At 71.1% G+C, this 57,671-nt stretch carries 52 protein-coding genes and 1 pseudogene; 41 read left to right on the top strand and 12 right to left on the bottom strand.

Annotated features, from left to right (window positions below):
• On the top strand, positions 1-159 hold a 159-nt coding region (locus GEV10_00815), incomplete at its 5' end, for an acyl-CoA dehydrogenase (GenBank protein MQA77019.1).
• Positions 160-162: 3 nt separating this feature from the next.
• Here the strand turns inward: GEV10_00815 and GEV10_00820 are convergent.
• The 4 genes from GEV10_00820 to GEV10_00835 all read right to left on the bottom strand — a co-directional run bounded on the left by GEV10_00820 (position 163) and on the right by GEV10_00835 (position 2,589).
• Positions 163-621 (bottom strand): hypothetical protein, encoded by a 459-nt coding sequence (locus tag GEV10_00820; protein ID MQA77020.1) that lies wholly within the window; start codon positions 619-621, stop codon positions 163-165.
• Positions 622-652: 31 nt separating this feature from the next.
• Positions 653-1,138 (bottom strand): hypothetical protein, encoded by a 486-nt coding sequence (locus GEV10_00825; GenBank protein MQA77021.1) that lies wholly within the window; start codon positions 1,136-1,138, stop codon positions 653-655.
• Between the two features lie 39 nt (positions 1,139-1,177).
• Positions 1,178-1,921 (bottom strand): SDR family oxidoreductase, encoded by a 744-nt coding sequence (locus GEV10_00830; protein ID MQA77022.1) that lies wholly within the window; start codon positions 1,919-1,921, stop codon positions 1,178-1,180.
• A gap of 110 nt (positions 1,922-2,031) precedes the next feature.
• Positions 2,032-2,589 (bottom strand): methyltransferase domain-containing protein, encoded by a 558-nt coding sequence (locus tag GEV10_00835; protein ID MQA77023.1) that lies wholly within the window; start codon positions 2,587-2,589, stop codon positions 2,032-2,034.
• 174 nt (positions 2,590-2,763) lie between these two features.
• Between GEV10_00835 and GEV10_00840 the strand changes: the two genes are divergently transcribed.
• Entirely contained in the window at positions 2,764-4,233 is a 1,470-nt protein-coding gene (locus GEV10_00840; protein MQA77024.1) for a LytR family transcriptional regulator, read from the top strand.
• A 334-nt stretch (positions 4,234-4,567) separates the two neighbouring features.
• Here GEV10_00840 and GEV10_00845 read toward each other — a convergent pair whose 3' ends face one another.
• The gene (locus GEV10_00845; protein ID MQA77025.1) at positions 4,568-6,022 is read right to left on the bottom strand and encodes a hypothetical protein; all 1,455 of its coding nucleotides are present in this window, start codon (positions 6,020-6,022) and stop codon (positions 4,568-4,570) included.
• Between the two features lie 60 nt (positions 6,023-6,082).
• Here GEV10_00845 and GEV10_00850 point away from each other — a divergent pair, with 60 nt between their 5' ends.
• Entirely contained in the window at positions 6,083-7,129 is a 1,047-nt protein-coding gene (locus GEV10_00850; protein MQA77026.1) for a glycosyltransferase, read from the top strand.
• A 1-nt stretch (position 7,130) separates the two neighbouring features.
• Here GEV10_00850 and GEV10_00855 read toward each other — a convergent pair whose 3' ends face one another.
• The gene (locus tag GEV10_00855; protein MQA77027.1) at positions 7,131-8,057 is read right to left on the bottom strand and encodes a CDP-alcohol phosphatidyltransferase family protein; all 927 of its coding nucleotides are present in this window, start codon (positions 8,055-8,057) and stop codon (positions 7,131-7,133) included.
• 101 nt (positions 8,058-8,158) lie between these two features.
• Here GEV10_00855 and GEV10_00860 point away from each other — a divergent pair, with 101 nt between their 5' ends.
• The 7 genes from GEV10_00860 to GEV10_00890 all read left to right on the top strand — a co-directional run bounded on the left by GEV10_00860 (position 8,159) and on the right by GEV10_00890 (position 13,116).
• The gene (locus GEV10_00860; protein MQA77028.1) at positions 8,159-8,890 is read left to right on the top strand and encodes an NTP transferase domain-containing protein; all 732 of its coding nucleotides are present in this window, start codon (positions 8,159-8,161) and stop codon (positions 8,888-8,890) included.
• Positions 8,878-9,951: an iron-containing alcohol dehydrogenase gene (locus GEV10_00865; GenBank protein MQA77029.1), complete on the top strand. Its 1,074-nt coding sequence runs from the start codon at positions 8,878-8,880 to the stop codon at positions 9,949-9,951. The genes GEV10_00860 and GEV10_00865 overlap by 13 nt, the downstream gene beginning before the upstream one ends.
• A gap of 117 nt (positions 9,952-10,068) precedes the next feature.
• The gene (locus tag GEV10_00870; protein ID MQA77030.1) at positions 10,069-10,779 is read left to right on the top strand and encodes a CDP-alcohol phosphatidyltransferase family protein; all 711 of its coding nucleotides are present in this window, start codon (positions 10,069-10,071) and stop codon (positions 10,777-10,779) included.
• Positions 10,776-11,639 carry a glycosyltransferase gene (locus GEV10_00875; protein MQA77031.1) on the top strand — a complete coding sequence of 288 codons (864 nt, stop codon included), beginning with the start codon at positions 10,776-10,778 and terminating at the stop codon, positions 11,637-11,639. The genes GEV10_00870 and GEV10_00875 overlap by 4 nt, the downstream gene beginning before the upstream one ends.
• Before the next feature lie 286 nt (positions 11,640-11,925).
• Positions 11,926-12,174 (top strand): DUF4190 domain-containing protein, encoded by a 249-nt coding sequence (locus GEV10_00880; GenBank protein ID MQA77032.1) that lies wholly within the window; start codon positions 11,926-11,928, stop codon positions 12,172-12,174.
• A gap of 23 nt (positions 12,175-12,197) precedes the next feature.
• Positions 12,198-12,632, top strand: a complete 435-nt coding sequence (locus tag GEV10_00885; GenBank protein MQA77033.1) for a DUF4190 domain-containing protein — start codon at positions 12,198-12,200, stop codon at positions 12,630-12,632.
• A gap of 58 nt (positions 12,633-12,690) precedes the next feature.
• Positions 12,691-13,116, top strand: coding sequence for a DUF4190 domain-containing protein (locus GEV10_00890; protein MQA77034.1), 426 nt, complete (start codon positions 12,691-12,693; stop codon positions 13,114-13,116).
• 253 nt (positions 13,117-13,369) lie between these two features.
• On the opposite strand, the pseudogene GEV10_00895 reads toward GEV10_00890, so the two are convergent.
• Positions 13,370-14,050: pseudogene (locus GEV10_00895) on the bottom strand (methyltransferase domain-containing protein).
• On the opposite strand from GEV10_00895, the gene GEV10_00900 reads away from it, so the two are divergent.
• Genes GEV10_00900 through GEV10_00920 form a run of 5 tightly spaced genes read left to right on the top strand, consistent with a single transcriptional unit; the run spans position 14,009 to position 20,528 of the window.
• The gene (locus tag GEV10_00900) at positions 14,009-15,463 is read left to right on the top strand and encodes a DUF2079 domain-containing protein (protein MQA77035.1); all 1,455 of its coding nucleotides are present in this window, start codon (positions 14,009-14,011) and stop codon (positions 15,461-15,463) included. The pseudogene GEV10_00895 and the gene GEV10_00900 sit on opposite strands and share 42 nt — an antisense overlap.
• Positions 15,460-17,484, top strand: a complete 2,025-nt coding sequence (locus GEV10_00905) for a hypothetical protein (protein MQA77036.1) — start codon at positions 15,460-15,462, stop codon at positions 17,482-17,484. The genes GEV10_00900 and GEV10_00905 overlap by 4 nt, the downstream gene beginning before the upstream one ends.
• A 16-nt stretch (positions 17,485-17,500) precedes the next feature.
• Complete coding sequence (locus GEV10_00910) at positions 17,501-18,418, top strand: UPF0104 family protein (protein MQA77037.1); 918 nt, start codon at positions 17,501-17,503, stop codon at positions 18,416-18,418.
• Positions 18,419-18,442: 24 nt separating this feature from the next.
• On the top strand, positions 18,443-19,420 hold the full coding sequence (locus tag GEV10_00915; protein MQA77038.1) for a glycosyltransferase: 978 nt from the start codon (positions 18,443-18,445) through the stop codon (positions 19,418-19,420).
• A 1-nt stretch (position 19,421) separates the two neighbouring features.
• Entirely contained in the window at positions 19,422-20,528 is a 1,107-nt protein-coding gene (locus GEV10_00920) for a glycosyltransferase (GenBank protein MQA77039.1), read from the top strand.
• A gap of 6 nt (positions 20,529-20,534) precedes the next feature.
• Here GEV10_00920 and GEV10_00925 read toward each other — a convergent pair whose 3' ends face one another.
• Entirely contained in the window at positions 20,535-21,524 is a 990-nt protein-coding gene (locus tag GEV10_00925; protein MQA77040.1) for an NAD-dependent epimerase/dehydratase family protein, read from the bottom strand.
• A 166-nt stretch (positions 21,525-21,690) separates the two neighbouring features.
• Between GEV10_00925 and GEV10_00930 the strand changes: the two genes are divergently transcribed.
• The 5 genes from GEV10_00930 (at position 21,691) to GEV10_00950 (ending at position 26,524) form a co-directional block, all read left to right on the top strand.
• On the top strand, positions 21,691-22,806 hold the full coding sequence (locus GEV10_00930) for a glycosyltransferase (GenBank protein MQA77041.1): 1,116 nt from the start codon (positions 21,691-21,693) through the stop codon (positions 22,804-22,806).
• Positions 22,807-22,815: 9 nt separating this feature from the next.
• Positions 22,816-23,913, top strand: coding sequence for a mannose-1-phosphate guanylyltransferase (locus tag GEV10_00935; protein MQA77042.1), 1,098 nt, complete (start codon positions 22,816-22,818; stop codon positions 23,911-23,913).
• Positions 23,914-23,938: 25 nt separating this feature from the next.
• Positions 23,939-24,841 carry a DNA-3-methyladenine glycosylase 2 family protein gene (locus GEV10_00940; GenBank protein MQA77043.1) on the top strand — a complete coding sequence of 301 codons (903 nt, stop codon included), beginning with the start codon at positions 23,939-23,941 and terminating at the stop codon, positions 24,839-24,841.
• A gap of 97 nt (positions 24,842-24,938) precedes the next feature.
• Entirely contained in the window at positions 24,939-25,214 is a 276-nt protein-coding gene (locus tag GEV10_00945) for a hypothetical protein (protein ID MQA77044.1), read from the top strand.
• Between the two features lie 11 nt (positions 25,215-25,225).
• A complete protein-coding gene (locus GEV10_00950) occupies positions 25,226-26,524 on the top strand; it encodes a hypothetical protein (GenBank protein ID MQA77045.1) in 1,299 nt (432 codons plus the stop codon).
• 4 nt (positions 26,525-26,528) lie between these two features.
• Here GEV10_00950 and GEV10_00955 read toward each other — a convergent pair whose 3' ends face one another.
• Positions 26,529-27,797 carry a coenzyme F420-0:L-glutamate ligase gene (locus tag GEV10_00955; protein MQA77046.1) on the bottom strand — a complete coding sequence of 423 codons (1,269 nt, stop codon included), beginning with the start codon at positions 27,795-27,797 and terminating at the stop codon, positions 26,529-26,531.
• Positions 27,794-28,756, bottom strand: a complete 963-nt coding sequence (locus GEV10_00960) for a 2-phospho-L-lactate transferase (protein MQA77047.1) — start codon at positions 28,754-28,756, stop codon at positions 27,794-27,796. Before GEV10_00960 ends, GEV10_00955 begins: the two co-directional genes overlap by 4 nt.
• A gap of 125 nt (positions 28,757-28,881) precedes the next feature.
• On the opposite strand from GEV10_00960, the gene GEV10_00965 reads away from it, so the two are divergent.
• From GEV10_00965 to GEV10_00975, 3 genes are all read left to right on the top strand, one after another.
• Positions 28,882-29,157, top strand: a complete 276-nt coding sequence (locus tag GEV10_00965; GenBank protein MQA77048.1) for a WhiB family transcriptional regulator — start codon at positions 28,882-28,884, stop codon at positions 29,155-29,157.
• A 110-nt stretch (positions 29,158-29,267) separates the two neighbouring features.
• The gene (locus GEV10_00970) at positions 29,268-32,675 is read left to right on the top strand and encodes a glycosyltransferase (GenBank protein MQA77049.1); all 3,408 of its coding nucleotides are present in this window, start codon (positions 29,268-29,270) and stop codon (positions 32,673-32,675) included.
• Between the two features lie 3 nt (positions 32,676-32,678).
• The gene (locus tag GEV10_00975; GenBank protein MQA77050.1) at positions 32,679-34,331 is read left to right on the top strand and encodes a hypothetical protein; all 1,653 of its coding nucleotides are present in this window, start codon (positions 32,679-32,681) and stop codon (positions 34,329-34,331) included.
• 280 nt (positions 34,332-34,611) lie between these two features.
• On the opposite strand, the gene def is transcribed toward GEV10_00975, so the two are convergent.
• A complete protein-coding gene (gene def / locus GEV10_00980; protein ID MQA77051.1) occupies positions 34,612-35,487 on the bottom strand; it encodes a peptide deformylase in 876 nt (291 codons plus the stop codon).
• 219 nt (positions 35,488-35,706) lie between these two features.
• On the opposite strand from def, the gene GEV10_00985 reads away from it, so the two are divergent.
• The 4 genes from GEV10_00985 (at position 35,707) to GEV10_01000 (ending at position 39,215) form a co-directional block, all read left to right on the top strand.
• Positions 35,707-36,078: a DUF3499 family protein gene (locus tag GEV10_00985; GenBank protein ID MQA77052.1), complete on the top strand. Its 372-nt coding sequence runs from the start codon at positions 35,707-35,709 to the stop codon at positions 36,076-36,078.
• A gap of 19 nt (positions 36,079-36,097) precedes the next feature.
• A complete protein-coding gene (locus GEV10_00990) occupies positions 36,098-37,444 on the top strand; it encodes a phosphomannomutase/phosphoglucomutase (GenBank protein MQA77053.1) in 1,347 nt (448 codons plus the stop codon).
• Positions 37,445-37,855: 411 nt separating this feature from the next.
• Entirely contained in the window at positions 37,856-38,977 is a 1,122-nt protein-coding gene (locus GEV10_00995; GenBank protein MQA77054.1) for a helix-turn-helix domain-containing protein, read from the top strand.
• A complete protein-coding gene (locus GEV10_01000) occupies positions 38,967-39,215 on the top strand; it encodes a hypothetical protein (GenBank protein ID MQA77055.1) in 249 nt (82 codons plus the stop codon). Before GEV10_00995 ends, GEV10_01000 begins: the two co-directional genes overlap by 11 nt.
• Positions 39,216-39,266: 51 nt before the next feature.
• On the opposite strand, the gene GEV10_01005 is transcribed toward GEV10_01000, so the two are convergent.
• Positions 39,267-40,649: a Fis family transcriptional regulator gene (locus GEV10_01005; protein ID MQA77056.1), complete on the bottom strand. Its 1,383-nt coding sequence runs from the start codon at positions 40,647-40,649 to the stop codon at positions 39,267-39,269.
• Positions 40,650-41,013: 364 nt separating this feature from the next.
• On the opposite strand from GEV10_01005, the gene GEV10_01010 reads away from it, so the two are divergent.
• From GEV10_01010 to fahA, 14 genes are all read left to right on the top strand, one after another.
• Positions 41,014-42,951 (top strand): hypothetical protein, encoded by a 1,938-nt coding sequence (locus GEV10_01010; GenBank protein ID MQA77057.1) that lies wholly within the window; start codon positions 41,014-41,016, stop codon positions 42,949-42,951.
• Between the two features lie 2 nt (positions 42,952-42,953).
• Positions 42,954-44,573 carry an N-6 DNA methylase gene (locus GEV10_01015; GenBank protein ID MQA77058.1) on the top strand — a complete coding sequence of 540 codons (1,620 nt, stop codon included), beginning with the start codon at positions 42,954-42,956 and terminating at the stop codon, positions 44,571-44,573.
• A complete protein-coding gene (locus tag GEV10_01020) occupies positions 44,558-45,742 on the top strand; it encodes a hypothetical protein (GenBank protein ID MQA77059.1) in 1,185 nt (394 codons plus the stop codon). Before GEV10_01015 ends, GEV10_01020 begins: the two co-directional genes overlap by 16 nt.
• On the top strand, positions 45,743-48,934 hold the full coding sequence (locus GEV10_01025; GenBank protein ID MQA77060.1) for an HsdR family type I site-specific deoxyribonuclease: 3,192 nt from the start codon (positions 45,743-45,745) through the stop codon (positions 48,932-48,934).
• A gap of 126 nt (positions 48,935-49,060) precedes the next feature.
• On the top strand, positions 49,061-49,327 hold the full coding sequence (locus GEV10_01030; GenBank protein MQA77061.1) for a hypothetical protein: 267 nt from the start codon (positions 49,061-49,063) through the stop codon (positions 49,325-49,327).
• An 87-nt stretch (positions 49,328-49,414) separates the two neighbouring features.
• Positions 49,415-49,804: a hypothetical protein gene (locus GEV10_01035; GenBank protein MQA77062.1), complete on the top strand. Its 390-nt coding sequence runs from the start codon at positions 49,415-49,417 to the stop codon at positions 49,802-49,804.
• Positions 49,801-50,094, top strand: coding sequence for a hypothetical protein (locus GEV10_01040; protein ID MQA77063.1), 294 nt, complete (start codon positions 49,801-49,803; stop codon positions 50,092-50,094). The genes GEV10_01035 and GEV10_01040 overlap by 4 nt, the downstream gene beginning before the upstream one ends.
• A gap of 202 nt (positions 50,095-50,296) precedes the next feature.
• Positions 50,297-50,470, top strand: coding sequence for a Trm112 family protein (locus GEV10_01045; GenBank protein ID MQA77064.1), 174 nt, complete (start codon positions 50,297-50,299; stop codon positions 50,468-50,470).
• Positions 50,467-51,609, top strand: coding sequence for a mannose-6-phosphate isomerase (locus GEV10_01050; GenBank protein ID MQA77065.1), 1,143 nt, complete (start codon positions 50,467-50,469; stop codon positions 51,607-51,609). The genes GEV10_01045 and GEV10_01050 overlap by 4 nt, the downstream gene beginning before the upstream one ends.
• Positions 51,610-51,643: 34 nt before the next feature.
• On the top strand, positions 51,644-52,606 hold the full coding sequence (locus tag GEV10_01055; protein MQA77066.1) for a cation diffusion facilitator family transporter: 963 nt from the start codon (positions 51,644-51,646) through the stop codon (positions 52,604-52,606).
• The gene (gene manA, locus GEV10_01060) at positions 52,606-53,865 is read left to right on the top strand and encodes a mannose-6-phosphate isomerase, class I (GenBank protein ID MQA77067.1); all 1,260 of its coding nucleotides are present in this window, start codon (positions 52,606-52,608) and stop codon (positions 53,863-53,865) included. The genes GEV10_01055 and manA overlap by 1 nt, the downstream gene beginning before the upstream one ends.
• Before the next feature lie 3 nt (positions 53,866-53,868).
• Positions 53,869-55,182, top strand: a complete 1,314-nt coding sequence (locus GEV10_01065; protein MQA77068.1) for a hypothetical protein — start codon at positions 53,869-53,871, stop codon at positions 55,180-55,182.
• Between the two features lie 13 nt (positions 55,183-55,195).
• Positions 55,196-56,314: a hypothetical protein gene (locus GEV10_01070; protein ID MQA77069.1), complete on the top strand. Its 1,119-nt coding sequence runs from the start codon at positions 55,196-55,198 to the stop codon at positions 56,312-56,314.
• A gap of 5 nt (positions 56,315-56,319) precedes the next feature.
• Positions 56,320-57,513, top strand: coding sequence for a fumarylacetoacetase (gene fahA / locus GEV10_01075; GenBank protein MQA77070.1), 1,194 nt, complete (start codon positions 56,320-56,322; stop codon positions 57,511-57,513).
• The last annotated feature ends 158 nt before the right edge of the window (positions 57,514-57,671 follow it).

Here is a 57,671-nt window from a genome sequence, read left to right on the forward strand (position 1 = left end):
ATGGAGGTAACGACCGACGCCGTCCAACTGCTCGGCGGCTACGGCTACGTCAAGGACTACCCCGTCGAGCGCATGATGCGCGACGCCAAGATCACCCAGATATACGAGGGCACCAACCAGATCCAGCGCATGGTCATCGCCCGCCAGCTACTGAAGTAGGAGTCACTCGTCCGTGGTCCGGCACGAGACGCACGCGTGCTTGAAGCTCCTTGCGACGAAACCGATGTTGCCGCGCGAGTTGTGTGTCACGGGCTTCACGCGCCCGGTGCAGTTGGCTCCGGAGTAGAAGTAGCCCTCGATGCCGGTGTTGTTGATGTACGACTGCTTGTCGAGCTTCCAGGGGCAGGACCCGTTGGGCTGGTCGATGATGACGCCGATGGTCCCGGTGTAGTTGCGGTACCTCCAGATGCAGAAGTCGCCGGCGGCGCAGGTGCCGGCCTGCGCGCTCTCGGTCGCGGGGGTGGGCGCGGCGGACGCGGGGGAGGCGAGCGAGGCGCTGGTGAGCACCGCCAGGATCGCGGCGGCCAGGCTCGGCAGGCGGCGACGGCGTTGGCGCATGTCGGTTGCTCTCGGTGGGGGCGGGATGCGTGCCACCGAGGACATCGGCCGGCGGTAGCGCATGAATTGCGCGCGGGTTGCGCGGACCGGGAGGTCAGGAGGTCCGGCTCAGCGTGTAGCTGTGGCCGGCGTCGCCGACCTTCAGCCGCATGCCGTCGTCGAGGAAGAGCAGGATGTTGTCGTCCGCCACCTGGTAGAGGCGGAAGCCCTCCGGCGCCCGCGCGCCGAGCCGGTAGACCGCCGCACGCGGATCCGCCTTCGTGCCGCGCGTGATCGTCCACCGCCCGCTCGTGGTGTGGCGCTCGTCGCCCTGCCCGACGTTGATCTGTTCGAGCACGTACGTCGTCGGCTCGCTAGTCGCCGGGTTCTGCCGGAGCACGAGCCGGACCTTGACCCGCTCGCATCCGGCGCAGGGGACGCGACCCTCGAAGACGCCGAAGAACGAGGGATCGCCGGTGTCGACCGCGGTCGGCGGTGCCGCCGCGCGCTCGTCGAACGCCAGCGCCCGGACGGCGAGCAGGCCGCCGAGCAGCACCGCCGCGGCCAGCACGGCGACGACTACGACCGTCTTCCTTGACATGCCTCATCGTAGCCTCGGGCAGGTCGCTCGGCAGGCTCCTCAGGTGAGCGTGCGGCCGCCGTTGACGGCCAGTCGCTGCCCGGTGATGAAGCCGGCGGCGTCCGAGGCGAGGAAGGCCACGGCGGCGGCGACGTCGTCGGGCACGCCGAGGTGGGCGAGCGGAACCAGCTGGGCGTAGGCATCCTTCTCCGCCTGGTCGACGCCGGCGTGCCGCTCGGTGGGGATCCAGCCGGGCGCCACCAGGTTGACCGTGATGCCGTGCGGCCCGAACCGGCGTGCCCAGGAACGGGTGAGGCCCAGCTGGGCGCTCTTGGCGGCGACGTACGCGCTGGAGCCCGGGTTGCCCAGGTCGACGACCTCGGAGCCGACGTTGACGATGCGGCCGTAGCCGCGCTGCTTCATCCCCTCGACCACCTGCTGGGTCAGCAGCAGCGGGCTCTTGACGAAGTACGCCAGTTGGTCGACGACGTCCTGCCAGGTCAGCTGCTCCGGCGCGATGGTGGGCTGCGGGCCGGTCGCGTTCAGCACCAGGACGTCGACCCTGCCGAAGGTCGCCAGCACCGCCGCATGGAGCGCCTCCACCTCGGCCTCGTCGGTGACGTCGGCCCGGAACAGCTCGGCGGTGCCGCCGCTCTCGACGATCGTGCGACGCACGTCGGCGGCGCCCCGCTCGTCGCTGCGGTAGTTGATCGCGACGGCGTGGCCGGCGTCCGCGAGGGCCCGTGCGATCGCCGCCCCCAGCCCTCTCGAGGCGCCGGTCACCAGCGCGACGGTGGCGGTCATCGGCGGCGTCGCGGCGTGGTGAAGGTGCCCATCACCACATCATGGCGTAGTGAGGGGCACCTTCACCACAGCACGGAAGGCGCTGACGAGGCACCGTGACCGACATGCCGTCAGCCGCGCTCGACGACGAGTACGCCGGCGGCGACCGAGGGCGGTGGGCGGAACGCGCCCGCGTTCAGGCGCCGGGCGACGCGGAAGGTGTACCTGCGGTGCCACCGGCGGGTGCGGGACCCGCCGTGTCCGGCGCCGGCGAGGCGCACGGCCAAGTGCCACGGCACCACGAGGTCGGCGCGGCGCAGGCCGCTGCGCGGGTCGTCGAGCAACCGGCCGAGCACCGACATGGCGATGCTGAACGGCAGGTTGGCCACGACCCGGTACGGGCGGCGTGGCAACGGGATCGCGAGCATGTCGCCCTCGATCACCCTGACCTGCGCGGCCGCGGCGTAGCGCCGTTCGAGACTCCGCGCGAGCCGTGCTGAACGCTCCACCGCGAGCACGCGGGCTCCGGTGGACGCCAACGGGCCGGTCAGTGCTCCGGTGCCCGCACCGAGGTCGATGACGAGATCGTCGCGGGTGATCCCCGCGTGCCGGACGAGCTCAGCCGCGAACCCCGTGCGCAGGACGTGCAGCCCGGGTGGGTTCGGCGTGCGCCGCCGTCCCCCGGTCACGGAAGACCCGGATCATGCAGCTACCCATGGGAGACCCCTCGTCGAGACGTTGTGCCGTGGTCGACGCTACGGGGGTACCGGCGCCATCCGCATCAGGTTTCGGCCGTACGGCGACACGCCGGGCGACCGCTGGGGTTCGCTGCGGCCAGGACGTGGCGGGGATACTCGGTGATCATGTCGGAACGTTCAGGGGGATCCGGGGGGATCGGGAAGGGGAGGCGCGGGGGATCCGAGGGCGGGTCGTCGCGACGGTACGAGAGTACGAGCCGCACCTACGGACGGCCGAGGCCGGACCAGGGAAAGCGCGGCGACGTCGCGTTCCGGCGGGCCCTCGTCGTCACCCTCCTCTCCGTCATCGCTCCCGGCAGTGGGCACCTCGCCCTGCGCCGCCACGGCGTCGGGCGGCCGGTGCTGCGCACGTACCTGATCCTCGTGGCCGCCGGCGTGCTCGCCGCGATCTTCGTGCCCAGGTCGTGGTGGCTCGCGCTCGCGTTCAAGCCGTGGGTGCTCGGCGCGCTGCAGGTGGCCGCGGTCGTCGTCGGCGTGCTCTGGGTCGCGGTCGTACTGCATGCCTTCGCGCTGGCCAGGCCCGGGCAGATCGTCGCGTCGCGCCGCGGCGTCGCGGTCGCGATCGCGCTCGTCCTCTGTGCCGGCATCCTCGCGCCGTTCGGGGTCGCGTCGCGGTACGCCGGCGTGCAGCGTGACCTCGTCACGAGCATGTTCCCCGAGGAGGGCACGGGGCCGAAGGGACGGATGAACGTCCTGCTCATCGGCGGCGACGCGGGCAAGGACCGGGTCGGCGTCCGCACCGACAGCATGATCGTGGCGAGCGTCGACCTCGCCACCGGTCGCACGGTGCTGATCAGCCTGCCGCGCAACCTGCAGCACGTGCCGATGCCGGAGGGCCCCGCGCGCGACCGGTTCCCGAACGGCTTCGACGACCTGCTCAACGCGGTCTACAAGTACGGCGAGGAGCACCCCAAGGTCGTACCGGGCTCACGGCACCCCGGTCCCGACCTCCTCAAGCAGACGGTCGGCGGCGTCCTCGGCATCCCCGTGCACTACTACCTGCTCGTCAACCTCAGGGGATTCCGGCAGATGGTCGATGCGCTCGGCGGCGTCACCGTCACGGTCAAGGAACGGCTGCCCATCGGCGGCGAGGGCGGGCCCGTCACGGGGTACGTGCAGCCGGGGCGGCGCAAGCTGACCGGGCTCGAGGCGCTCTGGTACGCCCGGTCGAGAGCGGCGTCGAGCGACTACGACCGGATGGCCAGGCAGCGCTGCCTGATCAGTGCCGTCGCCGAGCAGGCCGATCCCGCCAACGTGCTGCTGCGATATCAGAAGCTCGCGGCGGCGAGCAAGGAGCTCTTCGCGACCGACATCCCGCAGAACGTCATGAGCTCGCTGACCGGTGTCGCGGAGAAGGTCAAGACGCACAAGATCAAGAGCCTCGCCCTGGTGCCACCGCTGATCGATACGTCCGACCCTGACTGGGGCCTGATCAAGCGCAGGACCGACAAGGCGATCAAGGCGTCGATGAAGGACCCGAAGCCGAGGAGCGGAGACCCCACCCCGGCCGGCTCGAAGGACCGCGCGACACCGAAGCCCGATCGCTCGGTCTCGCCGTACGCGTCCTGTGATTAGGGAACCGGACGGGTACCCGGCTCCGTCGATGCCGGCGTGCACACTCGCAGTCAGCCGGCGGCCCCGATCCGTACGAGTCCGCCTCGAACTCCCGCGGCACCACCGAGCAGCGGTGAATCCTTTCTTCATCGGCTAGAGGAGATGACGACCGTGTTCGCGATCCGGCGTAGTCCGTGTCATCGCGAGGTCTGCTGCGGTGGGCCTGCCCGGGTCTGGTGCCCCAGGTGCGGTGCCAGCTACCAGGCCGATGACCCGCGCCTGACCGTCGACACTCCCGCGAGCGCGACAATGACGAGGCCCGACGCCTTCGCGACAGCGGGTTCCTGACCGGCCGTCAGCCGCCGCACGGGCCCGCGGCGGTGACGCTGAGGGCGTCGTTCTCCGAGACGCCGGGCTCGGCGTTCTTCACGTAGTTCACCTGGCGCACGCCGGAGTACGAGCGGCCGACCACGACACGCATGGTCGAGCTCTTGGTCTTCGTGACCGCGAGCTCCGCTCCGGGGATCGCCGCCTGGAGGGTCCTGGCGTGCTTCTCGTGCGCGGCGTCGTGGTAGATCGTGGTCGTCGAGCTCTCCTGATCGGCGTTCGACGGCGCACCCTTCATCCGGAACCCGACGCCGCGCAGCTCCTCGGTCGCCTTACCGGCGAACCCCTCGATGCCCGCGCCGTTCTCCACCCGGACCGACACCGAGCCCGGCCGCAGGGGCACCGGCGCGGGAGTGAACAGGGACGGGTCGATCCGCGAGTCCTTGCCGAGCTCCTCGAAGAGGTAGGTGGTGAGCTGCGACTGCCACGTCGTGACGGTGCCGTCCTTGGTCTTCTTGGTCTCGTCGACGGGCACGGACACGATCGAGGTGCGGTCGCCGTACGGGTCGCGCAGGGCGAGGGCGACCCGGCGCGCGAGCGCGCGGTCGAACCCGTCGTCGACGCGGAGCGCGGCCGCCCCCTCGTCGAGCAGCTGGGTCGCCTGCCACGGGGTGAGCACGGCGGTCGCCCCGAACAGCCGCTCCGCCGCGGCGCCGAACAGCAGCTGCGTGCGACGGAGGCGGTCGAGCGAGCCGCCCGCGGTCGTCCGGGCGTAGGCCGCCGCCTGCTCGGCCGTGATCGTCTGCTCGCCGGGTGCCATGCGCAGCTTCGCTGCCTTGTCCTCGACCGTCTTGGGCAGGCACAGCTCGATGCCGTCGAGCGCCGCGACGACGTCGGTGAGGGCCGGCAGCGAGAGCTCGACGTAGCCGTCGATCCTGATCTTGGTGACGGTCTCGAGCGACTGGACGAGCAGGGCGGGCCCGCCGTCCTCGTACGTGGCCGCCAGCGGGCGCTTGCTGGCCCCGACGTCCTTGCCGCGGAAGTCGCGGTGGGGCGGGACGTCGACGAGCGAGTTGCTCGGCAGGTCGATGAGCACGGTCGAGTCATGTCGCCGGGACAGGTGGACGAGCGCCAGGTGGCTCAACCGCCGGTCGGGCAGTGCCTTCTCGTCGGCGGACTCGCCCTTCTCGTCATCGGCCTTCTCGTCGACGGGGTCGTCGGTCGCGGCGAAGAGGATGTCGACAGACCCGTTCGCGGTCTGCGGGGGCCTGGTGTCGATGTCGCCCAGCGAGCCGACCCGTTCGACGCCGGCGTCGGCGGCCGCGTTGACGCTCCACAGCACGCCACTCGCGGCCACGACCAGTACCGAGACACTACCGACCACGAGGGCGGCGATCGTCGCGCTGCCCCCGCGCACCCCCCGGATGCTGGCGAGCGTCCTGCGCGCCCGCGCCAGCACCTCCCGTATGAAGCTGGCCATCATGCTTCCTCCCGGCGAGGGCCATCGTAGATGACCGAGGTGTCCCGGTATCGTGCGTGCCCCATGAACGAACACGCGAGTGTCGAGCCGAACTGGCCGCCGGTCTCCCTGGTCATGCCCGTCCTCAACGAGGAGCGGCACCTGCGCGAGGCGGTCGAGGGCGTCCTGGCGCAGCACTACCCGGGCGACCTCGAGGTGGTGCTCGCGCTGGGCCCCTCCCGCGACCGGACCGACGACGTCGCCGCCGCGCTGGCGGCCCTCGACGAGCGCGTCCGGGTGGTCGACAACCCCGCCGGGCATACGCCGCACGCGCTCAACGCCGCCATCGCCGCGGCGAAGCACGACGTCATCGTCCGGGTCGACGGCCACTCCGTGCTGCCCGACGACTACGTGCGCACCGCGGTGTCCGTGCTCCTCGAGGCCGGTGCCGACAACGTCGGCGGGCTGATGGCGGCGGAGGGCACCACGGACTTCGAGCGAGCGGTCGCGGCCGCGATGTCGTCGCGGATCGGCGTCGGCGCGACGCAGTTCCACACCGGGGGAGCCGACGGTCCGGCGGAGACGGTGTACCTCGGCGTGTTCCGGCGGTCGGCGCTCGACCGGGTCGGCGGCTACGACGAGGCCTTCCACCGTGCCCAGGACTGGGAGATGAACCACCGGATCCGCGAGACCGGCGGACTGGTCTGGTTCACGTCGAGGCTGAAGGTCGCCTACCGGCCACGTGCGACCTTCGCCGCGCTCGCCAGGCAGTACTTCGACACCGGGTCGTGGCGCTGGCAGGTGATGGTGCGGCACCCCGAGACGGTGTCGCTGCGCTACCTCGCGCCGCCCGCGGCCGTCGCGGGTACGGCGGCGGCGCTCGGCCTCGCCCTCGCGGGCCGCCGGTGGGCGCTCGTCGTGCCGGTCGCGTACGCGGCCGCGGTCGTGGTGGGTGCCGCCGTCACCGGACGCGGCCTCCCGCCGCGGGGCAGGGCGATGCTCCCCGGGGTCTATGCGACCATGCACTACGCCTGGGGCGCCGGCTTCCTGAAGGGCGTCGCGGCGTCCGCGCTGTCGCGAGACCGCCGGAGGCAATCAGTACTGGACCGGGTGCGCCGCCGCCGCAGGTAGGTCAGTCGGTCTCCGTCAGCCGGTCGGTGTCGGCCGGAGTGGCGTACGACGCGATGGCGCGGTCGAAGTCCCTGATGCTGAGCCAGAGCTTGTAGACGAGCACGGCCTCGAACACCAGGAGCAGCGCCGCCGCCCCGATCATCACCGGGGCGACGAGCCCGGTGACGGGCCCGACGATGCAGACGAACATCTGGAACTCGATGCCGCTCCACAGGTGCGGTCGCATGCGGTGCCTGCGCAGGAAGTCACGGAACCTGTTGTAGAAGCGGAACTTGCTGCGGAACCCCTGCTGCAGGTCGACGACGTTGCCCGACGCCGCCACCTCGTTCGGGTCGAGGTCGGGGTTCTCGGTGAGCACGTCCTCGATGAAGGGCAGCTGCTCGTCGACGTCGTCGTCGCCACGGGCGCGTGCCCCGCGCCGCGCCTCGGTGATGCGCGTGCGCATGTCCTCGCGCATCTTGTACGTGTGCGCCGAGTTGATGTAGCGCAGCGCGTCGACGAAGACGACGCACATGCCGATCACCAGGAACAGCGGGCGCTCCGTGAGGACGTACTGGCCGACGGTGAGCCCGAGGACGCAGAGGAAGATGCGGACCCGGTCGAAGATGAAGTCGAGCCACTGGCCGAACGTCGAGCCGGTGCCCTTGAGCCGCGCGATCTTGCCGTCGAGGCAGTCGATGTAGAACGCCAGGTAGAACAGCACTGCGCCGAGCACCAGCCACGGCCAGTCGCCGAGCAGGAAGACGCTTGCCGAGCCGAGCCCGACCACGAACGCGACCAGGCTGAGCTGGTTGGGGGTGAGCCGGGTGTGGTTGGCGAGCAGGCGCACCACGGGGGCCGCGAGCGGGTCGACGAGGAAGACCGTCCACCACGAGTCCCGCGCCTTGTAGGTACGTCGGACGTCGTCCGCCGAGAACGTGCCCGACATCGTTGGTGCGTCCTTCCGGTCCGAGGGCGAATGACCCACCGTACTCCCGGGCGGCGCAGGCAGTGGAACCGCCGCGAGACGCCTGTCGTTATCCTCTGCTGGTGCTTGGCATGATCCTTGCGGCCGGTGAAGGTCGTCGGCTGCGGCCGTACACGGAGAAGCTGCCGAAGGCCCTGGTGCCGGTCGACGGCGAGACCACGATCATGGACATCGTGCTGCGCAACATGGCCGCGGTCGGCCTGCGCGACGTCGTCGTGGTCGTCGGCTACGCCGCCGAGGCGGTCGAGGAACGCCGGCAGGAGCTGGAGTCGCGGCACGGTGTGCGCCTCACCCTCGTGCCCAACGACAAGGCGACGCAGTGGAACAACTGCTACTCCCTCTGGCTGGCCAGGGAGTACTTCGCCGAGGGGGTGCTGCTCTCCAACGGCGACACGGTGCACCCGGTGTCGGTGGAGGAGACGCTGCTGTCCGCGCGGGGGCCCGGTGTGCTGCTCGCTCTCGACGACGCGAAAGCCCTCGCCGACGAGGAGATGAAGGTCACCCTCGACGGCTCCGCCCGCGTCTCCCGCATCACCAAGCAGATGGCGCCGAGCGACGCGCACGGTGAGTACATCGGCGTCACCCTGATCGAGCCGGCCGCCGCGCAGCCGCTCGCCGACGCGCTCGAGACGACGTGGCGACGCGACCAGGGTCTGTACTACGAGGACGGCTACCAGGAGCTCGCCGACCGCGGCGGCGACGTCCGTACCGCGTCGATCGGCACGGTGGAATGGGTGGAAGTCGACAACCACGACGATCTGGCTCGGGCACGGGAGATCGCATGCCGCTGCTAGCGCGCATGGTCATGAGTCCGCTCGTCGTCGAGGTGCGCCCGGGAGCGGTGGCCGGCCTCGCGGACGTGCTCGCCGACCAGCGGATCTCGCCGAACGGTGTCGTCGCGGTCGTCGTCGGCGGCGGCCTCGGCGACCGGATCGCCGAGGAGCTGTCGCACACCCTCGGCAACGCCGACGTCTTCCTCGCGGCCGACGGCACCCTCGACGTCGCCGCCGAGATCGAGGTCGGGTTGCGCAAGCGGTCGTACGACGCCGTGGTGGGGATCGGCGGCGGCAAGACGCTCGACGTCGCCAAGTACGTCGCCAGCCGGCTCGGACTGCCGATGGTGGCCGTCGCCACCAGCCTCGCCCACGACGGCATCTCCTCGCCGGTGTCGAGCCTCGACCACGGCGGCGGCCGCGGCTCGTACGGCGTGCACATCCCCGTCGCGGTGCTCGTCGACCTCGACTACGTGCGGGCCGCGCCGGCGCGGCAGGTCAGGTCGGGGGTCGGCGACCTGATCAGCAACCTCTCGGCGACGGCCGACTGGGAGCTCGCCAGGGAGGTCCGCGGCGAGCCGGTCGACGGGCTCGCCCTGTCGCTGGCCCGGGTGGGCGCCGACGCCGTGCTGAACCGTACCGACGGCATCGACTCGGATGCCTTCCTCGTGGTGCTCGCCCAGGGCCTCATCCTGTCCGGGCTCGCGATGGCCGTCGCGGGCAACAGCCGGCCGTGCAGCGGCGCCTGCCACGAGATCTCGCACGCGCTCGACCGGATGTCTCCCGGCTCGGGCACCCACGGCGAGCAGACCGGCTTCGGTGCGCTCTTCGCCACCTGGCTGCGTGGCGACCTCGACCTCGCCGGCGCGATCCACGGCTGCCTGCACCGGCACGGCCTGCCGACGCGACCGGCCGACCTCGGCCTGACCGACGACGCGTTCGCCGCCGCGGTGGCGAACGCACCCGACACCAGGCCGGACCGCTATACGGTGCTCGAGCACCGCGAGGTCGACGCCGACCGTGCGGTCGCGTGGACGCGCGAGTTCGTGGCCTGGGCGGCGCGGCGTGAGGAGACCCGGTGACGGGGCCGTACGCTGTCCCTCGCCTCGCACCGACCAGACCATGAGGACGTGACCGTCATCAGCCCACTCGAGGCCTCGCCGGCGCAGATCCGCGAGATCGCGCAGCCGCCGGGGATCATGGACCGGCGCAGCGGCGAGCACTGGGCGGGCCGGCTGTACATGCGCCGCCTCTCGCCGTACGGCACCTGGCTGCTCGTCCGCACGCCGATCACGCCGAACGTGACCACCGGCCTGATGATCGTCGCCGGCGTCGCCGGCGGCGTCGTGCTGGCCCTCGGCGGGCTCTGGTCGGCGGTGGTGGCGGCGCTGCTGATCCAGCTCTACCTGCTGCTCGACTGTTCCGACGGCGAGCTCGCCCGCCTCACGGGACGGACGAGCATCGTCGGTGTCTACCTCGACCGGGTCGGCCACTACCTCGCCGAGGCCGCTCTGCTGGTCGGGCTGGGCATCAGGGCCCAGGGCGAGCTCACCGGCGGCTGGGCGCAGCTCGGCGCGCTCGCGGCGCTCGGCGCGATCCTCATCAAGTCCGAGACCGACCAGGTCGACGTCGCGCGCATCAGGTCGGGCCTGCCGGCCGTCACCGAGGAGGCCGCGGAGCTGCGCAGCAGCCGGCTGGGCACGCTGCGCAGGATCGCGTCGCTGTTGCTGGTGCACCGCGTGATCCAGGGCATCGAGGTGTCGCTGCTCGCCGTCGTCGCGGCGGTCGTCGACGTCGTCACCGGCACTCTGGTGGGCACCCGGGTGCTGGTCGTCGCGTGCGTCCTGGTGGCGGGAGCGTTCGTGGTCCTCCACCTGATCAGCGTGCTGATGAGCAGGAGGCTGCGGTGAACGACGTCACGCTCTCGTGCGTGATCCTGACCATGGGTGACCGCCCGGGGGAGCTGCGCCGCGCGATCGACAGCGTCCGCGCCCAGCACGGCGAGCCGATCGAGGTCGTCCTGGTCGCCCAGGGCGCCGACGTCGACGACGTCCCCGACGACGTCACGTACGTCCGGCTACCTGAGAACGTCGGCCTGCCCGAGGGCCGCAACCGCGGTGCCGCCCGGGCGACGGGCGACGTGGTGCTGTTCCTCGACGACGACGGCTGGTACCCGGAGCCGACGCTGGCCGACTGGGTCAGGGCGAGGTTCGCCACCGACCCTCGCCTCGGCATCATGTCGTTCCGCATCGTCGACGAGGAGGGCCGCAGCGCCCGCAGACACGTACCGAGGCTGCGGGCCGGCGACCCGATGCGGTCGGGCCAGGTGACCACCTTCCTCGGCGGCGGCAGCGCCGTGCGGCGCGAGACGTTCGAGCGGGTCGGCGGGCTGCCGGGGGAGTTCTTCTGGACGCACGAGGAGACCGACCTCGCCTGGCGGGTGCTCGACGCGGGCTACCGGATCGTGTACGACGCGCGCGCGGTGATGGCCCATCCGCGCACGAGCCCGGCGCGGCACGCGAACTACCTCCGGATGAACGCGCGCAACCGGGTGTGGCTGGCCAAGCGCAACCTCCCGCTGCCGCTCGCGGTCGCGTACGTGGGGGACTGGTTCGCCGTCACCGTGGTGCGGGAACGCAGCGTCACGGCACTGCGTCCGTGGCTCCGTGGTTTCGCCGAGGGACTCCGTACGTCTGGAGGGCCGCGCCGGCCGATCGCCTGGCGTACCGCCTGGCGGATGGCCAGGCTCGGTCGCCCACCGGTCATCTGACCAGGGGGCATATCATCGTGACCGTCGGGATCGGGCTTGCCGTGAACCTTCTGGTGTTCCCCGCCGTCCCAACCCCCGCGGCCGCGAACGCGAGTGCGTGAGTTCGACCATCGACCGAGGAGATGGCGCAGTGACCCAGCAACCCGGATGGAGCGACCCGCAGGGTGATCCCGGCGGTACCTCCCCGCAGTGGCACGACCAGCCGCCGGCCGACCAGGCGGGCTACGGCCAGCAGCAGTATGGTCAGCCACAGCCGTACGGCCAGGGCTACGGTCAGCAGCAGCCGATGTACACGTACCCGCCCTCGCGGCCCACCAACATGATGGCGATCCTCGCGCTGGTGTTCTGCTTCGTCTTCGCGCCGGTCGGGTTGATCCTCGGCATCATCGCGCGCAGGCAGATCGAGGAGACCGGTGAGGAGGGGCACGGGCTCGCTCTCGCCGGCACCATCATCGGCGCGATCTTCACCGGGTTCGGCGTTCTCTACGTCGTCGTCGTCGTGATCGCCGTGGTGGCGTCCGCGTCGGCGGTATGAACAACGAGCGATCGACCGAGGGGATGGACCAGGTGACTCAGCAACCCGGATGGAGCAACCCGCAGGGCGACCCCGGCGGCGCCTCCCCACAGTGGTACGACCAGCCGCCGGCGGACCAGCCGGGCTACGGTCAGCAGCAGTACGGCCAGCAGCAGTACGGCGAGGTACAGCAGTACGGCCAGGGCTACGGTCCGCAGCAGCCGATGTACGTCTACCCGCCCTCGCGGCCCACCAACATGATGGCGATCCTCGCGCTCGTCTTCTGCTTCGTCTTCGCGCCGGTCGGGTTGATCCTCGGCATCATCGCGCGCAAGCAGATCAGGGAGACCGGTGAGGAGGGGAACGGGCTCGCTCTCGCCGGCATCATCGTCGGCGCGATCTTCACCGGCCTGATCGTGCTGTACATCCTCTTCTACGTCGTCCTGTTCGGGATCCTGTTCGCCACGACCGGCGTGTAAGGTTCTCCTCGGCGGGAGCGGGCCCGCCGTCTCACGACCAGGTGGGGATGTCGCGCTCATGACGCAGCAGCCGGGGTGGAACGACCCTCAGACGCAGCCGTACGGCCAGGCAGGTGCCCCGATGGGGCAGCCGCAGCAGTACGGCCAGGTGCAGCCGTACCAGGCCCCGGCGTACCAGACGCCGATGGTGATGCAGCCGATGCCGACCTTCCAGGTCAAGGCGGCGAACAACACCATGGCGACCTGCTCGCTGATCTTCGCGCTCGTCGGCCTGATCTTCTTCCCGATCCTCGCCCAGATCCTCGCCCTGATCTTCGGCATCGTGGCGAAGGGCCAGATCAAGCGCACTGGTGAGGGCGGCGCGGGCATGGCGACCGCCGGCATCATCATCAGCTCGATCATCCTGGGTCTCGCGGTCATCGGCACGATCTTCTGGATCGTGGTCGTCGTGATCCTGGGCGCCGCGGGCGTCGCGGCCAGCTGACTGACGCGAGACACTAGGGGCTCGGTCAGCGGGTCTTCTTCTCGAACGTCAGCAGCACGAACGTGTAGTCGAGGCCGTGCCGCGGCCAGTGCACCGGTCGTTCGGGGTGTGCGAGGTCGAGCTCGCCGCGGAGCGCGAGGCCGGCCCGGGCGGCGTCCGCGACCAGGGTCTCGATCTCGGCGGGTCCGAAGATGTGCACCGTCTCGCCGTACGCGGCGAGGTGGGCGGTGTCCGGCGGGTCCTTGTCGAAGTCGGTCGAGAGCACCAGCAGGCCGCCCGGACGCAGGATGCGTGCGGTCTCGGTCAGGAACGCGGGCACGTCGACGCCGTGCTCGATGACGCTCATGCAGGTAACGGCGTCGAGCGACCCGGAGTGCAGGCCGGTCGCGGTGATGTCGCCGTGCCGGAACTGCACCGGGCCGCGGTGGGTCGTGCCGGTGAACTCGGGGTTGATGCCGGCGAGCTCCCGCAGGCCGTACAGGCGCAGGGACGGGAGCACCGTCGAGTAGCGGGCGGCGCCGCCGTCGAGCACGCGCGCGTCGGTGCCGCAGTGCTCGACCACCGCGCGGACCGCGCCCAGCACGTCCCAGTTCTTCGCGCGCGTGGGGTGGAGCGGCAGCCGCAGCCGGCGGGCCTCGTGGACCGCCGCCTCGACCTCGGTGCGGCGCCTGAGCACGCCGGTCGGCGCCACCGTCGTCGGCAGGGGACGGGACGCGGCGGGCAGCAGGGCGCGCTCGGCCGTGCGTTGCACGCCGACCCTGCCCCACAGGGCGAGGTCCGCCGCGACCTTGGCGGCTCGCAGCGGCAGGCTGTCGGTGGGGAGGAGCTTCACGGCGGCAAACCCTACCCGCCCTTGCTCGGATGCCGCGGGAAGGATCGGTAGCCTGCGGTGGTGCTCCGACCTCGCGGCCGCCCCGCGCACATGTTGCGGCATCGCACCGGGGTCGGTGTCCTGACGCTCGCCGCGGTGGCCCTCTACGTCACGTACGCGGTGAGCCGGCTGACCCGCTTCCGCGCAGCAACGTACGACCTGGTCATCTTCGACCAGGCGGTGCGCAGCTACTCCCGGTTCGAGCCCGGCCTCGCGCCGGTGAAGGGCGTGCACAACGACTTCGGCCCCGACTTCTCGGTGCTCGGCGACCACTTCTCGCCGATCCTGGCCGTCCTCGCCCCGCTCTACTGGGTGCACGACCGGCCGATCATGCTGGTCGTCGCGCAGGCCGTCCTGATCGCCGCCGCGATCCCGTTCGTCTGGGTGTTCGCGAACCGCCTCCTCGGTCCCCTCGCCGCCTACCTGGCGTCCGGGGCGTTCGCGCTGAGCTGGCAGGTCCAGTCGGCGATCGCGTTCGACTTCCACGAGGTGGCGTTCGCGGTGCCGCTCGTCGCGGTCGCCATGGAACGGTTCCAGGCCGCGCGGTACTGGCACGCGACGATCGCCGCGGGAGTGCTGCTGCTCGTCAAGGAGGACATGGGCTTCCTCGTGGCGGGCCTGGGGGTGCTGCTGATGTGGCGCGCGCGGCGCCGGCTACACGGCCTGGGCCTCGTCGTCGCCGGTCTGGCCATGGTCTGGTTGACGACGCAGGTGCTGATGCCGCTGGCGGGTGGACGGCCCGGCTACTACTGGCAGTACGAGGACCTCGGCGGGTCGCCGGGCGAGGCACTGCGGTTCATGGTCACGAACCCGCTCGAGACCCTGGCGCTGATCGTGACGCCGGAGACCAAGCTGCACACGCTGCTGTGGCTGTTCGTACCGTTGGCGTTCTGCGCCCTCGTGTCGCCGTACCTGCTGCCCGCCCTGCCGCTGCTCGCGGAGCGGCTGCTGGCGTCCAACCCGAACTGGTGGACGACCTGGCCGCACTACAACGCGTTCGTGGTCGTCCTGCTGTTCTGTGCTGGCATCGATGGTGCCGCCCGGGTGGCGCGGTGGGTCGGTCGGACGAGCGCGCGACGCAGGCGGGTCGTGCATGTCGGCTGGGCCGCGTTCACCCTGGCGGCGGCCGTCGTGTCGGTCGGCCACTTCCCGTTCGGCAACCTCACGCACGACACGTGGTGGCCGGAGTCGGGGCGGCAGCGCGCGGCGGCGACCGCGGTGGCGACGATCCCCGACGGCGCGACCGTCGAGGTGCTGAACAACCTCGGTCCCGCGCTCACCGGCAGGTGCGCCGTGCGGCTGCTCGACCGCACCCCGCGTGACGCGCCGTGGGTGATCACCGACACGAGGATCCGCACGTTCCCGTTCCGCACCCTCGCCGAGCAGCGCGGCCGGCTGGGCGTTCTCGAACGCGACGGCTACCGCCGGGTGTGGAGCGGTCAGGGGTACGTCGTGCTGCACCGGAGCGGCTCGTGAGGGACGACTCGGCGAGCGTCGACCCCGCCGGCCGGTTGCTGGTGCGGCTGTCGACGTGGCCCGCACTGGTGCTCGCCGGGTTCCTGGCCGTGGCGTTCCCGCTCGTCCTCGGCGGCGTCTTCTCGCCGCTGCCGGCGTTCGGGCTCACCGCGGTGGTCGCGGCGCTCTTGCTGGTGTGGGTGCGCCGTCCCGCGCGGCTGCACCGGACCGACACGCCGTGGTGGGTGGCGTGGTCGGTGCTCGCCGTCGCCGTCGCGTTCGGCGTCCTGGAATGGCTGACCCACTCCGAGCAGATCCTCGTGGAGCGTGACCCGGCCGCGTACGTGCAGTTCGGCTGGTGGCTCGCCGAGCACGGGGGTCTGCCCGTCGAGCAGCACCGGGAGGCGTTCGGCGGCGGCGTGCCCAGTCTCTCGTGGAACAGCCCGGCGTTCTACCAGGTCGGCACGGCGATCTGGCCGCAGTTCATGGTCGGCCTGCCGACGGTGCTCGCCGCCGCGGCGTGGATCGGCGGTGTCGGCGGCATGCTCGTCACCAACGCGGTCGTCGGCGCATTGTCCGTGCTCGCGTTCGGCGGGCTCGTCGCCCGGCTCGTCGGGCCGCGGTGGGCACCGCTGGGCGCCTTCCTGCTCGCGTTCTGCTACCCGCAGCTGTTCGTGGCGAAGTCCGCGTACAGCGAGCCGCTCGCGCAGCTGCTCGTCGTCTCCGCGCTGTGCCTGCTCGTGGACTGCCGGGTGCTGCGTGGCAGAGCCGCGTGGGCCGCGGCCGGCGCGGCGGGGCTGCTGCTCGGCATCGGCGAGCTGGTGCGGATCGACGTGCTGCGCGACCTCATTCCGGCGGTGGCGCTGGTCGGGGTGTTCGCCGCGCGCCGGCGGGCGTACGCGCTGCCGTTCGGGGCGTTCCTCACGGTCGGTTTCGCGTTCGGCGCGCTCGACGGTGTGCTGCTGAGCCGGCCGTACGTCGAGGCGCTGCGCGGGTCGCTCGTGCCGCTGCTCGGTGTCGCGGGACTGACGGTGCTCGCCGCCGTCGCGTACGCGGTGCTCGGCAGGCGCGGTCGGCTCGGTCCGCTGACACCCGAGCGGCTGCGCGCCGCGCGGATCGGCCGCGTGTCGCTGCCGACGGTGGCGGGAGCGCTGGTGCTGGTGGCGTTCGTGGCGTTCGCGACCCGGCCGCTGTGGCAGACCGTGCGCGGTGCCGACGGATCCACGGGCGACTACATCAGGCTGCAGCAGCGCAGCCAGGGCCTCCCGATCGACCCCGGCCGCTGGTACTACGAGTGGAGCCTGCACTGGGTCGCGTGGTGGGTCGGCTGGCCGGCCGTGGTCCTGGCGGGCGTCGCGGCGGCGGTGCTGACCGTCCGGCTGGTGCGCGGGCGCGCCCCACGCTGGCTGCCGGTCCTGCCGCTGCTGCTGTGGAGCACCGCGACGACGTTGTGGATGCCGTCGATCACACCGGACCACCCGTGGGCCGACCGCAGGCTCGTCCCCGTGGTGCTGCCGGCCGTCGTGCTGCTGGCGTGCTGGGGGCTGCGCTGGTGCGTCCGGCGGGTGCGCGAGGGCCGGCCCGGCCGGTTGCCCCGGGTGGTCGCCGTCGTGGGCGTCCTCGCCCTGCTCGTACCGGTGGGGTACGCGTCCGGCCCGCTGGCCTGGCGCGCGACGCACCGCGGGGAGATCCGCGAGCTCGCCGACCTGTGCCGTGCGATCGGGCCGAACGCCGCGGTGATCGGCATCGACCGTGCGACCAACGTGTACATGCAGGCCGTCCGCGGCATGTGCGGCGTACCGATCGCGCGCTTCTACGACGCGGAGCCGGTACGCGTCCGCGCGGCCGTCGCCGCGGTCGAGCGTTCCGGCCGCCGTCCGGTGCTGCTCGGCGGGAGCCCGGAGACGCTGGCGAAGGTGACCGACGCGACCCCACGCCACGTCGTCGACCTGCGCAGCACCCAGGACCAGCACAACCTGCTCGAACGCCCCACCCACACCGTCCGCAAGGGCCTGACCGGCTGGCTGGCGTTCCCGTCCTGACGGGTAGGTTCGCTGCGTGGTCGAGCGGCGGCGGGTCCTGGCGTGGGTGCGCATCGTGCTCGGGGTCGCGGTCGCGGTCGGCGTCGTGCTGGCACTGGCCGACCAGTGGCCGCGTGTGCGCCCGCACCTCGCGCGGTTCGATGTCCCGCTGGTGGTGTCGGCGTTCCTCGCCGTGCTCGTCGCGCTCGGCGCGAGCATGCTGTCGTGGCGCGCGGTCCTGACCGAGCTCGGGTCGCGGCTGCCGTTGCGCGACGCCGCGCGCATCTACTTCGTCGGGCAGGTCGGCAAATACCTGCCGGGCAGCGTGTGGCCGGCGCTCGTCCAGATGGAGCTCGGCCGGTCCGCGGGCGTGCCGCGGTCGCGGATGGGCGTGTCGTTCGTGCTCGCGCTCGCGCTGAGCCTGCTGACCGGTGCGGTGATCGGGCTGCCGTCGGTGCTCTCGACCGGCCGTTACCTGCTGCCCGCGCTCGGCATCATCGTGCTCGTGCTGCCGGTGCTGCTCGTGCCCCGGCTGCTCGGCGCCGTGCTCGACCGCGGGCTGCGGCTGCTGCGCCGGCCGCCGCTCGAACGCCCGCTGACGCGCAGGGGCATCCTCAAGGTCGTGGGGCTGTCGGCGATCGGCTGGGTGGCGTACGGCGTCCAGGCCTGGCTGCTCGCCGTCGACCTCGGTGCCCCCCTGGCGCAGACCCTGCCCGTGGCGGTCGGTGCGTACGCCATCGCGCTGGTGCTCGGCGTCGTCGTCGTGCTCGCGCCCGCGGGCGTCGGCGTCCGCGAGTTCATGCTGGTCGTGGGGCTGGCGAGCGTCCTCACCGGAAACGCGGCCACGGCGCTCGCGATCGTGTCACGCGCCCTGGTCACGGTGGCCGACGTCGCCACCGCCGCCATGGGACTGCTGCTGCGCCGGCCGGCGGCTGACAAGGTGCGGGGACGCTGACGGCTGGCGATACGCTCGGGCCTCATGGCCACCCCCGCCCGTCACCCCGTCGAGCTGGTCGATCCGACCAGGCGCCACTACACGCTGTCACCCGCCGTCGCCGACGTCAGCGGCCCGCGGCCGCTCGCCACGATCGTCCTGCCCTGCTACAACGAGTCGGCCCACGTCCTGCGCGAGATCGAGCGCATCACGTTCGCCATGGACACCAGCGGCATGAGCTACGAGCTCCTCGTCATCGACGACGCGTCGACCGACCGCACGCTCGAGGTGCTGCAGGAGGCGCTGCCGAGGTTCCCCCGGATGCGCCTCATGCCGTTCCGGCGCAACGGCGGCTCCGGCACCGCGCGGCGGATCGGCACCAGGGAGTCGCGCGGCGAGATCGTCGTATGGACCGACGCCGACCTCACCTACCCCAACGAGCGCATCCCCGAGTTCATCCGCTACCTGATCGAGCACCCCGAGTGCGCCCAGGTCGTCGGCGCGCGCACCGCCGAGCGCGGCACGCTCCGGGTGCTTCGCGTGCCCGCGAAGTGGTTCATCCGCAAGGTGGCCGAAGGCCTCGCCGGGGTGAAGATCGCCGACCTCAACTCCGGCATGCGGGCGTTCCGCCGCGAAGTGTCGCTGCCGTTCCTGCGACTGCTGCCGCCAGGCTTCTCCTGCGTCACCACGATCACGCTGGCGTTCCTGTCGAACCAGCACGACGTCGACTACCTGCCGATCGACTACGGCAAGCGGTCCGGGCAGTCGAAGTTCCATCCGTTGCGCGACGCCTACCGCTACATCCTCCAGGTCGTCCGCATGGTGATGTACTTCAACCCGCTCAAGGTGCTCCTGCCGCCGGCGCTCGTCCTGCTCGGAGTCGGCGTCGCCAAGGCGGTGTACGACATGATCGTGCACCCGTTCTACTTCGCTGCCAACACGATCCTGCTCTTCATGACGGGGCTCATCATCGGCTCGTTGGCGCTGCTCGCCGACCTCGTCGTGCGGTCGCGGTCCGAGTAGCGTGAAGGTCGCGATCGTCGGGCCGACCCATCCCTACAAGGGCGGCATCGCGCAGTCGACCACCACCCTCGCGCGGCAGCTCGGCGCCGCGGGGCACGTGGTCGATGTCGTCTCGTGGTCGGCGCAGTACCCCGACTTCCTGTACCCAGGGGAGCAGCGCGTACCGGCCGACCGTCCCGAGGTCGAGCCGTGGCCGCGCGCGACGTACCCGCTCGCGTGGTACCGGCCCGACGGCTGGGTGCGGACGGGTCGCAGGCTGCGGGCGTACGACGTCGTCGTGTTCGTCCTCGTCACCCCGGTGCAGGTGCCGGCGTACCTCACGATGCTCGCGGCCCTGGGACGGCGACCGTCCGTCCGCACCGTCGTGCTGTGCCACAACGTGCTGCCGCACGAGCGCCGCATGGTCGACCCGACGCTGGTACGCGCGCTGTTCCGGCGCACCGACGGCGCGCTCGTGCACTCGGGTGACCAGGCGCGCATGGCCCGTGGCCTGGGCGCGCGGCAGGTCGCGGTCGCGGAGCTGCCGTCCGGTTTTCCGACGCTCGCGGGTGCGGAGCCGGCGGTCGTGCCCGACGCGGACGTGCACCGCCGGCTGCTGTTCTTCGGCCTCGTCCGGCCGTACAAGGGCCTCGACATCCTGCTGGCCGCGCTGGCGAAGGTCCCCGGCGTCGGCCTGACGGTGGCGGGGGAGTTCTGGGGCGAGACGCTGCGGGTCACCGAGCTGACGGTCGACGAGCTCGGCCTCCGCGACCGGGTCGAGATCCGCGCGGGCTACGTCGACGCCGCGGAGGTGCCCGCCCTGTTCGCCGGCACCGACGCGCTGGTGCTGCCGTACCGGCAGGCGACGTCGTCGTACAACGCCGACGTCGCGTTCCAGTACGGCGCACCGGTCGTGGTCACCCGCGCGGGCGCGCTCGCCGATCGGGTGAGCGACGGCGTCGACGGTCTCGTGTGCGCGCCCGACGACGTCGACGACCTCGCGGCGGCACTGCGGCGGCTCTACGGCGAGCCCGGCCTGCTCGCCGCCCTGCGCGCGGGCGTACGTCCGCCCGACCACACCGGCAAGTGGGAGCGCTACGCCGAGGCGCTCCTCGCCGCGGCCGGGTGACCGGAGTCAGCGCCGTGCCGGTTTGGCCCGCTCGATCTCGAGGTCGTTGTCGACCATCATCTCGACGATCTGGCGGAAGCTGACCGTCGGCGACCAGCCGAGCTCCTCCCTGGCGCGCGTCGCGTCCCCGACGAGTACGTCGACGTCGGCCGGGCGGAAGAAGCGCTCGTCCTGGACGACGTGCGGCTGCCAGTCGTCGATGCCGACGCGCGCGAACGCGAGGTCGAGCAGGTCGCGCACCGAGTGCTGGGTGCCGGTCGCGACCACGAGGTCTTCTGGCTCGTCGCGCTGCAGCATGCGCCACATCGCGTCGGTGTAGTCGGCCGCGTATCCCCAGTCACGGTGCACGTCGAGGTTGCCGAGCGTCAGCGTGTCGTGCAGCCCGAGTGCGATGCGCGCGACGCCCTGGGTGATCTTGCGGGTGACGAACTCGTACCCGCGTCGCGGGCTCTCGTGGTTGAACAGGATGCCCGAGCAGGCGAACGCGCCGTACGACTCGCGGTAGTTCATCGTGATGTAGTGGCCGAACGTCTTCGCGACGCCGTACGGCGACCGCGGGTGGAACGGCGTGGTCTCCGACTGCGGTGTCTCGCGCACCTTGCCGAACATCTCCGAGCTCGACGCCTGGTAGAAGCGCACCCGGCCCATGTCGTTCTGGGTGTGGATCCTGATCGCCTCGAGCATGCGCAGGACGCCCATGCCGGTGATCTCGCCGGTGAGCTCGGCCTGCTTCCAGGACAACCCGACGAAGCTGATCGCGCCGAGGTTGTAGACCTCGTCCGGCTGGGAGATCTCCAGCGCGGAGATCAGGCTGGCCAGGTCGCGCAGGTCGCCCTCGAGGAGGTGGGCGGACGGTACGACGTCGTTGACGCGTTCGGCCTTGGGGTTGCTCTGCCCGTTGACGAGGCCGAACACCTCGTATCCCTTCGCCGCGAGGAGCTCGCCGAGGTAGAGGCCGTCCTGGCCGGTGATGCCGGTGATGAGAACGCGTGGCACGTGCCGTCCTGCCGTCTCGTCCATGGGTGCGAAGGTGTGCGCATGCGTACCACATCGCCTTCGTATTTGGGGACGGTAGTGTCCCGTCACACGTTCTTAACCCCGTGGGCGTAGTGTTCGGCGGAAGAGTTGGAGTGCCCGGAACAACCCTGGAGGCGAGGCGCAGGTGTCACCGCGAGTACTGATCGACGGTACCGATCGCGGGGGCGTCAACCGGTACGTCGACGGCCTGGTGAGGGCGTTGGACAAGGCGGGTGCCGACATCGGGGTCGCGTGCCAGCGTGCCGACGCCGACCGCTACGGCCGGATGGCGCCGGGCGCGGCGATCATCATGGGTCCCACCGCGATCGCCCACCGTCCCGCACGTCTCGCCTGGGAGCAGACCGGCCTGCCGGTCGTCGCCGAGTCGTTCGGCGCCGACGTCATCCACGCGCCGTTCTACACGATGCCGGTACGCGCGGGCCGCCCGACGGTCGTCACGGTGCACGACGTCACGGTGTTCACCAAGCCCGAGCTCATCCCGCCGGTCAAGGCGACGTTCCTGCGCTCGGCGATCCGCACCGCGGTCCGGCGCGCGACCCGCATCATCGTGCCGTCCAAGGCGACGCGTGACGAGCTCGTCGAGCACCTGTCGTCCGACCCCACGAAGATCGACGTCGCCTACCACGGCGTCGACCACCAGCTGTTCCACCGGCCGGAGTGCGCGGACTGCGAGCGCGTGTCCAACCGGCTCGGCCTGCACGGCCAGCCGTACATCGCGTTCCTCGGCGGGTTCGAGCCGCGCAAGAACGTCCCCGACCTCATCCGCGGGTGGGTCAGTGCGGTCGCCGACCGCGACGAGCCGCCGGCGCTCGTGCTCGCCGGCAGCCGCGGCAACGACGACGCCGTCGACGACGCGGCGGCGCAGGTGCCCGAGCACCTGCGGCTGATCCGTCCCGGCTTCCTGCGCTACGTCGACCTGCCCGCGTACCTCGGCGGCGCCGTGGTCGTCGCGTTCCCCAGCCACGGTGAGGGGTTCGGCCTGCCGGTGCTCGAGGCGATGGCCTGCGGGGCACCGGTGCTCACCACCCACCGCACCTCGCTGCCCGAGGTCGGCGGCGACGCGGTGGCGTACACCGAGCCCGACCCCGACAGCATCGCCGCGGGACTGACCGACCTCCTCGACGACCCCGACCGGCGCACCGCGCTGGCCAACGCGGGCTACGAGCGGTCGCAGGAGTTCACCTGGCAGATCTCGGCCGAGACCCACCTGGCGAGCTACCGCCGGGCCGTCGGCGAGTGACCGACACCCATGGGTGAGGCCGGGGCGCTGTACGCCGTCGTCCCCGCGGGCGGGTCGGGCACCCGTCTGTGGCCGCTGAGCCGCAGGGACGAGCCGAAGTACCTCCACCCGCTCGCCGGCGGCGAGCGGTCGCTGCTGCAGGGCACCGTCGACCGGCTGGCGCCCGTCGTCCCCGCCGACCGCACGTACGTCGTCACCGGCGCCAGCCATCGCGCCAAGGTGGCCGCGCAGCTGCCGGAGCTGCCCGCGGGCAACGTCGTCGTCGAGCCGTCGCCGAAGAACTCCGCGCCGGCGATCGGGCTCGCCGCGGCACTGATCGCGCGGCGCGAACCCGACGCCGTGATGGGCTCGTTCGCGGCCGACCACGTCGTGCCCGACGCCACCGCGTTCCGCGCCGCGCTGCGCGACGCCGTCTCCGTCGCCGAGGCGGGGTACCTCGTCACGATCGGCATCACGCCGACCTATGCCGCCACCGGGTTCGGCTGGATCCAGCGGGGCGACCCGCTGGCGGGAGGCGTCGGCGAGCGCGTGGCCACGTTCACCGAGAAGCCGCCTGCCGACGTCGCGCAGGGCTATCTCGACGGCGGTCGCAGCCTGTGGAACGCGTCGATGTTCGTGTGGCGGGTGGCGACGTTCCTCGACGAGCTCGGCCGGCAGCTGCCCGCGCTCCACGAGGGCCTGCTGCGCATCGCGGCCGCGTGGGACGGCCCCGACCGCGACGCCGTGCTGGCGGAGGTCTGGCCGACCCTGCCCGCGGAGACCGTCGACGACGGCGTGCTCGTCGACGCGGCCTGCGGCGGGCGGGTGGCCGTCGTGCAGGGCCGCTTCGAGTGGCACGACATCGGCGACTGGAACGGCCTCGCCGACCTGCTCGCGAGCGCGGCAGGCGGCAACGTCGCGCTCGGCGAGGGGGAGTGGCTGTCCGAGGACGACACGGGCACGCTCGTCGCCGCGTCCGGCGGCCGTCTCGTCGCGACCCTGGGGCTCCGCGACCTCGTGGTCGTCGACACCCCCGACGCCGTGCTCGTCCTGCCGAGGCACCGCGCGCAGGACGTCCGCCGGCTCGTCGAGGAGCTGAAGAGACGTGGCGACGGCACCCACCTGTGACGGGCCGCCCGCGCGGGTGAGCCGGTTGTGGCGACCGCCGTACGCGGTCGACGTCGGGTTCACGCTGTCCTGCCACCGCCGCGGCCCCGGGGACCCGGCGTTCCGCCGGTCGGGCGACGGCGCGGTCTGGCGCGCGGTGCGGACACCTGACGGTCCCGGCACGCTGCACGTACGGTCCCTGACGCGGCTGGGCGAGGTCGAGGCGCAGGCATGGGGGCCGGGGGCGTCGTGGCTGCTCGACCGGCTGCCCACCATGCTCGGCGCGGCGGACGACCCCGGCGCGCTCGTCCCCGCGCACCCGATCGTCCGCGACATGGCCCGCCGCAGGCCCGGCTTCCGGATCGGCCGCAGCGAGCGGGTGCTCGACGCGCTCGTACCGGCGATCCTCGAGCAGAAGGTCACCGGCACCGAGGCGTTCCGGTCGTGGCGGCAGCTGCTGTGGCGGTTCGGCGAGCCCGCCCCGGGGCCGGCCGAGCTGGTCGCCAAGATGAGAGTCCCGCCGGACGCCGCGACGTGGGCGTCGCTCGCCACCTGGCACTGGCACCTCGCCGGCGTCGACCCGCGACGCGCCAGGACCATCAGGATCGCGGCGTCGCGGGCAGGTCGGCTGGAGGAGACGCTGACCCTCGGCCGTGCGGTCGCCGCGACGCGGATGCGCGCGTTGCCCGGCATCGGTCAGTGGACCGTCGCCGAGGTGCTGCAGCGCTCGCACGGCGACGCCGACGCGGTGTCGGTGGGCGACCTGCACGTGCCGGGCATCGTCGGCTGGGCGCTCGCGGGGGAGGTCGTCGACGATGCGGGCATGCTCGCGCTGCTTGAGCCGTACGCGGGCCACCGTTACCGCGTGCAGCGCCTGCTGGAGACCGCCGGCGTCGGCCCGCCACGCCGCGCCCCGAGGTTCTCGCCGAGGGACTACCGCTCCCTCTGACCGCTGGCAAAACCTGCTGCGACGGTGCCGGCACGGCCCAGGTTCCCGCAAGGATGACGCAATCGGCGTGCAAGCGACGGCCCGTCCACTGGTGGGCATGCAACAGATCGACCTCGACCCGGCCGCGGTGCACAGCCTCGGCGACAAGAGCAGCGGATCCGCGGAAGTGGTGCAGCCGGCGGTGAAAGACCTCTCCGACGGCTGGCTGCCGAAGTCCCAGCCGGAGTTCAAGAGCACGCTGGAGCTCTGCCGGCAGAAGTGGATCTTCACGTTCGTCGACTTGGACGACGCGCTCACCGCCATCGGTGACAAGCTGCACGCCAGCGCGAACGCCGTCACCACGGGGGATACCACCTCCGCCGACCAGTTCTGAAGGGGCAGCAGATGGGACAGATGACGAAGTCGACGCTGCTGCACATCGGCAGCGACGGCGGGGGGTCGGCGGGGTTCGGTGACGCGAAGACGCGCGCGACCAGCGGGCTGAGTGCGTTCGAGCAGCCGGTCTGGGCGCAGGTCAAGAGGGGGGTGGTGTGGAGCGGGGTCGGCCAGCCGGACGCGGAGAGCGTGACCCACACCAACGCCCTCGCGCTCAACATCGGCCAGGCGATGATGGAGTCGGGCGGCGCCGCCATGGAGGCAGCCACCCTGGGCTTCAGCAAGCTCGAGGACAACCTGAGGGAGCTCAACGACCACGCCAAGTCGTTCGGCAGCTGGGTCAACGAGGACGGCACCGTCGTCTGGGACGAGAACAACCCGAAGAAGCCCACCTCGATCTACGACGAGGACACCATCAGGCAGACCAACGTCCAGCTCGCCATCCAGCAGACGCTGAAGACGGCCACCCTGCTCGACCACGGCACGATGGCGTCGATGCAGACGGTGTACGACAACGCGCCCGAGGTGGTCGACAACGCGGCCGACGCCGCCGAGGCATTGCCGAGCAACAAGAAGACCCTCGTCGAGGCGCTGGATGCCCGGCAGCAGATCCTGGAGGTGTCGGCGAGCTTCTACCTGATCGACAGGAACGGCCTGCTCGGCGTCGCCGACGTCAAAGCCGCCGGCGGCAACCCGTTCGCGGACGGGGTCGCGGAGCAGGTCAGCGAGCTCGACAAGCTCGTCCAAGGCGCGATCGGCCTGACCAAGGCCGGGCCCCTGCTGAACCTGCTGAAGGCCGACCTCCCCGCGATCATCGTCGACGGCCTCCTCGTGAAGGCGGGCGCGGCCGCCGCGGGAGCGGAGGCCGCGGGCAGGAAGGCGGCCGCGGAGATCCTCAAGATGCCCGGCCGCGTCCTCGGCGTGGCCGGGGTCGCCCAGTTCGTCGCGGACCTGGCGGTGTTCGCGGCGGGCAAGCTCGCACCGGACGCCCAGCCCACCGAGTTCGACGTCATCACCCACAACGGTGAACCCAAGGCGACGGTCGGCGACCAGCAGCTCGCCGGGATCGCGAGCGGGTACTACTCACCCACCGGGATCGGCAACGACCAGGCGGAGTCCGTCGCGGACCTCGCGCACCTGCAACGACTCGACGCGCTCCCCGAAGGTTCCGAAGACTTCAGGGCCCAGGCGATCGAGACCCGCGACCAGCTGCAGGCGTGGCTGGACGAGCACCCGGACATGAGCACGGACACGGTCTACGCGCAGGGCCTCATCGAGGAGCTGGACGCGTGCATCGGCCAGCGCTAGCGCGTCAGCGCGTCTCCAGGTAGGGGGCCGGGTCGCGGTCCCTGGGGTCGACGGGCTTGGCCGGGCGGCCGATGGCCACCGTGCCCATGGGGTCCCAGTGCGCCGGCAGGTCGAGGGCAGTACGGGTGGCGTCGCGGCAGTACAGCGTGCTCGCGATCCAGGCCGAGCCGAGCTGCTCGACCGCGAGGGCGACGAGCAGGTTCTCGACCGCAGCGCCGGCGGACAGCGTCGCCATCTCGACCTCCGCCGGGTCGCCGGCGTGGCGGAGCGCGGAGCGGTCGACGCAGGGGACCACGAGCACCGGTGCACGGCAGAGGACGTCGACGCTCTCGGCTCGCTCGGTCTCGCCCGGCGGGTCGGCCCAGTGCGTCTCCAGCGTGTCGAGCAGGCGGGCGCGTGCGTCCGCTGACTCGACGAGCACGAACCGCCACGGCGTCGACGCGTATGGTGCCGGCGCGGTGACCGCGGCCGCGATGGCGCGCCGTACCGGCTCGGTGCCGATGGGCTCGCCGGTGAACTCCCTGACGGTGCGCCGGGACGAGACGACGTCGCGCGCGCCGAGCGAGAACATGTCGAGCTCGGACGGCCGGACGAGCGCGCGTACGCCGGGACCGTCCTCGCGCGTGGTGTGGTGCGCGAGACCGCGGACGACGGCCACGGGTACGCCGGTGCTCTTGCCCTTCACCAGGTCGGCCGCGGCCGCCACCTCGTCGGCGATCGCGATCTCGGTGACCAGCAACGGACGCCCGTGCGCGTCGGTGCGCCCGCGGTGGTCGTCGACGACGGCCAGTCCCGCGGCGCCGAGCGCGACGTCGGTCTGCCCGACACGCCACGGCCGGCCGAACGTGTCGGTGACGACGACCGCGACCGTGACGCCGAGCCGCTCGCGCAGGCCTGCCCTGATCGCACGCGCCGACGCGTCCGGGTCGAGGGGGAGCAGGACCACGGTGCCTTCGGGGGTGTTGGACTCGTCGACGCCGGCCGCCGCCATCACGAAGCCGTGCGCGGTCTGCACGATGCGGGTGGGCCCGCGACGCGCGACGACACGGACGGTCTCCGCCGTGATCGCGTCGTCGCGCATCCGCTCGAGGTCGTCACCGGGCGCGGCACGCCGGACGCGGCCCTCGGCCTTGCTGACCACCTTGCTCGTGACCACGACCACGTCGCCGTCGCGCAGCCCCGGCGTGGCCGCGGCGACGAGGGCGGCGAGGTCGTCACCGTGGGCGATCTCGGGGATCCCCTGGACACCCCAGATATCGATCGCCGACGTCATCGCAGGATCTCGGCGAGCTCGAGCGCGTCGGCGGCCATCCGTGCGGCCGCGTCGACGTCGTGCATCACGAGCGGCACCGCGCGGCAGCGGATGCCGAGCGCCTCGACCGGCTCGACGGCGTCCTTGTCGGTCTCGTCGACGAGCCAGCCGTCGACGAGACCCGGGCCGTAGAACTCCGCCACGCCGGCGGCGGTCGACGTCGCGCCGACCGCGGCGAGCACCTTGTCGGCCATGCCCCGCAGCGGGTGCCCGCCGATGACGGGGGAGAGCCCCACGACAGGCACGCCGGCACCGGCGATCGCCGGCCTGATGCCGGGCACCGCGAGGATCGTGCCGATCGAGACGACGGGGTTGCTCGGCGGCAACAGGACGACGTCGGCCGCGGCGATCGCCTCGACCACGCCCGGCGCCGGGCCGGACTCCTCGGCCCCCACGGGCACGACGCCGAGTGCGCGGGGCTCCGCGTGCAGTCGTACCCAGTACTCCTGGAAGTGCACCGCGCGGCGTCCCGACTCGGCGGCGGTGTCCTCGATGACGACGTGGGTCTCGACGGGATCGTCGGTCATCGGCAGCAGCCGTACGCCGAGACCCCAGCGCGCCGACAGCGTCGCGGTCACCGCGGACAGCGGCTGACCCGCGGCCAGCAGTTGGCTGCGGAAGACGTGGGTGGCGAAGTCGCGGTCACCGAGGCCGAACCACTGCGGCTCCGCGCCGTACGCCGCGAGCTCGTCCTTGACGGTGAACGTCTCGCCCGCGCGTCCCCACCCCTGCTCGTCGTCGATCCCGTCGCCGAGGGTGTACATGACGGTGTCGAGATCGGGACAGACCCGAAGGCCGAAGAGGGTGATGTCGTCGCCGGTGTTGCCGATGACGGTGATGTCCGCGTCGGGGACGGCGCGGCGCAGTCCACGGAGGAAACGAGCACCGCCCACTCCACCTGCCAGCACGACGATCTGCATGCGGAAAGCCTGCCATAGCATGCCCCGGCTTGACGTACCGGCATTGACGCGCGTGTAATTACACGAGTGTCGTTCCCGCGCCGGGGGGCGCGGCGGGCCAGCGGCAGGGTCGAGGAGGGTCTTTTGTGTCCGAGCAGAACTGGCTATCAGGGGACAGTGGCGAGGAGCTCGAGGAGCTTGAGGAGCTTGAATGGCAGGAACGCGCGCTCTGCGCGCAGACCGACCCGGAGGCATTCTTCCCGGAGAAGGGCGGTTCCACCCGGGAGGCCAAGAAGGTGTGTCTCGTGTGCGAGGTCCGGCAGGAGTGCCTGGAGTACGCACTGGCGCACGACGAGCGGTTCGGCATCTGGGGCGGGCTCTCCGAGCGTGAGCGCCGCAAGCTGAGGCGGCGTGCCGGCTGACACCGCGTAGGTGGCGCGATACCGGCGTCGACTAGTCTTTCGCCGTCATCCCCCTCGGCGCCGCCGAGGATCTGCCGCCGACCGTGACGGGGAAAGCCGTTCGTACGCCAGTGACACCGCAGGCGAGGCCCAACCACTTCGTCACCGCCGTGCTCGTCGTGCACGACGGTGGTCGTTGGTTGCCCGAGACCATCGCGGCGCTCGCGGAGCAGACCCGTGCACCCGACCTCATCCGGGTCGTCGACACCGGCAGCACCGACTCCAGCGGCGAGATCCTCGCCGACGCTGTCGGTTCCGACCAGGTCATCGCGATGCCGCGCAGGACCGGCTTCGGCGCCGCCGTCGCCGCGGGTCTCGCGCGCCCCGAGGTCACCCGCCGCGGCCGCCGCGCCGTCCCGCGTCCCACCGACGGCACGTCCTGGATCTGGCTGCTGCACGACGACTCCGCCCCCGCCCCGGACGCGCTCGAGAGGATGCTGGCGGCCTCCGACCGGTCGGCGGGTCGCCGCACCGCGCCGCCCGGCATCCTCGGCTGCAAGCACCGCGACTGGTACGACCACCGCGTCCTGCTCGACGTCGGCCTCACCACCGACCTCGGTGGCCGCCGCGAGACCGGCATCGACCGAGGCGAGCACGACCAGGGGCAGTACGACGACCACCGTGACGTGCTCGCCGTCGACTCGGCCGGCATGCTGGTCCGCCGCGACGTGTGGGACTACCTCGGCGGGTTCGACCCGACACTGCCGCTCTACCGCGACGACATCGACTTCTGCTGGCGGGCCACCCGGGCCGGCATCGGCGTCGCGGTCGTCACCGACGCGGTCGTCTACCACGCCGAGGCCGCGTCTCGGCACCGTCGCACCGTCCACGCCACCGCCAGCCACCCACGGCTCGCGGACCGGCGGCACGGCATGTACTCGCTCGCGGCCAACCTGCCGATGGGGCTCGCCGCGTTCGCGCTGCTCCGCAACGTCGTCACCTCGGTCTTCCGCGCCGTCGGCTGGGTGCTGGCCAAGCAGCTCGGGTACGCGTTCGACGAGCTCGCCGCCGTGGCGCTCGTCATCGCACGTCCCGACCTGGTGCTCCGGGCACGGGCGGCCAGGCGCCGGCTGAAGCGTCCGTGGCGGCAGATCCGCACGCTGATGCCGCCCCGCGGCGCGGCGATCAAGCGGGTCGGCGAACGCATCTCCGCGTTCAGCGCGGGCGCGGCGGCCGACTCGGGCCGGCACAGCCAGGCGGCGATCGACCCGACGGCCGACGACGACGAGGCCTTCGGCGCGTTCGAGGAGGCGCCGAGCGCGTTGCGCCGGGTGCTGTCGCACCCCGGCCTGCTGCTCGTCGCAGCCCTCACGCTCGTCGCGCTGGTCGCCGAGCGCGACGTGCTCGGCATGAGGCTCGCCGGCGGCGCGCTGCTCCCGGCACCGGACGGCGCCGGCGACCTCTGGCGCTCCTACCTCGAGTCCTGGCACCCGATCGGCCTCGGCGGCACGACGACCGCCCCGCCCTACCTCGGGGTGCTCGCCCTGCTCTCCACCGCCTTCTTCGGCAAGCCGTGGCTGGCCGTCAACATCCTGCTGCTCGGCTGCGTGCCGCTCGCCGGTTGGTCGGCGTACCTCGCCGCGGGCCGGCTCGGCACCGACCGGGCGGTGCGGGTGTGGGTCTCCGCCGCGTACGCCCTGCTGCCGATCGCGACCGGCTCCATCGCCGCGGGACGCCTCGGCAGCACGGTCGCGTTCGTGATGCTCCCGCTGATCGCCTACTTCGGCGCACGGGTGCTGAGACCCGCCGCCAAGGGTGCCCTGCGACCGGCGTGGGCGTGCGCGCTCCTCCTCTCGATCGGCGTCGCGTTCGCGCCGGTGCTGTGGCCGATGGCGTTCGTGCTCGCGGTGATCGCCGGCGCGGTGCTGTGGCGCCGGCGCGCCGTCATCTCCGGACTCGTCATCACGGTGCTGTTGCCGGTCGCGCTGCTCTACCCGTGGTCGTTCCGCGTGATCACCAGGCCGCAGCTGCTGCTCCTCGACACCGGCTACCACCCGGCGTACCTCGCGGCGGCCGACCTGCCGCCGCTCGCGATCCTGCTGCTGCACCCCGGCGGGCCCGGGCAGTACCCCGTCTGGATGAGCATCGGGCTCGTCCTCGCCGCCCTCGCGGCACTGCTGCGCCGCCGCGCCAACCGTCCGGTGGTGGCGGGCTGGATCGTCGCGTTCGTCGGCCTGGCCTTCGGTGTCGTGCTGAGCCGGGTCACCCTCACCGAGCCCGACGCCACGATCGGGGCGGTCGTGTGGCCCGGCATCGCGGTGGCGGTGGTGGGTCTCGGCTTCCTCGTCGCGATCGGTTCCGCGGCGCAGGACGCGCCAGAGCGGCTCTTCCGCTTCGGGTTCGGCTGGCGTCAGCTCGCGCTCGTCGCCCTCGTGGTCGTCGTCGGCGTCACGCCGCTCTTCGCCGGTGCCTGGTGGGTGGTCAACGGCGCGGGCGACCCGCTGCACGTCGCGCGCGGCGAGGTCGTCCCCGCGTACCTCACGGCGCAGAGCGACGTGCCCAGCCGCCCGCGCACCCTCATCGTCAGGAAGCTGCAGGGCCGCGTCGAGTACACCGTCGTCCGGGGCCGGGCGCCCGCGCTCGGCGACGAGTTGTTGCAACCGCCCAAGGCGACGCGAGAGCGGCTCGACGCCCTGGTCGCCGACCTCGTGTCCGGACGGTCGGCCGACGTCACGTCGCGGCTGGCGCCGTACGGCATCCGCTACGTCCTCGTCGCAGGTCCCGTCGACTCCCGGCTCGCGCAGCGGCTCGACGGCGAGGCCGGGCTCGTCCGGCAGTCGGCGACGCGCGACTTCGCGCTGTGGCAGGCGGCCGAGGAGCCCACCAGGCTCCGCATGGTCGGTCCCGACGGCACCACCTCGCCGTTGCCGGCCTCCGGCGATGTGGAGTCCACCGTCCGCATACCGCCGGGCGCCGACGACCGGATGCTCGTCCTCACCGACGCCGCCTCGCCGGGATGGCGCGCGAGGATCGGCGACACCGAGCTCGAGGCGCGCAAGGTCGACGGCTGGGCGCAGGCGTTCGTCCTCCCGTCGTCGGGCGGCCGGCTGTCCCTGTCGTTCGCCGAGACCACCAGGCACGGACAGCTGATCTTCCAGGGCGCCGTGCTGCTCGTCGTCCTCGTCCTCGCCCTGCCGGGCGCCCGGCGCGAGGAGTTCGACCCGGAGCCCGACCGTGCGGCGCGCGAGGCCGCACCAGGGCCGCGTGCCCGGCTGCCGCGATCCGCGCTCGACGGTGGCCCCGACACCGGTCCGCAGGACACCCACGGCCCGCCACCGCACAGCGAGCCCGAGTATGCGCCCCAGCCCGACTACGGCCAGCCCGACTACGGCCAGCCCGACTACGGCCAGCCCGACCAAGGGCAACCCCCGTACGGCCAGCCCGGGTACGGCCCGCCGCAGGCACCCGATCCCGCCTACGGGCCGGCACCGCAGGAGGACGCGCCCCGCTATGTGCCCGGCCAGTGGGAGAGGCGGTAGCCGGTGAGCCCCCACGGGAAGCAGCGTGGCAGGCGCCGCGGCGGCAGGCGCCGCGCGGGCGCGTCGCCGACCCAGGCCGACGCGCCACCGACCGCTCCGCCGCCCGGGTACCAGCAGGCACCCCCGTACCAGCAGGGCCCGCCGCAACAGCAGGGCCCGCCGGCTCGTGGCGCCCGTACCGCCGCGGCCCAGGGCCGGCGCCCCAGGCGCAGGCGCCGCAGCCTGGTCGATCTCATCCCGCTGCCACTCGTCGCCGTGCTCGTCCTGCTCGCCGCGCTCGTCGGCGTCGGTGAGCTCACGCTGCCCGAGCGGCGCACCCAGATCGCCGGGCTCGAGGCGGCGAAGGCGGCCGTCACGTCCGCGCGCGTCGTGTGCCCGTTCGCGCCGGCGCAGCAGATCGCCGTCGCCGCGCCGGGCAAGGGCAAGGGAGAGGTGACGGTCCAGCCGCTGGGGTCGTCCACCGGCTCGCCGCTCGGTGCGCTGCGCACGGCGCCCGGCCGCGCGGTCGCCGACACGGTGGACGAGAACGAGGCGGTCGTCGCGAGCGCCGAGGGGGCGACCGCGCCGGGGTTCGAGGTCGAGCAGTACAGCCGCTCGGACTCCGGCGTCAACCGCGGCATCAGGGACGTGCGGTGCACGACGCCGAGCACCGACTGGTGGTTCGCGGGTGCGGCGACCACCGCGGGCAACACGACCGACCTGTACCTGAGCAACCTCGACCGCAGTGCCTCGACGGTCGACATCGTCGCGTACGGCGAGGACGGCGTCATCGATCCCGAGGCGGGGCGCGGCATCACCATCGACCCGGGCAAGCGCCGCGTCGTCAAGCTGTCGGAGATCGCTCCCGAGCTCGCGACCAGCGCGGTCCGGGTGTTCGCCAGGTCGGGGCGGGTCGCCGCCGCGATGCACACCGGGGTCAGGGACGGCGACACGTCGTACGGCGGCGCGTGGGTGCCGCCGTCGACGCCGAAGGCGGGCAACATCGTCGTCCCCGCGGTGCCGTCGGGGTCGGGTGACCGCAAGCTCGTGCTGTTCGCCCCCGGCGAGCAGGACACCACCGTCGGGGTGCGGCTCTCCACACCCACGGGCTCCTTCGCCCCGGAGGGCAAGGACAAGGTCAACATCCCGGCGCAGCAGGCCATCGAGGTCGATCTCGGCGACGTCATGACCAAGTCCGCGACCGCCCTCCAGGTCAGCTCCGACGTTCCGCTGGTCGCCTCCGTCGTGGCCGTCGAGGGCGGCTCGGGCGAGGACGGCGGCGTCGCGTTCTCGGCGGGCACCCCCGCACTCAGCTCGCCGGCGACCGTCCCGCTGGTGCCGACCGGCAAGATCGAGGCGACCCTGCATCTCACCGCGGCCGTCGAGGACGCCCAGGTCGACGTGCGCACGATGTCGCCGCGGCCCTCCGCGCCGAGGACGGTGCGCATCCCGGCCGGCCGCACCGTGCAGGTGAAGCTGACGCCACCGCGCGGCGACTCCGCGTACGGCATCATCGTCACCCCGCGCGACGGGAGCGGACCCGTCTACGGGTCCCGCGTGCTGACAGCGTCGCCGAAGGACGGTCCGCTCATCGCCTCGCTCGGCCTGGTGCCCGGCGTGCACCAGGTGTCCCTGCCGCCGGTGGTGCCGGAGATCGGTGCGGGCGTACCGCGCTGAGCCAGCGATCCGATCCGAAATCCGTTCGACTTCGTGCGAACCAGCAGTGCGCTCGTCACGTCTGACCCCGCGTACCAGGTTCGACTGAGGTTTCGACGGAGGCAACGGCCATGGATACCAGGATGCGCATCGCCAAGGTCGGCGCGGGTGTCTGGCTCTTCGCCGCGTTCGTGGCGATCATCGCCTACCTCGGCATTGTCGGCTGACGATCACCGAGCACCCGACCAGCTGATCCGCAGGGCCCTCACCACGTGCCGCGTGGTGGGGGCCCTGCCGCATGTTAGGACGCGTTCGGCGCCGGCGTGTGCCGAAGCGCCTGTGCGCGAAGCCGGCGCGGCAGCCGGTCGACGAAGATCGTGCCGTTCAGGTGGTCGGTCTCGTGCTGGAGGCAGCGTGCGAAGTACTCGGGGTCGTGCTCGTCCCCGGTCGGGCGCACGGTGATCGGCTCGCCGTCGGCGCCGAACCCGGTGACCTCGACCGACGCGGCGCGCGCGAGCGGGAAGTTCGCGCCGGGCAGCGACAGGCACCCCTCGACCTCGGTGACCTCGGTGTCGTCGAGGACGGTGAGCTCGGGGTTGGCGACGCAGCCCTGCGTGCCGTCCTGCATGTCGTAGACGAACAGCCGCAGCGGCACGCCGATCTGTGGGGCCGCGAGACCGAAGCCGGGCGCCTTGCGCATCGTCTGCATCATGTCCTTGACCAGCTTGCGAAGCGCCCTGTCGAAGTCGACGACGGGCTCCGTGATGTCGCGCAGCACGGGGTCGCCGAGCAGACGGATCGGCCGGATGGTCACGACGCTCCTCCCGAGGGTGACGAGGCTGTTGCGAGAACCTCGCAACAGCGTAGTGCTCCTAGGGCTCGTCGTAGCGGGGGTCGATCTCCTCGGGTGCCCGGCCCAGGACGAGCGCGATCTCCTCGACCACGATGTTGTGGACGAGCAGCGCGAGGTCGTCGGACGAGCTGCGGGCCTCGATCGGCCTGCGGTAGAGGACGATGCGGGTGCGCCGCAGCCGGCCGCCGGAGAACATCCTGGCCAGCGGGATGGGGTCGTCGTCCCAGTCGGACGCGTCGCCGCCGGACGGCGGTACCTCCTCCACCGCGAAGTCGAGCTGCGCGATCTCCTGCGGCCACAGCCGCTCGAGCCGCTCGACCGCATCGAGCACGTGCTCGTCGAACCGCTCCGCCCTGCTGCGGCGGAGCGGGACGCCGGCCGGCACGAGCGGGCCACGCATGCCCCGGCCATGCCGGTCACGGCGGCGTAGTCGGCGGACGCGACGTCCCTGCGAGGCCACGCGCCGAGCGTACGCCAGGGTGCCGGGCTCAACGTCCGCGTGGCGACCCCGGAGCACGGTGGGTTTCGGGATAGCGTTCGGGCGTGAGCTCTGTACGTCGTCAGTGCTCGCGCAATGCCTGCCAGGGGCCGGCGATTGCCACGCTGACCTATGTCTACGCGGACCAGACCGCGGTCGTCGGTCCGCTGGCGACCTATGCCGAGCCGCATTGCTACGACCTCTGCACCGCGCATGCCGACCGGCTCACCGCGCCCAAGGGCTGGGAACTCGTCAGGCTCGCGCAGGACCCCGCCTCGCTGCAGCCGAGCGGCGACGACCTCGTCGCACTCGCCGAGGCGGTGCGCGAGGCCGCGCGGCCGCCCGCGCCAGGCACCGAGCCCGTCGGCCAGGGGGTCGAGGTGGGCCGCAAGGGTCACCTACGGGTCCTGCGCTCCGCGCCGCCCGTCACGCGGTAGTCGGTACTAGGGTCGCCACGTGAGGCTGACCGACGTGTTCAAGGCGTACGACATCCGCGGGGTCGTGCCCGACCAGCTCGACGCCGACGCGATGCGGCGGATCGGGGCGGCGTTCGCGCAGGTGGTGGGCGGCCCGGCGTTCGTCGTGGGTCACGACATGCGCCCGTCCTCTCCCGAGCTGTCCGCCGCGTTCGCCGACGGCGTCACGTCGACCGGTGCCGACGTCGTCGCCATCGGCCTCGCCTCCACCGACATGCTGTACTTCGCCAGCGGTCACCTCGACCTGCCGGGCGCGATGTTCACCGCGAGCCACAACCCCGCCCAGTACAACGGCATCAAGCTGTGCCGGGCCGCGGCGCGGCCGATCAGCCAGGCGAGCGGGCTGACCGAGATCCGTGAGCTGGCCGGGCGGGGCATGCCCGAACCCGCCGCGACGCCCGGCTCCGTGCGTACCGATGACCTGCTCGCCGCGTACGCCGCGTACCTCGCCGACCTCGTCGACATCTCCGGTATCCGCCCGCTGCGGGTGGCCGTCGATGCGGCCAACGGCATGGCCGGATACACCGCGCCGGCAGTCTTCGGCGGCACGCCCGTCGAGACGGTGCCGCTGTACTTCGAGCTTGACGGCACCTTCCCCAACCACGAGGCCAACCCGCTCGAGCCCGCCAACCTCCGCGACCTGCAGGCGCTGGTCAGGGACAGCGGCGCCGACTGCGGGCTTGCGTTCGACGGTGACGCCGACCGGTGCTTCGTCGTCGACGAACGCGGCGAGCCGGTGTCGCCGTCGGCACTGACCGCCCTGATCGCCACCCGCGAGCTCGCCCGCGAGCCCGGCTCGACGGTCATCCACAACCTGATCACGAGCCGCGCGGTGCCGGAGATCGTCCGTGAGCACGGCGGGGTGCCGCTGCGTACGCGGGTCGGGCACTCGTTCATCAAGGCCGAGATGGCGTCGACCGGCGCGATCTTCGGCGGCGAGCACTCCGCGCACTTCTACTTCCGCGACTTCTGGTTCGCCGACTCCGGCATGCTCGCCGCGCTGCACCTGCTCGCCGCGCTCGGCCGGTACGACGGCACGCTGTCCGGGCTGATGGCGGAGTTCGACAGGTACGCGAGCTCGGGCGAGGTCAACAGCACCGTCACCGACCAGGAGGCCACGCTCGCCGCTGTCGAGCGGGCGTTCGGCACCCGCGACGGCGCTACCCTGGACCGCCTCGACGGCCTCACCGTCGAAGGCCCCGACTGGTGGTTCAACGTCCGCCCGTCCAACACCGAGCCGCTGCTCCGCCTCAACGTCGAGGCCCCCGACGAGGAGCGCATGTCGAAGCTCCGCGACGAGGTCCTCACGGTGATCCGCACCGCCTGACCGCACGGCCAAGGCATACTGTCCGACCTCGGCAGGTCCGAGGGGTCCATCCCTGTTCCTGCCGAGGCCGGGGCGTGACGGCCGATCCGTTCCTGAGGGACAGGGGCCGACCGCCACGCCCACCTACGGTGAGCCGGCCGGACTGTCGGGGCGCCGCCTCGGCCGGCTCACCAGCTCAGATGTTGTTCCAGACGGGGACGCGGTACTTCTCGGCGAGGCACATCGGGCAGGGCAGCCGGTTGTCGTGCGGCTCGCACCGCTCGTCCGTGTCGCCTTCGGTCGGCGTCGTCGGGTCCTCGCTCACTTCGGTACCCCCAGTCAGTCCCAGACGAGATCTCGCATGACGGCCACTCTCGGGCCCGTCGCCGCGTAGGGGTAGCGGTGCATAACGAAGCGTTATACGGTCCGGGGATGGCAGTCCGCGGGCTCGGCGACGCGTTCCGCGTGGTGATGCAGCGCCACGGCTGGACCGGAGCGCACCTTGCCCGGCAGCTCCGAACGTCGCAGCCATGGGTGAGTATGGTCCTCAGCGGCCGCCGCGACCCAGGGATGCGCCGCTCGACCGAGCTCCTCGAGCGGCTCGGGTGGGAGCTGGAGCTCGTCCCCTCCGGGGAGGTGGACCCGGTGAAGCGCAGGGAGTTCTTCGCCGTGGCGGCAGCCGTCGCGTTCGTGCCGGCGCCGACGGCGAGCCCCTACAGCGACGCCGCGTACGTGACGAAGCTCGCCGACCGGCTCATGCACCATGAGGCGCAGCTCGGCGGTGCGCCGCTCGCGCGCGAGGCGGTACGTCATGCCGCCCGGGTCGCGCCCGGGCTCCGCAGTCGCGACAGCGCGCTGCACGCCGCGGCGTCCGGGCTGTGCCGGCAGGCCGCGCTGATCGTGCACGACGTCCGCGACCTGGCGCAGGCCGAGCGCCTCGCCGCGCTGTCGCTGCGGTTCGCGCGCCGCACCGACGACCCGGCCGCGCAGGTCCACGCGTACGACGCGCTCAGCCTCACCGCCGCGTACTCCCCGGATGGCCGCGGCGTCGAGTACGCTCGCCGCGGGCTGGCCGTCCGCGGCGCCGGGGACGCCGACCGCGCCGCACTGTCCGCGCGTCTCGGTCGCACCCTCGCGCTCATGCCCGACCAGGCGACCGGCGCGCGCCGGTACCTCGAGCAGGCGCTCACGCTCGCCGGCGACAGCGGCGCGGTCACTGCGGAGATCTACGGCAACACCGGCATCGGGTTCACCGATCTCGGCCTACCCGGGGCGGCCGAGGCGCACCTCGCGTCCGCGGTCGAACTCACCGCCAGTGCGCCGTTCGTACAGTCGCTGTACCTCGCCCGGCAGGTGAAGATGGCGATCCGCGCACGGAACCCCGACGCCGCTATGCCGGTGATGCTGGCGCTCGCCGGCGTGGTCCCGGTGGTCGACTCGCCGCGGCTGACGATTCACCTGCGGCACATCCTCGACGGCACGCGGCGGTGGGCCGCGATGCCTGGGGTCAGGCACGCCCGCGACGCGATCAGGGAGGCAGCCCGTGGTCGGTGAGGTACCGACGTTCGAGGAGGTCGCCTCGTCGGGCGGGCACAAGGACGCCACGATGCACGTCGGCGGTCACGGTGAGCCGTGGCCGGACGTGAAGGTCCTCGTGATCACCAAGGGCGACCAGACCTACGTGTGCGTACGCCGCGATGGCGATGAGACCGTGACCCCTGTCGCGAGCGTCCGCACCGGACTGGAGCTGTTCGTCGAGCAGCTCCAGCAAGCGATGAAGGACCTGCCGTAGGCCGCACCTGGCATGGGCAGGACACCTCCACCGTGGGACCTGGGCGCAGCGTCAGGCGGCTCGTTCGGCCGCAGCTTCACCTGCTCCGGTCAACGCTGTCTGGGCCTGGTTGAGGAGTCGGTTGACAGCTGTCCGTACGGCCTCACAGTTCTGTTCGATCTTGTCGGCGTTCTGCCGGATCGTCCCCGCGGTCTTCTTGATGCCGTCGATCTGCGGCAACAGCGCGATCGCTTCCCCGATCTTCTCCTGGGCGGTCAGGATCTCGCCGGCGTCGCTTCGGGAGGCGGCGGCGATCGCGCTGGTACGCAGGAGCTGGACGACGGTCCTGAGCAGGTCGGGATCGTCGACGAGGGGGTCGAAGGCCAGCACTATGCGCCTCGATCCCAGACACTGGATGCTGGTTCCTCGCAGCTGCTCTACCGTGCGAACCAATCCAAGGGAGGCAACGGCCTCACGGTTGCGCTCGGCTTCCTCCAGGTAGCCGTTCCAGTTCTGCCGCCTTGAGTCGCTCATCTCGACGGCCACCCGGACGGACCCACTGTCGACCACCAGCACGCCGTCGCCCTTCTTGCTGCGGGGCACAGCGCCAGGCGTCGTCGATGTGTCGACGTACTCGTCTCCGAGACCACGGGCGACCTCGTCAAGCAGCTTGTGGACGCCCTCGGCGTATGCCTCGCCCTTGAGCGGTGTCGCCTGCGCTGTCGCGGCGGCGGCCTCGGCAGCCGAGGCCTGGACCCTGACGGCCGTCGCGAGCTGGTCGATCTTCTCCCCCAGCGCGTGGTGGCTCTTATCCAGCGTCGTCGCGAGCTTCTCGTGCTGGGTGCGCAGCTCGCGCGCGTGCTTGGCCATCGGCGATGTCGGGTCGTCGGGGTCGAACTGCCTGGCGGCACGGGCGAACAACTCGCTGGTCTGCCGGGCGACACGCTCGTCGAGCTCGTGTCCGAAACGCTTGAGGAGCGGTTGGAGACGGGACAGCAACTCCGGGTCGTCGCCACCGACCAGGCGCTGCACCTCCTCCTGTAGGGCCTTGTGGGCGCTGGCGACGTTGTCCGCGAAGCTCTGCTGGACGGTACGGCTTGCCTCGGTGAGCGCGTGCCTGGCGGCGGTCGAGGCCTGCTCTACGGTCTTGGCAGCCCCGCTGGCCGCTTCCGCGGTCGAAGCGTTCGTCCTGACGCACGACTCCGTCGTGCGTGCCTCGACGTCGGCGACCAGACGCTGTAGATCGAGGGTGTCCTGTACGCCGCCGACCGACGTGATCGCGTGCGCACCGACGACGACCGCCTGGGTGACGAAGGCACTTAGGTCGGCGCTGGCGAGCTTGTCCGAGCCGGCCTCGGCGCCGCGCTGCCCGGTGCTCCAGCGTCGGGCCTCGGCGACGACCGCATGGTCGGAGATGGTGAGGCGTTCCACCCGGACCGCCGGTCCGTCCGACACGTAGTACGCGCCCGATCGGGCTTCCTGAGGCCTGTTCATCGCACTTCTCCTTCTGGCGCCCGCCTGCTTGGACGGGGAAATGAGTGGTGTCACGAAGTGTGAGCACGGCGAGAGGGTTGTAGTGTGTGGCGCGTGATAAGGGGGCTTATCGAGAGATTAGGAGAAGAATCGACGTGTCTGGGTCTAGGCTGTACTCCTCACGTCGATCTGGGCACAGCAGAACGGAGGAGATGCGATCATGCTGGTCAGCGACCCGGCGACCCTACGGATCGCCCTCTCCGACGTCGCCCTATTGGCACAGGTCCGACGCCCCGTGGTATCCACCTGGCGTACCCGCAGAGCCGGATCCGATGATCCGTTCCCAGTGCCCGTCGTCACCCAGGGTGGCCAGGACTGGTTCGATGTCGAGGAGGTCGTGGCCTGGCTGGAGCGGACGGGGCTGGGTAACAACGACAGCGTCCGCGACGACGCCATGGCGTACGTGAGCCTCGGCGGCTCGTCGCGAGGAAGCGATGCCCAGTCGTTCGCCGGCCTGACCGCCCTGCTCTGCGTCAAGGTGATCACGGGCGAGGCGCTCACGCACCTCAGCGCGGAGGCGCTGCTCGATCTGGCGGACGACCTCGATCCCGACGACACCTACCTGTACACAGAGCTCGAGGCGTTGGACCACCGGCTCGAACCGCTGGCGCGTTACGCTGACCTGTACACCAGTGCCGCGTACAACCCGGTGGATGCATTCGAGAAGCTGGTCACCGAGCACTTCAGGCGGCACGTCCGCGGCCAGGCCGTCGTTGACCTGGCATGGCCAGCACGTGCACTTGCGGCAGCCACGGCCGTAGCGCTCGCTGCCGACGCCGGGCAGCCCACCTCTGTGTTCGTCGACCCGACACCCGGCGGCAGCGATCTGCTCGTCAGTGTTGCGCGCGCACTCGGAGAGGACGCCACTCTCACCACGATGACCGCTGGTCAGACCGATCCCGCCTCCCGTCTCGCGTGCCGACGGCTGTGTGTGCACGACATCGTCAGGGCACCGCTCGAGATCGCGGAGGACGGTTCCTTCGAGGTCCAGGGGCCGGCGGTGTTCGTCGCGCAGTACCCACCGCCCGCGGAGCCCGAGATGCCTCCCGGCCGGACACTCGACGCGATCGATCAGATCGTTCTCCAGATGGACGACACGCAGCGCGCCGTCGTCCTCGCCCCCGCTCCCGTCCTCAGCGACCGGCCCACGGGACGGGAGCTGGACGAGCTCCGAGCCGGGATCCTCAGGTCGGGTCGGGTGCGGGCGGTGGTCCGCCTGCCGCGAGGTCTCGTCCCATCCAAGTCGCGCCAGTCGCTGGCCCTGTGGGTACTAGGGCGTGCACTCGACGAGGTGGCCATCGCCGACCGGTGGACGATGGTCGGTGACCTGGTCGACGTCGACCTGACGGCCGAGGGTGTCACCGACGACCTCGTCACCGACCTCGCGGCCGCGACGCACGGATGGCCCGCTGTCCGTGCCCACGCGTTCCGCTTCCTGCGCCGGGTGTCGACCTCGACGTTGCTCGCCGGCGGCGGTGAGCTGGTGGCTCAGGCGCGTGTTCCGCGCAAAGGTGACCCCGCCCCCTCGACCGATCTGGTGGTGCGTGCGATCTCGATCCGTGATCGACTTGCCGCTGGAGCGTATGACTCCGCCGCGCCCACAATCGCGATCGCGGCCCGCGACCAGCGTGGTCAGCGCCCACCGCCGGGCATGACCGTGCTCGGGCAAGCGATCGCGGACGGGCGTATCCACTTGATCGGCGGCAACCGTGTCGACCCGACAGATCTGCGTGCCCGTGCAGGTCATCGCGTGCTCGGCCCGGCAGAGCTCACCATGGGCGCGCCGGCCCGTTTCATTGACCGCATGGTCTTCGCTTCGAAGTATCCGGCAGGCCGGCTCAGCGAGTCGGGGGACGTGGTCTTCTGTACGTCGCCGCGGCCAGCAGCCCTGGTGGACCATGCGGGAGCCTCGGTCGTCGTCTCGCCGGCACGCATCCTGCGTATCCGCAACGATGACCCCGGCGGGCACGTGGCCAACGTGTTGTCCGCCGACATCAACGCGCTCCCTGTCGGCGCCAAGACCTGGAAGACCTGGCAGGTCCGGCGGGTGCCGGACGAGCAGATCATGCCGCTCGTCGACGCGCTCGACGACGTGCAGCGACACCGAGCCGCCCTGGCGGACCGGATGAGCCAGTTGGACGAACTCGCCGACTTGATCACCCAGGGCGCCACGACCGGGTCCCTCGACCTGCGACCGCCCGCCACGTCCAGGAAGGGACAGTGACCGTGCCACCACGGAAGAAGCCCGATGCCACCGCGCCGTCGACCATGAAGGAGCTCAAGGACACGTTGTGGAAGGCCGCAGACAAGCTCCGCGGGTCGATGGACGCGTCGCAGTACAAGGACGTCGTCCTCGGCCTGGTCTTCCTCAAGTACGTGTCCGACGCGTTCGAGGAGCGACGCAACCAGATCAGGACCGAGCTGGAGGCCGACGGGCTGGACGAGGACCAGGTCGCGCGGTTCCTCGACGACGTCGACGAGTACACGGGCAAGCGCGTCTTCTGGGTCGCGCCGCAGGCTCGCTGGACCTACCTGGCCGAGCACGCGAAGGGCACGCGGGCCGCCATGGGGGAGCCGGCGCGGTCGATCGGCGAGTTGGTCGACAATGCGATCGACGCCCTGATGACCGACAACCCGAGCCTCGCGGCGACGCTGCCGCGCACCTACAACCGCGACAACGTCGACCAGCGCCGCCTCGGTGAGCTGATCGACCTGCTCAACAGCGCGCGGTTCACTGGCCACGGTGTCAGCAAGGCGCGCGACCTACTGGGCGAGGTCTACGAGTACTTCCTGGATAAGTTCGCCAAGGCCGAGGGCAAGCGGGGCGGCGAGTTCTACACCCCGCCAGGCGTCGTCCGCGTGCTCGTCGAGGTTCTCGAGCCGACGAGCGGCCGCCTGTACGACCCGTGCTGTGGCTCGGGCGGCATGTTCGTCCAGACGGAGAAGTTCCTCGAGGCACACCACCGCGAGGGCTCGGACATCGCGATCTACGGCCAGGAGCTGAACGAGCGCACCTGGCGGATGGCGAAGATGAACCTTGCGATCCACGGCCTGCGCGGCGACCTGGCGAGCCGCTGGGGCGACACCTTCGCCCGCGACCAGCATCCGGAGATCCAGGCCGACTACGTGCTGGCCAACCCGCCGTTCAACATCAAGGACTGGGCTCGCAGCGAGAGCGACCCGCGGTGGAAGTACGGTGTGCCGCCCGCCGGCAACGCCAACTACGCCTGGATTCAGCACATCGTCTCCAAGCTGAAGCCCGGCGGCAGCGCTGGAATCGTGATGGCCAACGGCTCGATGTCGTCGAACTCCGGTGGCGAGGGCCAGATCCGCGCCCAGCTCGTCGAGGCGGACCTTGTCGCCTGCATGGTCGCACTGCCGACGCAGCTCTTCCGCAGCACCGGCATTCCCGTCTGCCTATGGTTCTTGGCCAAGGACAAGACCGTGGATCCCGGCGGTGCCATGGATCGTGCGGGTCAGGTCCTCTTCATCGACGCCCGCAACCTCGGCCACATGGTCGACCGCGCCGAACGCGCATTCGACGACGACGACATCAGCCGCATTGCGAACGCCTACCACGCCTGGCGCGGCACGCCGTCCGCAGTTGATGCTGGCCTGGAGTACGCGGACGAGCCGGGCTTTTGCAGGTCCGCCACCCTGGCTGAGATCAAGGCCGCCGACTACGCCCTCACTCCCGGCCGCTACGTCGGCTCTCCCGAGGTCGAAGACGACGGCGAACCGAACGAGGCCAAGATCGACCGGTTGACCAAGCAGCTTTTCGAACAGTTCGAGGAGTCCGCCCGTATCGAGAAGGTCGTTCGCGAACAGCTATGGAGGATCTCGTGACCGTACGGCCCACACTAAATTATGTCCGCCTAGCGGAGCTAGCAATTGATGGGCAGATCCCTTACGGCATCGTTCAGCCTGGAACACATGTCGACGACGGAGTGCCGATCGTCCGAGTTGGAGATATTCGAAATGGAACGATCAATACGGCCAACCCATTGCGAGTCGATCGTCGAATCGCTGCCACTTACAGTCGCACGATCTTAAGGGGAGGGGAGCTGTTGATTTCTCTTGTCGGAACAGTCGGTGAATGTGCAGTTGTTCCTGAAGAGTTGGTGGGATGGAACGTTGCGCGAGCTGTTGCAGTTGTCCGGCCCGAGGGTATTTCGTCGCACTGGATGCGATTCTGTCTTGCCTTACCTGAGGTCCGACATAGGCTACAAAGCGTTCTAAACACCACGGTTCAGGCTACGCTGAATCTTAGTGATCTCAAGGCACTAGAAATACCAGTTGGAGATGCGGCAACGATGAAAGCGCTCGTCCGAGTTATGGGGGCGCTCGACGACAAGATCGCCGCCAACGCCAAGCTTGCTCGCACCGCCGATGAACTGGCTGGCGCGATCTTCTTGTCGATGCTGGGCGAGACTGAGTCACTACCTCTAACGGATGTTGCACAGTTCGTGAACGGCAGAGCGTTCACCAAGGGGGCATGCGGGACTGGACGCGTCGTGATCCGCATCGCGGAGCTAAATTCGGGTATCGGCGGCTCGACGGTGTACAGCGATATCGAGCCTGAAGAGAAGTATTTTGCGCGGCCCGGTGATCTGTTGTTCGCTTGGTCAGGATCGTTGACTCTTCGCCGGTGGTTCCGTCCGGAAGGGATTGTGAACCAACACATATTCAAGGTGATGCCATTTGACGCGTACCCGCTCTGGCTGGTGCACGGTCTGCTCGCCCGCAAGCTCGATGCCTTTAAGGCGATAGCAGCGGACAAAGCGACGACGATGGGGCACATCCAGCGTCGGCATCTCGACGAAGCGGTCGACGTTCCTGTTCGATCCGCCGTCGAAGGTTACGACCCGATCATGTCCGCGCTGTGGCAGAGAGCGCTCGGTGCCGAACAGGAGAACCTGACTCTTGGGGCGACTCGGGATGCCTTGCTGCCGCATCTGATGTCGGGGCGGTTGCGGGTCAGGGATGCCGAGAAGGCGGTCGAGGAGGTGCTGTAGATGACCGGGACATCGGGGATCTCCGAGAGTGATTGGGAGTCCTACGCCGTCGAGACACTCGGGGAGCTCGGCTGGCCGCAACTCGACGGAGCCAAGATCGCACCGGGGGCGGGGCATCGCGAGTCGTGGGACGAGCTGGTAATCCCGTCTCGGCTGCTGGAGGCGTTGCGCAAGTTCAATGCAACCGTGCCGGTCGAGTACCTTCGGCAGGCGCTCGCGGAGATCCTGTCGCCGAAGTCGCAGGACGCGATCACCGAGAACCATCGCCTCCACACGTACCTGACGGGTGGGTTCCGCGGGATCAGTTACGTCGACGCCGACGGCCTGGAGGTCACGCCGACGATTCGGCTGCTCAGTATGGATCCGGACGAGAACGACTGGCTGGCTGTCAACCAAATGACGGTCGTGCGCGGTGACTACCGGCGGCGGTTCGATATCGTGCTGTACTGCAACGGCATGCCGGTCAGCATCATCGAGCTGAAGAAGGCCGGCAGCCGCAGCGCCGACGTCGGCTCCGCACATGCACAGCTGCGGACCTACCTGCGTGAGTTCCCGATGGCCTTCCGGTTCGCGGTCTGCGTGCTGGCGTCGGATGGTGTCACCGCAAAATACGGTACGCCGTTCACCGAACTGCACCACTTCTCGCCATGGAACGTCGACGACAGCGGCGCGCCAGTCGCGCTCGGCGAGACCGTCGACGACATCGAGTCCGCAACAGGTCAGGATCTGGCGCTCTACGGGCTTTACAACCAGGACCGCTTCCTGCAACTCCTCCACTCGTACACCGCGTTCGACGAGGGCGCCGCGGGGCTGCACAAGCGGATCGCCAAGCCGCACCAGTACTTCGCGGTGGCCAAAGCCATCGGCAGTACCGTGCAGGCGGTCGAGAGCAACGGCAAGGCCGGCGTCGTCTGGCACACCCAGGGCTCCGGCAAGTCGATGGAGATGGAGCTCTACGCCAACCTCGTCATCCGGCATCCGAAGCTGCTCAACCCCACGATCGTCGTCATCACCGACCGCAAGGAACTCGACGGCCAGCTCTACCAGACCCTGGCGCGGAGCACCCTCCTTCCGGAGAAGCCGACACTGATCAAGCGTCGTTCCGACCTCAGGGACGAGCTGAGCAACCGGACCACCGGTGGTATCTACTTCACTACGCTGCAGAAGTTCAGCCGGAGCGAGGACGAGCGGCATGCCGGCACGGATCACCCACTGTTGTCCGACCGCCGCAACATCATCGTCATCGTCGACGAGGCGCACCGCAGTCACTACGACGACCTCGACGGCTACGCCCGCCACCTGCGGGACGCCCTGCCCCACGCCACTCTCATCGCCTTCACCGGTACGCCGATCTCGTTCGCGGACCGCAACACCCGCGCCGTGTTCGGCGACTACATCGACGTCTACGACCTCACCCGCGCCGTCGAGGACGGGGCGACCGTCCCGGTGTACTTCGAGCCGCGCCTGATCAAGGTCGGACTTGCCGAGGACGTCACCGAGGAGGTTCTCGATGCCGCCGCCGACGAGGCCACCGCTGGTCTCGACGACACCGAGCGGACACAGATCGAACAGAGCGTCGCGGTCATCAACGCGGTCTACGGCGCTCCCGAGCGCATCGCGGCGCTAGCGGAGAACATCGTCGACCACTGGGAGAACCGACGCGACCGAATGCACAAGTTCGTCGAGGCGCCAGGCAAGGCGCTGATCGTCGGCGCGACCCGGAAGATCTGCGCAGACCTGTACGCCGCGATCGTCGCCCTACGACCCCAGTGGCACGCCGACCAGCTGGACAAGGGCCTGATCAAAGTCGTCTATTCCGGTTCCGCCTCCGACCAGCCGCCGATCTCCGACCATGTGCGGCGCGAATCCGCCAACGCCACGATCAAAGAGCGACTCAAGGACGACGATGACGAGCTCCAGCTCGTCATCGTCAAGGACATGATGCTCACCGGGTATGACTCGCCGCCGCTGCACACGCTCTACCTCGACCGCCCGCTCAAGGGCGCCCTGCTCATGCAGACCCTCGCGCGAGTCAACCGCACGTTCCGCGGCAAGGAGGACGGGCTGCTCGTCGCGTACGCCCCGCTCGCCGACAACCTGCAGAAGGCGCTCGCTGAATACACCAGCACCGACCAGGAGAACAAGCCACTCGGACGCAATGTAGAAGAAGCCAGCGCCCTCACCGTCGAGCTGCTCACCAAGATCCGCAGCATGCTCGCGGAGCACGACTGGCGGGCCGATCTCGCGAAGGGCGGTAAGCGCCCGTACCAGCGTGCGGTACACGCGACTGTCAACTACATCCGAAACCCGGCTACTCCCGGCAACCAGGTGGCAGAAAGCGAGAGCACACTCGCCGCCGGGTATCGACGGCTGTCCGGCCAGCTCTCCCGGGCGTGGGCTCTCTGCTCAGGCTCCCAAGACATGCATGGGCTACGTCCGGAGGCGGCGTTCTACGAAGAGGTCCGCGTCTGGATGGCCAAGTACGATGCCGAGGACCGGCACTCCCGTGGGGAACCGATCCCGGACGATATCCGCCGCCTGCTCGGCGGGCTCATCGCGGAGTCGACGGCGTCGGGGGATGTCCTCGACATCTACGACGCCGCGGGGATGCCCAAGCCGAGCCTGGACGACCTGAACCCCGCCTTCTTGGCCAAGGCACAACGGGCACGCAACCCTCACCTCGCCATCGAGGCGCTGCGCAAGCTCGTCATCGAGGAGTCCGACAAGGCCACCCGCACGAACGTCGTGCGACAGCGGGCGTTCTCCGAGCGCGTCACTGAGCTCATGAACAGGTACACCAACCAGCAGCTCACCTCCGCCGAGGTCATCGCCGAGCTCGTCGAGCTCGCCAAGGAGGTCGCCGCCGAGAAGGACCGAGGTACGCGCTTCACCCCGCCACTTGGCACCGACGAGCTGGCCTTCTACGACGCCGTCGCGCAGAACGAGTCGGCAGTAGAGATCCAGGGGGAGGGCGTGCTCGCCGAGATTGCCAGGGAACTAGTTGGCGTCATGCGCCGGGACGTGCGCACGGACTGGACCGTACGTGAGGACGTTCGGGCCAAGCTGCGCTCGTCGATCAAGCGGCTCCTCGTGAAGCACGGCTACCCGCCGGACAAGCAGCCGGCCGCGATCAAGCTGGTCATGGAGCAGATGGAGACCATGGCTCCGCGCTACGCGGAAGAGCGGCGTTGAGTTCGGGGAGATGAGGCACCATGAAGTTGTCGCGGGCGAGGGGTGGCTCGGGCAGCATGCTCGAGTAGGCGTTGGACCGACCAGCGAGGAGCGAGGAGCGGGACGTGACGATCCGGAAGGTGTGCTGTGACCGCACTCGATGACTTGCAGGCAGGGGCCCACACCGCCAGGGCCGGACTGGACGACTCGCTGGCAGCTGTGGCGGACCTGGACAAGAGCACTGAAGACGTAGCTGGTCAGTTCGCCGCGCTCGGGCAGGAGAGTAGCGCGCAGATCCTCACCCAGGGTGCGGCAGTGCGCCTGGCGACCGTGCAGGAGATGCTCGCGAACGCTCAGCGGGAGCTCGACACTTTTGTCGACGACTGTGAGCGGGCAAAGGGTGGCGGTGGTTGACTGCCGCGAAGTGCAGGACCGCCAGCAACTGGATACAGAACCTCGTCGAGAACTGGATACAGAACCTCGTCGAGCGCAGCGGGTCCCATGACGGGATGGGAAGCGGCACATGCATTCGGTCACCGACCGAACCTGGCGTTGCTGCACCTACCCGACAAGCGACTGGCCCACATCCTCGACGGTGACCAGTACGGCGGTGGTCACCGGCACGGTACCGGGATCCCTGGTAAGTCCGAGTTTCCAGCGACCTGGAGCGACCAGACTGCCGCCTCGTTCATCAGGGCCACGGCCCGTGCACCGCAAAGGGTCGTCTACACCGCGGCTCGAGGACGTCGCGTGGAGCAGTGGCGTTGCGAACGCGAGTGGGACGGCGTCGTCGTTGTGTCGATCGTGCATGGTGATGGACACGTGCACACTGCATGGCCGTTGCCGGGTGGGCGTGGGGTCGTGGACAACCCGAGAGGAATCGAAGGATGAGCGAGTACGCGACTAGCAGCCCGGAGTTCATCTCGGCCGTCGACGCGTTACCTGAGACGTTCGCGACACGCCTCGACGACGAGAGCCTCTATGTCGTGCGTACCGCGTTCCAGGCGGGTGAATGGGGCGAGGGACTGGAGGAGCTCGTCGTCCGCCTCGCGCACCGCGAGTCGGTGGTCACGAGTGCTGAACGGGATCAGCTCGCGGCCCTGTACGGGACAGCCGGTCTGAGCGCGGACCTACTCGATGAGCTGACGATCGAGGACGTTTCGCGGGGCTTCCCCCCGTGATTCCGGGGTTACCTCATGCTGCAGCTGGTGGGAACCCCCGAATCGCGAGGTGCAGAGCTGTACGGAGGTGATGAGCCCGGCCGCATCCCTGACTGGCCCCTGACCGGCCGCTCCTCGCCGGCTGACCGGACGGCCGGGGTCGATGCGCGCCTGTGACCGGGCGCTGGTTACCGTGTGCGAGGCGAGGGAAAGGACCACGACGGTGACGCTCGATCCGTGGCTGTTGGACGTGTTGGCATGCCCGGCCTGCAAGGCGCCGTTGCGTGCCCTCGACGAGACCGGGGAGCTCGCGTGTACGAGCGAGACCTGCGGCCTGGTCTACCCGGTGCGTGACGACGTGCCCGTGCTGCTGGTCGACGAGGCGCGCCGACCGTGACCGTGCAGATCGACGAGTCGGTGCTCGACGACCCCGAGCGGTTGGCCGATGCCGATCCTGGGGCGATGCTCCGCGTGGTCGCGGGATCGGGAGCGCAGGTGCGTGAGGCGTCCGCGCTGGCGATGGAGGCAGGCGTCGACCGGCTCGCGAACGAGGGACCGTCGCGCAGCTGCATCCTCACCGGCATCGGGAGCTCGTCCGCTCCCGTGGCGCTCGTTCGTGCCGTCGTCGGCGACGACGCGCCGCTGCCGCTGATCACGCATCCCGGTGGTCGGCTGCCGCGCTGGGTCGGGCCGCTCGACACGGTGTTCGCGGTGTCGCGTTCCGGTACGGCGATCGAGACGCTGCAGGCGGTCGAGGACGCGGGCCGGCGCGGCTGCGGGCTCGTCGTCGTCGCGCGTCCAGGGTCGCCGCTTGAGGAGCTGGCCAGGCGCTTCCGCGGCCTGTTCGTCGCGGCAGACCGGACGCCGCGGCACACCAGGTCCAGCCTGTGGCACCTGGCGGTCCCGCTGCTGATGGCCGCCGACCGGCTCGGCGTCACCAGCGTGCCGGGCGAGATCCTCGCGACGACCGCCGACATCCTCGACCGCGTGGCCGAGGGCTGCCGCCCGGACAGCGAGTCGTTCGTCAACCCGGCCAAGAAGCTCGCCGTCGACCTCGCCGGCAGCCTTCCCGTGGTGTGGGGCAGCGGCGAGGTGGGCGCGTTCGCCGCCGAACGCTTCGTCCGGCAGCTCGCCGCCAACGCCAAGTACCCGGGCGTGCAGTCGCGGCTGCGCGACGTCGCCCACGGCGGGGTCGCCCTGCTCGACGGACCGTTCGCCAGGCGCTCCGACGCCGACATGTTCCGCGACCGCGTCGACGACGACGGCGACACCGAGATGCGCATCCGACTGGTGCTGCTGCGCGACGACGCCGAGCCCGAGGACGACCGGCAGCGTCGCGCCGCCGCCGGCGTGCTCGCCGACGCGCGCGGCGTGCCCGTCCACGAGGTCGCGGCCGAGGGGTTGCATCCGCTGGAGCGGCTGGGCAGCCTCGTCGGGCTGACCGACTTCGTCACCGTCTACCTGGCGCTCTGCGTCGGCGTCGACCCCACGCCGACGCGCGCCGTGCTCGAGCTCAAGGACCGGGTGCGGCAATGACCGACACACTGAGGCGGACCACGGGAGCGGGCTGATGGCGGCAGGCGGCGGTACCAAGGCGATCGTGGCGGCCCTGCTCGCCAACCTGGGCATCGCGGTGAGCAAGTTCGTGGCGTTCGGGTTCACCATGTCGTCGTCGCTGCTGGCGGAGGGGATCCACTCCTGCGCCGACTCGGGCAACCAGGCCCTGCTGCTGCTCGGTGGCAAGCGCGCCAAGCGTGACGCGGACGAGCAGCACCCGTTCGGGTACGGGCGCGAGCGCTACATCTACGCGTTCGTCGTGTCGATCGTGCTGTTCAGCCTCGGCGGTCTCTTCGCCCTGTACGAGGGCTACCACAAGATCCACGAGGCGCTCGAGCATCCGGGCCCGATGGAGCACTGGTACTGGGCCGTGGGCGTCCTGTCGGTCGCGATCGTCCTCGAGTCGTTCTCGTTCCGCACCGCGATCGTCGAGTCCAACCACGTCAGGGGCAGGGCGACCTGGGTGCAGTTCGTCCGTCGCGCCAAGGCGCCTGAGCTCCCGGTCGTGCTGCTCGAGGACCTCGGCGCGCTCGTCGGCCTGGTCCTCGCGCTGCTGGGCGTCGTGGCCTCGGTGGTCACCGGCAACACGGTCTTCGACGGCATCGGCACCCTCTGCATCGGCGTGCTGCTCGTGGTCATCGCGGTCATCCTCGCGATCGAGACCAAGAGCCTGCTGCTCGGCGAGTCGGCGACCGCCGACCAGGTGCGGGCGATCCGCGCCGCGATCGAGACCGAGTCGACGGTCGACCGCGTCATCCACCTGCGCACCCTGCACCTCGGTCCCGAGGAGCTGCTCGTCGCGGCCAAGGTGGCCATCGGCTCCGACCAGTCGGCGTCCGACATCGCCGAGGCGATCGACGCCGCGGAGGCACGTATCCGCGAGGCGGTGCCGGTCACCACCGTGATCTACATCGAGCCCGACCTCGACCGCACGCCGTCTCCGGCCGCACCGGCGAAGGACAGCGCCGCGCCGTGATCGTGGAGCTGGCGAACCCGGTCCAGCCGTATCCCTGGGGTTCGCGTACGGTCATCGCCGAGCTGCTCGGCGAGCCCGTTCCGGCACCTGGGCCGCAGGCCGAGCTCTGGCTCGGCGCGCATCCCCGGGCGCCGTCGCGGGTCGGCGGCATCGCGCTGTCCGAGGTGATCGCCGACGACCCCGGGTCGACGCTCGGCGCCGCGGTGACGGCCGAGTTCGGGCCGCGGCTGCCGTTCCTGCTCAAGGTGCTCGCCGCGGACTCGCCGCTGTCGCTGCAGGTGCATCCGTCGCCCGCACAGGCGCGCGAGGGGTACGCGGGCGAGGAGGCGGCGGGCGTGCCCGTCGACGCCGACCACCGCAACTACCGCGACGACTGGCCCAAGCCGGAGCTCATCTGCGCGTTGACCGACTTCGATGGCCTGTGCGGGTTCCGCGATCCGGAGTCGTCGCGCCGGCTGTTCGAGCTGCTGGTACGCCACGGCGCGCGCGTCCTGCGCCCGTACGCGGACGCGCTCGAGCCAGGTGCGGACCTCGGCGCGCTCGTCGCCCGGCTGCTCACGGCGGATCCCGCGCACGCGGACGCGCTCGTGACCGAGGTCGCGCGGGCGTCCGCCTCCGTGTCCGAGTCGGGCGAGGCGGACCTCGCCTGGGCCGTCGACCTCGCGGCCGCGTACCCGGGCGACCCGGGCGTCGTGGTGGCGCTGCTGCTCCACCACGTCAGGCTGGCGCCAGGGGAGGCCCTGTACCTGCCGGCGGGCAACCTGCACGCGTACCTGCACGGCGCGGGCGTCGAGGTCATGGCCGCGTCCGACAACGTCCTCCGCGGCGGGCTCACGGGCAAGCACATCGACGTGCCGGAGCTGCTGCGCGTGCTCGACGCCCGGCCCGTCGACGTCGACGTGCTCCGCCCGCGGGTGGACGGGGCCGAGGCCGTCTACGACACCGCGGCGCGGCACTTCCGGCTGTCGTGCATCGACGTGTCGGCGGAGCCGGTCACGCTGCCGGGCGGTGGGCCGCAGATCCTGCTGTGCGTCGCCGGCACCGCCGAGGTCCGCGCCGGTGACGAGCACGTCACGTTACGCGGCGGTCGCGCAGCGTTCGTCGGGGCGGCGACCGCGTGTGCGGTCCTGTCCGGCTCGGGCCGCGTCTACCGGGCGACCGTGGGGCACGGGGTGACCTTACGAAGCGGCAACGAGACCGGCGAAGGACCCGACGGCGCGGCGGCGCACGGTAGCGTACCGCCGGGGAGGGGCAACTAGACGATGAGTGCGTTCGATCTGTGGCCGTTCGAGAACGTCCGGTCGGTGGGACGACGCGGCGAGCTCGAGGTCCTCGAGGGCACCTCGCCCGACGGTCTGCCGGTGACGATCACGCGGGTCGCGCCCGGCGCGGCCCAGGACAGCGCGACGCGGCGGCGGTTCCGTGACGCCGTCGAGGCGGCCACCCGGCAGGCCGGTCCCGACGACCCGCCGATCATGTGGGCCGACACGTCCACCCTCGTGCCCTGGGCGGCGACGTACGACGACGTCGCGCACCGCGGGGCGGACGTCATCGGCGGCATCTTCGAGTCCGGTGCCGGCGCACCGGCGGAGCCGGCCGGGCCGGGGCGGAGCGTCCACCACCCCACCTCGTTCGGCGAGAAGAGCGTTCCCGCCCTCGACGAGTTCGACTCGGTCGCGCACCAGACCGGCCACGACACCGGTCCCGGCCTGCCGCCCCCGCCGGGCTACGGCCCTGTGCACCATCCATCCGATCCCGGCCGCGGTCCCGCCGGGCCGCCGCCGATGCCCGGCCCGCCCGCACCGGCCCCGCCGGGTGGTCCCGGACGCGGTCCGCTCTACGTCGGCCTGGGGGTCGCCGGCATCGTGGTGGTCGCGCTCCTCGGCACCCTGATCTCGTTCGGCCTCACCCGTGACCGCGACGTCTCGGCCGAGCCGGGCTCGACGCCGTCGTCGTCCACGTCGATCCCGGCCACCGCGCCATCGACGCAGTTCTCCACCGGTCCTGGCTCGCCGTCGCCGACGCTGTCGGGCACCCCCACGGGCACGCCGAGCCAGGTGAAGCCGACGCTGAAGAACCGCAAGGCGGTCGCCGTCTACGGCTCCACCTGGAAGTCGAGCGACAAGACCTTCACGATGGCGTTCACGCACCTGGGCTGGGCGTTCCGCGCGCCGAGCGACTGGGACTGCCTGGTCACGAAGAACTCGCCGAGCAAGAAGCAGATCAACTGCACGAAGCTGGGCGCGCCCGACGACTCGTCGCGGCGGGTGATCATCGTCGACCGGCTGTGCAGCGGTGACTCGTGCAGCGCGTTCGAGCGGAAGAGAGCCGAGACCGACCTCTGGGGCAAGCGGCCGAAGCTGAAGAAGAAGGACTCCACGACCAAGTTCCTCGCCGGCACCTTCACCAACACGCAGAACAAGAAGAAGTACTTCGGTTACTACATGGGCCACTACTACAAGAACTCCTCGGGCAAGCTCAACCGGCACGTTCTCGCGTACGGCGACGGCCCGGTCGGCAGCATCGGCACCCAGGTCCAGAAGACCATCAACGACATCCGCACGCAGTCCGGCTAGGGAACGGCGGCACATGCACGACGGCTCGTGGCCGTTCACCGACGTGCGTACGGTCGGGCGCCGAGGCGACCTCCTCGTGCTGGAGGGCACCGCCCCCGACGGCGTGCCGGTGACGATCACGCGGCTGGCTCCCGGCCCGGCCACCGACCCCGCCACGCACCGCCGCTTCCACGAGGCGGTCGAGGAGATGCGGCGCCGCACGGGTCCCGGCGACCCGCCGATCACATGGTGGGACACCAGGACACTGTCGCCGTGGATCGCCACGTACGCGGACACGTCGCACCGGGGTGCCGACCAGCTCGCCGGCTACTTCGCGCCGTCACACGCGCCGGGCCGGTACCCGCCGCCACCGGCGTACACGCCCGCTCCGGCCGGGCCGGCACCCGACGCCGCCCTCGCGAGCGTGGGCCGCCGATTCCTGCCGCGGATCATCGCCGCCGGCGCCGCCGTCGTGGTGCTCGTCATGACCCTCGCGGTCGTGGGTGCGGTGGTGCGCAGCGGGAGCGAGGCGACACCGTCGGAGAGCTCGACGCTGGCGGGCGTCCCGACCGGCTACCCGACCTCGTCGAGCAGCCCGAGCATGACCACCGGCGGCCCGACCGCCACTCCCGCGCCCAAGCCGACGCTGCGCAGGGTCAAGCCGAAGGCGGTGTACGGACCGACCTGGAAGTCGGGCGACGACACCTACACGATGGCCTTCGCCGGCGACGACTACGCGTTCCGCGCACCGGGTGACTTCGACTGCTTCCGCGCGGGCGCCACGTCGCGCGACACGTACATCCGCTGCACCAAGCTGCTCGCCGTGCCCGAGGAGTCCAGGCGTCTCACCGTGATCAACCAGGTCTGCGCGAAGACGACCTGCACCTCGACGGAGTGGAAGTCGATGGTGCGGCGGCTCGGCGTCGCGCCGAAGAAGTGGAAGACCAAGGACAAGACGACGAGGTACGCGGTCGAGACGTTCAGGAACGAGCAGAACGGCGAGAAGTACTTCAGGTACTACCTCAGCCACACCTACCCGGACGACGACGGGAAGCTCGGCAGGCACGTGAGCGCGGTCGCCGAGACGCCCGTGGGGAAGTACGCCGGGCAGCTGCAGAAGACCGTCAACGACATCCGTACCCAGTCGGGGTGAGCGTCGTGGAGACCTGGGCGCCGGTGCCGCCCGACAGTCCGTTCGGCCTCGCGACCCTGCCGTACGGCGTCTTCGCGCCGCACGACCGCGCGCCCCGCGCCGGCGTCCGCGTGGGCGACCACGTGCTCGACCTGGCGACGGCGCTCGACGACCCGGTGTTCGACGCGCCGACGCTGAACGGCTTCCTCGCCCAGGGCCCCGCGCGGTGGGCGGAGGTCCGTGACCGGCTCACCCGCCTGCTGAGCGACGAGCGGCACCGGCTCGACGTCGAGCCGGCCCTCTACCCGCTCGACCGAGTGGCGCTGCGGTTGCCGGTCGAGGTCGCCGACTACGTCGACTTCTACGCCAGCGAGCACCATGCGGCCAACCTCGGGCGCATCCTGCGGCCCGGTACCGAGCCACTGACCCCGAACTGGAAGCACCTGCCGATCGGCTACCACGGACGCGCGGGAACGATCGTCGTGAGCGGCACCGACGTCCACCGGCCGTGCGGGCAGCTCAAGCCGCCGGACGCCGCGCGACCGGAGCTCGGTCCCTCGCAGCGCCTCGACATCGAGGTCGAGGTCGGCTTCGTCGTCGGCGTGCCGTCCGCGCCCGGGCGACCCGTTGGCGTCGCCGACTTCGCCGACCACGTCTTCGGTGTCTGCCTCGTCAACGACTGGTCGGCCCGCGACATCCAGGCGTGGGAGTACGTGCCGCTGGGGCCGTTCCTCGGCAAGTCGTTCGCCACCTCGGTGTCGCCGTGGCTCGTGCCGCTCGCGGCCCTCGACCACGCGCGGATCGCGCCACCCGCACGCGACCCCGAGCCGCTGCCGTACCTGCGTGACGCCGACGACTGGGGTCTCGACCTGCGGCTGGAGGCGAGCCTCAACGGGCAGCCGCTGTCGCGCCCGTCGTACGCGGCGATGTACTGGACGCCCGCGCAGATGCTCGCCCACCTGACGGTCAACGGCGCCTCCCTGCGCACCGGCGACCTGTACGCCTCGGGCACGGTCTCGGGACCCGAGCCGGCGCAGTGGGGCTCGCTGGTCGAGCTGTCACGCGGCGGCAGCGAGCCGGTCGAGCTGCGCGACGGCACGCGACGGTCCTTCCTCGAGGACGGCGACGAGGTCACCATCACCGCCACCGCGCCGGGCCCGGACGGGCAGGTCATCGGCCTCGGCGAGGTCACCGGCCGCATCCTCCCGCCGAACGTCTAGACCGGGTTGACTTTGACATAAAGATGGGCTAGACGTAGCCTGTGGCCAAGCCGATGAAGACCCGGGAAGTCGACCGGGCACTGCGCGGGAACGGGTGCACCGTGAAGAGCGACGGCGGTCCACACACCACGTGGGCCTGCCCTTGCGGCATGCACACT

The sequence above is a fragment of the Streptosporangiales bacterium genome (assembly GCA_009379955.1).
GTDB lineage: Bacteria > Actinomycetota > Actinomycetes > Streptosporangiales > WHST01 > WHST01.

Bases quoted from the DNA above. Each gene is read 5' to 3' on its own strand.
- GEV10_00820 (MQA77020.1), bottom strand. From the start codon at position 621: ATGCGCTACCGCCGGCCGATGTCCTCGGTGGCACGCATCCCGCCCCCA.
- GEV10_00825 (MQA77021.1), bottom strand. From the start codon at position 1,138: ATGTCAAGGAAGACGGTCGTAGTCGTCGCCGTGCTGGCCGCGGCGGTG.
- GEV10_00830 (MQA77022.1), bottom strand. From the start codon at position 1,921: ATGACCGCCACCGTCGCGCTGGTGACCGGCGCCTCGAGAGGGCTGGGG.
- GEV10_00840 (MQA77024.1), top strand. From the start codon at position 2,764: ATGTCGGAACGTTCAGGGGGATCCGGGGGGATCGGGAAGGGGAGGCGC.
- GEV10_00845 (MQA77025.1), bottom strand. From the start codon at position 6,022: ATGATGGCCAGCTTCATACGGGAGGTGCTGGCGCGGGCGCGCAGGACG.
- GEV10_00850 (MQA77026.1), top strand. From the start codon at position 6,083: ATGAACGAACACGCGAGTGTCGAGCCGAACTGGCCGCCGGTCTCCCTG.
- GEV10_00855 (MQA77027.1), bottom strand. From the start codon at position 8,057: ATGTCGGGCACGTTCTCGGCGGACGACGTCCGACGTACCTACAAGGCG.
- GEV10_00865 (MQA77029.1), top strand. From the start codon at position 8,878: ATGCCGCTGCTAGCGCGCATGGTCATGAGTCCGCTCGTCGTCGAGGTG.
- GEV10_00870 (MQA77030.1), top strand. From the start codon at position 10,069: ATGGACCGGCGCAGCGGCGAGCACTGGGCGGGCCGGCTGTACATGCGC.
- GEV10_00880 (MQA77032.1), top strand. From the start codon at position 11,926: ATGTACACGTACCCGCCCTCGCGGCCCACCAACATGATGGCGATCCTC.
- GEV10_00885 (MQA77033.1), top strand. From the start codon at position 12,198: ATGGACCAGGTGACTCAGCAACCCGGATGGAGCAACCCGCAGGGCGAC.
- GEV10_00890 (MQA77034.1), top strand. From the start codon at position 12,691: ATGACGCAGCAGCCGGGGTGGAACGACCCTCAGACGCAGCCGTACGGC.
- GEV10_00915 (MQA77038.1), top strand. From the start codon at position 18,443: ATGGCCACCCCCGCCCGTCACCCCGTCGAGCTGGTCGATCCGACCAGG.
- GEV10_00935 (MQA77042.1), top strand. From the start codon at position 22,816: ATGGGTGAGGCCGGGGCGCTGTACGCCGTCGTCCCCGCGGGCGGGTCG.
- GEV10_00945 (MQA77044.1), top strand. From the start codon at position 24,939: ATGCAACAGATCGACCTCGACCCGGCCGCGGTGCACAGCCTCGGCGAC.
- GEV10_00950 (MQA77045.1), top strand. From the start codon at position 25,226: ATGGGACAGATGACGAAGTCGACGCTGCTGCACATCGGCAGCGACGGC.
- GEV10_00955 (MQA77046.1), bottom strand. From the start codon at position 27,797: ATGACGTCGGCGATCGATATCTGGGGTGTCCAGGGGATCCCCGAGATC.
- GEV10_00960 (MQA77047.1), bottom strand. From the start codon at position 28,756: ATGCAGATCGTCGTGCTGGCAGGTGGAGTGGGCGGTGCTCGTTTCCTC.
- def (MQA77051.1), bottom strand. From the start codon at position 35,487: ATGCGGTCGAGCGGCTCGAGCGGCTGTGGCCGCAGGAGATCGCGCAGC.
- GEV10_00995 (MQA77054.1), top strand. From the start codon at position 37,856: ATGGCAGTCCGCGGGCTCGGCGACGCGTTCCGCGTGGTGATGCAGCGC.
- GEV10_01020 (MQA77059.1), top strand. From the start codon at position 44,558: ATGGAGGATCTCGTGACCGTACGGCCCACACTAAATTATGTCCGCCTA.
- GEV10_01025 (MQA77060.1), top strand. From the start codon at position 45,743: ATGACCGGGACATCGGGGATCTCCGAGAGTGATTGGGAGTCCTACGCC.
- GEV10_01035 (MQA77062.1), top strand. From the start codon at position 49,415: ATGACGGGATGGGAAGCGGCACATGCATTCGGTCACCGACCGAACCTG.
- GEV10_01040 (MQA77063.1), top strand. From the start codon at position 49,801: ATGAGCGAGTACGCGACTAGCAGCCCGGAGTTCATCTCGGCCGTCGAC.
- GEV10_01055 (MQA77066.1), top strand. From the start codon at position 51,644: ATGGCGGCAGGCGGCGGTACCAAGGCGATCGTGGCGGCCCTGCTCGCC.
- GEV10_01065 (MQA77068.1), top strand. From the start codon at position 53,869: ATGAGTGCGTTCGATCTGTGGCCGTTCGAGAACGTCCGGTCGGTGGGA.
- GEV10_01070 (MQA77069.1), top strand. From the start codon at position 55,196: ATGCACGACGGCTCGTGGCCGTTCACCGACGTGCGTACGGTCGGGCGC.